We start from the raw sequence: 55,764 nt of genomic DNA on the forward strand, positions 1-55,764 counted from the left end.
CGATCTGCATTGATCTGATGCGTTGAATGTAAAAAAGCCGGCTCTAAGCCGGCTTTTTTTATGTGTGAGATCGAGCGGCAGGCTCGCTTCGCGTCGCCTCTTGCGCCCCCTCACCCCAGCCCTCTCCCCCGGCAAAGCCAGGGGAGAGGGAGTCAAGTTGCGCAAGTGCGAAATACTAAGGTTTGACTCAGTCAGCTCCCTCTCCCCTGGCTTTGCCGGGGGAGAGGGCTGGGGTGAGGGGGGCTTCTAAAATCTCGCCCCAGTTTTCCACAGCCACTGTGGATGCCACCTTGGTAAGCCTGTGGAAAAGCCACATTCGATGCTTTACCGACAAGTACTTAGTACGGCTTGATCATGATCTGCTCATGGATACCCGTCCGGCTGCACATACCGGCCTGTTAACCTAGTCACCCCTCATGTACTCAAGCGTAGTTCCCATGCGTATCGCCCTGGGCGTCGAATACGACGGCACCGACTTCTCCGGCTGGCAGCGCCTGAGCCATGGCGCGACCGTGCAGGGAGCGCTGGAGCGGGCGCTGAGCTTCGTTGCCGCGCATCCGGTCGAAGTCACTTGCGCCGGTCGTACCGACGCAGGCGTGCACGGCCGTTGCCAGGTAGTGCATTTCGACACCGAGGTGACGCGCGATCCGCGTGGCTGGGTGCTTGGTGCGTGTTCGAACCTGCCGTCCACCGTCGCGGTGCTGTGGGCGCAGGTCGTGCCGGACGATTTTCATGCACGCTTTTCCGCACGCAGCCGTCGCTATCGTTATCGCATCCTCAATCGCCCGGTGCGTGCCGCACTCGACGCGCGCTATGTCACCTGGGAGCGGCACCCGCTCGATGCGCTGCGGATGCATCAGGCGGCGCAGGCGTTGATTGGCGAGCACGACTTCACGGCTTTTCGCGCGGTGTCCTGTCAGGCTGCACATGCGCGTCGCGAATTGATCGCTGTCAGTCTGCATAGGGAGGGCGAACAGGTGATCATGGATATCGAGGCCAACGCGTTCCTGCATCACATGGTGCGCAATATCGTCGGTTCGTTGTTACCGATCGGACGTGGCGAGCAGCCGGTCGAATGGATGGCCGAGCTGCTGGCTGGGCGCGATCGCGAAGTGGCCGGTCCCACGGCGCCATCGTCGGGATTGACCTTTTTAGGCCCGCGCTACGAAGCGCACTGGGCATTGCCCAAGGAGGTAAGTCAGTCATGAGGACTCGAATCAAATGCTGTGGCATGACCCGGCCTGAAGACGCCTTGCTCGCGGCCAGGCTTGGAGCCGATGCGATCGGCGTGGTCTTTACCGCGCGCAGCAAGCGTCGGGTTACGCTCGGGCAGGCGCAGGCGATTCGCGAAGTGCTGCCGCCGTTCGTGCACGTGGTGGCGCTGTTCATGGACGATGACGCCGCGGACGTCGACGCCGTCAACGACAGTCTGCGGCCGGACTACCTGCAGTTTCACGGCAGCGAATCGGAGGCCTGGTGTGCCCAGTTCGGACGGCCCTATCTCAAGGCGATCGCCATGGGCGGCGCCACTGGCGTACCCGAAAGCCTCGGTGACTATCCGCGCGCGGCAGCCTTGCTGCTCGACGGGCATGGCCTGGGCGAGGCCGGCGGTAGTGGCAAGACCTTCGACTGGTCGTCGATGCCGCGCAATCTCACGCAGCCCCTGATACTCGCCGGCGGCCTGACACCGGGCAATGTCGCCGAGGCCGTGCGTATTGCGCGGCCGTGGGCGGTGGATGTGTCCAGCGGCGTCGAGTCGGCGCCCGGGATCAAGGACGCGCATAAGCTTGAAAGCTTTATCCGGGCCGTACGCAACGCGGATGGCTGAGCCATCGCGGGCACGCTAGCATGCGTGCTCGTGCCGCTGCGTAGCCCAGGTAGCCCATGCCCTCAGCGATGGAAGAGTTCCGCTTCACCGGCCAGGACGATGCGCTGGAACGTATCGTCGCGCGCGAACGTCCGCTGGTCATTCGTGGCCTGGTGAAGGATTGGCCGATTGTCGCGGCGGCTGCGCAGTCGGACGTCGCCTTTGCCAGGATGCTGGCCGGTTTCGACAACGGCACGCCGGTCGATGCCCTGGTCATGCCGGCCAGTGAAGAGGGTGCCATCGGTTACAGCGCCGACGGTGCCGGCTTCAATTTCGAGCACCATCGCGCTTCCGTATCGCAGGGCTTGAACAAGCTGCTGACATTGGACGACCACGATGCGCCCGGTGTGGCGATGCAGAGCGCCCCCATTGCCGGCTGCCTGCCGGGGTTTCTCGATCAGCACGCCGTGCCTTTCCTGGGTGAGCAGATCAAGCCTCGCATCTGGATCGGCAATCGCGTGACCACGCCGGCGCATTTCGACGAGTATCACAACATTGCCTGCGTCGTATGCGGCGTACGGCGTTTCACGCTGTTCGCGCCGGAGCAGATCGGCAATCTCTACATCGGCCCGCTCGACTACGCGCCCACCGGTGCGGCCATCAGCATGGCGCGACTGGATCGTCCCGACGATCCGCGTTATCCGCGACTCAAGCTGGCGCTTCAGAACGCTGTCGTCGCCGATCTCGAGCCGGGTGACGCGATCTATATCCCGCCGATGTGGTGGCACCACGTGGCGTCGCTGAAAAAGCTCAACGCGCTGGTCAATTACTGGTGGAAGCGCGAGAGTGGCAACGGGCTGGTTCCGCAGACGCGTCTGGGCGGCCTGCTGCATGCGATCCTGTTGTACAAGTCGCTGCCACCGAGCGAGCGCGAAGCATGGCGCGTGCTGTTCGATCACTATGTCTTCGGCGACGAAGATCCTGCCGGGCATATCCCGCAAGCGCGCCGTGGCGCGCTGGGTGACCTGGATGCCGATCAGTCGGCCAAGTTGCTCGAAACCATTCGCCGTTATTTGTGAGTTTCCAGCTCGCGCCGCAACCAGGCGACAAGCGCCGCGCTGCGCGCATCGCTCGCGCGTTGCGGTAACGCCAGGATCCAACGGGCGGATGTTTGCGCGAATCCCCACGGAGCAACGAGGCGGCCGGCGGCAAGATCGTCGGCGACCAGCGGCTCGGGCGCGATCGCCACGCCCAGCCCGGCAATCGCCGCTTCAAGCAGGTAGTAAAGGTGCTCGAAGCCCGCGCCAAAATGCAGCCACTCTACCGCCAGCCCGGCGTTGCCTGCCCATTCGGGCCAGGCTTGCGGTCGCGAAGCGGTATACAGCAAGGGTTCGTCCTGCAGACATGCGGCCGGCTGATCTTTCAGCGCGGCATAGCCGGCATAGCGCGGACTGAGCACCGGGCCAATACGCTCGGGCGCCAGCCCATGGATGCGCCAGCCGGGAGGGAACGGTGCGCCGGCAAGCATCAATGCAGCATCGAGGCCGGCGAGGGTCGGCGAAAACGGCTCTTCCTGAGCGGACAGGTGCAGCGTGAAACCAGGCAGGTCCCGGCCCAGGCGATCCAGCCGTGGGATCACCCAGCGCGCCAGCAGGCTGCTTGGGCAACCGAGTACAAAGGGCCGTGCATCGTCCTGCCGCAATGCGGCCCAATCCTCGCGCAGTTGCCCGAATACGGCGACAGCACTGTCGCGCAATTGCTGACCCGCCGCGGTCAAGGCGATACCACGCCCTTGGCGCACCAGCAAAGGCCTGCCGAGCGCTTCTTCCAGTGCGTGCAACTGCCGGCTGACCGCGCCATGGGTCACATGCAGTTCCTGCGCGGCCCGGCTTACGCTTTCCAGCCGGGCGGTCGCCTCGAAGGCGCGCAACGCATTCAGCGGGGGCAGGTCGCGATCGGCCATTGGTGAGTTTTTCTGACAGATTGCAGAGATCTTATCGCTTTTCATCGAGCTGGGATAAGCATCTAATATGCAGATCGATGTAGTTAACGACAGTTTTTTGCACAGGAAAGGCCGATGCCCAAGATCGAAGATTTCCATCACTGGCCCGACGAACACGGCCGTTTCGGCGATTTTGGCGGGCAGTACGTCGCCGAGACGCTGATGGCGCCGCTGGCCGAGTTGACCGAGGCCTATCTGCGCTTGCGCGACGACCCGGAATTCATTGCCGAGCTCGACCGCGACCTAAAGCACTACGTTGGCCGACCCAGCCCGATCTATCACGCCGAGCGTTTGTCCAGTCACGTCGGCGGCGCGCGCATCCTGCTCAAGCGCGAAGACCTCAATCACACCGGCGCGCACAAGATCAACAACACCGTCGGCCAGGCCCTGGTCGCCAAGCGCATGGGCAAGCCGCGCATCATCGCCGAGACCGGTGCGGGGCAGCATGGCGTGGCCAGCGCGACGGTGGCGGCGCGGCTCGGTTTGAAGTGCGTGGTCTACATGGGCGCCGTGGATATCGAACGGCAGAAGATCAATGTCTATCGCATGAAGCTGCTGGGTGCCGAAGTGGTGCCAGTGACGTCCGGTTCGAAAACGCTCAAGGATGCGCTCAACGAAGCCATGCGCGACTGGGTGACGAATGTTGCCGATACCTTCTACATCATCGGCACGGTGGCGGGGCCGCATCCGTATCCGCTGATGGTGCGTGATTTCAACGCCATCGTCGGACGTGAAGCGCGTGCGCAGATGCTCGAACAATACGGCCGCTTGCCTGATGTACTCACTGCCTGCGTCGGCGGCGGCTCGAATGCGATCGGTCTGTTCCACGCGTTCTTGAACGACAAGGACGTGCGTATCGTCGGTGCCGAAGCGGCGGGCGAGGGCATTGCCAGCGGTCACCACGCCGCATCGCTGGCCGCGGGCCGTCCCGGTGTGCTGCACGGCAATCGCACCTATGTGCTGTGCGACGACGACGGTCAGATCATCGAGACGCATTCGGTGTCCGCCGGCCTGGATTATCCGGGCGTCGGGCCCGAGCATGCCTTTCTGAAAGATGCCGGCCGTGCGGAGTATGTCGGCGTCACCGACGACGAAGCACTGGAAGCATTCCATCTGCTGGCGCGCACCGAAGGCATTCTGGCTGCGCTCGAATCCAGTCATGCCGTAGCGCAGGCGATCAAGCTGGCGCGCGGCATGAGCAAGGACCAGATCGTGCTGTGCAATTTGTCCGGCCGTGGCGACAAGGACGTGCACACGATTGCTGCGCGTGAAGGAGTTGAGGTATGAGCCGTATCGATCGCCGCTTTGCCGCGCTCAAGCAAGCCGGCCGCACCGGGCTGATTCCCTTCGTCACGGCGGGCGATCCGTCGCCCGAACACGCCGTCGTGCTGATGCATGCGCTGGTCGAAGCCGGTGCCGACGTGATCGAGCTGGGCGTGCCGTTTTCCGACCCGATGGCCGATGGCCCGGTGATCCAGCACGCCAGCGAGCGTGCCATCGCCAAGGGCGTGGGTCTGGCGCAGGTGCTCGGCTGGGTCAGCGAGTTCCGCCAGCGCGATGCCGATACGCCGATCGTGTTGATGGGGTATCTGAACCCGGTCGAGATTCACGGCTACGGGCGTTTTGCCGCCGAAGCCAAGGCCGCCGGGGTCGACGGCGTACTGCTGGTGGATTGCCCGCTGGAAGAGTCCGCTGTGCTCCAGCCCTTGCGCGACGCCGGCTTGCAGCAGATCCTGCTGGCCGCGCCGACCACCGCACCCGCGCGTATGGCGCAGCTATGCGGGGCCGCGGAGGGTTTCCTGTATTATGTCTCGTTTGCCGGCATCACCGGCGCGGGCCATTTGAGCACCCGCGATATCGCTGCCCGCGTGGCCGATATCCGGAGCCGCGCCAAGACGCCGGTGGCGGTAGGCTTTGGTGTGCGCGATGCGCAAAGCGCCAAGGAGATCGCTAGCTTTGCCGATGCGGTGGTGATCGGCAGTGCGTTGGTCGACCGGCTCTCAGGGGCGGCGACGGCTCACGAGGTCGCCACGCGAGCGCGGGAGTTCCTGCACCCGATCCGCACGGCGCTGGATGCACACTGAAACGACTTCCGGGTCGTTTCGGCCCGGAACGTTTGAGGTGTTGCGATGAACTGGCTGCAAAAAATCATGACTCCGCGCGAGCGCGCGCAGAACTCCGCCGCTGGTAAGGGCAAGGTGCCCGAAGGTGTGTGGGAGAAATGTGGCGGTTGTGGTGCGGTGCTGTATCGGCCGGAGCTGGAACGTAACCTGATGGTCTGCCCCAAGTGCGGGCATCACCATGCCATAGAGGCGCGTGCGCGTCTTAATGCCTTCCTCGACGAAGGCAGTGCGCAGGAGTTGTGGGCCAGCATGGAGCCCACCGATCCGCTGAAATTCCGCGACTCGAAAAAATACCGCGACCGCATCGTCGCCGCGCAGAAGTCCACCGGCGAGAAAGACGCGCTGCTGGCGATGAGCGGCAAGCTCAAGGGACGTCCGCTGATGGCGGTGGCGTTTGAGTTCAACTACATGGGCGGTTCGATGGGCTCGGTCGTGGGCGAGAAATTCACTCGTGCCGCCGAACGTGCGCTTGCCGATCGCAGTGCCCTGGTGTGCTTCTCCGCCACCGGCGGTGCACGCATGCAGGAAGCGCTGTTCTCGCTGATGCAGATGGCCAAGACCTCTGCCGCGCTCGCGCGCATGCGCGATGCCGGCGTGCCCTATATCAGCGTGTTGACGCATCCGACCACCGGTGGCGTTTCGGCCAGCCTGGGCATGTTGGGCGATCTCAACGTGGCCGAACCGAAGGCGCTGATCGGCTTTGCCGGCCCGCGTGTGATCGAGCAGACCGTGCGCGAAACGCTGCCCGAAGGCTTCCAGCGTTCGGAGTTCCTGGTCGAGCACGGTGCCATCGACATGATCGTTGATCGTCGCGAAATGCGTGACAAGCTGGCCGATGTGCTGGGCTTGTTGATGAAGGCGCCGCGCGCTGCCTGATCGACCACATCATCGTGGTGGTATCGACGCCTTCGCCGTTCGCGGCGAGGGCGTTTTCATTTGCGCAGTTGTCCACAGCCGCTGCGGATGTCGTGGGCGTAAGCCTGTGGACAAACGCAGTTCATGGCTTTGCCAACAACGACTTGCTACACGCTGATCACTGCGTGAACACCACAGGTCATTTGTAGGAGCGACTTCAGTCGCGACCGCGGCCTGTATGCCGCGATTGAAGAGAGCTCCATAAACCCCTCCCAATCGTCATTCCGGCCTTCGCCGGGATGACGGGTAGGTGGGTTTTTCGAGACTCCCCGAAGTCGTTGCAAGTTGTCCACAGCATGTGTGGATGATGCTTGGGTAAGCCTGTGGACAAGCACGATTCATGGCTTTACCAACAACGACTTGCTACACGCTGATCACTGCGTGAGCACATCACGCTACGCGCAGCAGCGACTTGTCCACAGCGTTTGTGGATGTCACACAGGTAAACCTGTGGAAAAGTGGTCTATCTCGTTGACGTCGCTCGCAACACTGACGCGCTGCGCAAACTTTGCACAGCGCGCGAATTACATCAGCGAGGAGACATACAGCGACAAGCTGCCCAGACCGCTGCCGATCGCGATGGCAGCCAGCACGTCGCTCGGATAATGCAGGCCGAGAATCACGCGCGATGCGGCGACCAGCACCGTAAAGCTCAGCAGCAATGGCGCAAGCACGGGGTACCAGGCCAGCGCGACGACGGTGAACGCGACGGCTTGCAGCGTGTGGCCGGAGGGAAAGCTGAACTCATCGAGCGGCGGCACGTGGGCAATGACGCCCGGGCAATTGCGGAAGGGGCGCGGGCGCCGTGTCCAGCGCTTCAGCAAGCGATACAGCATCAACGCGGTCAGCCCGGTCGCGGCCATCTGCAAGGCGGCGAGTCGGCCATGACGGCCGTCGACCAGGGCGAGCAGCAGCATCAGCGAATACCAGAACACTCCATCGCCCAGGCGGCTGATGATGCCGAAGAACACGCCGACGGCCCGCCGGGCACCCCAATGATTCGCGGCGACGCAAAGCCGCCGGTCGATGGCGAACCGCGGCAGTGCGTCAGACGGCGGCAGCGGCGTGGTGCTCATGAGCGTTCTCCTCACCGAGTCGGCGCAGCAATGTTTCGAATTCGCGGATGACTGCTTCCGGAGAAAGATTGATCACGCTTTCGCGCGCGGTCTTGCCAAGCATGTGCAACTGTTTCGGCTGAGCGGCCAGCGTGGCCGCCGCTTCAATAAAGGCGGTCTCGTTGCCGCTGGCGATGCAGTGGCCATTGACGCCGGTGAACAGGTGCTCGCGGGCAGCACCCTCTTCATAGGCCACGACCGGCAGGCCGGCGGAAAGCGCTTCGAGAATCACGTTGCCGAAGGTTTCGCTGAGCGAGGGGAAGACGAACATGTCGGCACTGGCGTAATGCCGCGCCAGGGCTTCGCCGCGCAGCATGCCGGCAAAAATAAAGTCGGGATGGTTGCGCTGCAGCGCTTCGCGCGCCGGACCGTCGCCGACCCACACATAGCGCGCTTGCGGCACGCGCTGCTGGATCGCGCGGAAGCTGCGCACGGCGAGATCCAGATTTTTTTCAGCAGCGATACGTCCGACGTACAGCACCACTGGCGTTGTTTCGTCGACCTGCCAACTGGCTCGCAGGGAAGCATCGCGATATTCAGGATTGAACATCTGCGTGTCGACCGCGCGGCGCAGCAGGCGCGCGGTCGATACGCCCAGCGCGGTCAGTTCGTTGGCGAGCGCATCGGTCGGCACGAGGGTGGCCGATGCGCGATTGTGGAAGTTGCGCAGGTAGTTGCGCACCATCGGCGTCAGGAAGCCGACGCCGTAGTGATCGGCATAGGTGTCGAAGCGGGTATGAAAGCCGGTGGCGACAGGGATGCCCATGCTCTTGGCGGCGCGTACGGCCGACCAGCCAAGCGGGCCTTCGGTGGCCACATAGATCGCGTCCGGACGCTGTCGACTCCAGCGCTGGCGAAGATGTCGGCCGGCTGGTAGCCCAAAACGCAGGCCCGGGTAGCGTGGCAGGGCCGCGCCGCGGACTTCCAGCGTATCGATGCCGGGCTCGTCGTCGAAAGACGTCGACTGGCGGGGACGAATCAGGTCGACGCTGTGTCCGTGCGCGGCAAGGCCGGCAGCGAGACTATGCACGGTCAGTGCAACGCCGTTGATTTCGGGTGGATAAGTCTCGCTGACAATGCCGATGCGCATTAGGAAGTTTCGGTCGCTGGCCCGGCGTAGATTCGTCGCAGGGCATTGCGCAGGCATGGCGTCCCGGTTACATAGTGGTGACGGCTGTCACGGCAGTTACAAATAAGCGGGCGTACGGGCCGGCTTTGCCATGGCAGGGTTATTACACTCCATAGCCTCTCCCCCACATCACCTGGAGTCTCTCGATGAAACGCATCCTGTTTGCCCTGGCGCTGACCTCGCTTACTGCGGCGGCCTTTGCCGCCGATGCTCCTGGCCTTCCGGTGACCAAAGCGCCGGCCGGTGCAGAGGTCTATATTGTCTCGCCCAAGGACGGTGCCACCGTCGGCCAGTCGGTGACCGTCGTCTTTGGCCTCAAGGGCATGGGCGTGGCACCCGCGGGCGTCAAGAAGGAAGGGACCGGCCATCACCACCTGCTGGTCGACGTGAAGGAACTGCCGACCGCCGGCCAGCCGATTCCCAAAGACGACACGCACCTGCACTTCGGCAACGGCCAGACCGAAACCACGATCAAGCTGGCGCCCGGCACGCATACGCTGCAGCTGGAGCTGGCCGACGAGAACCATATCCCGTTCGACCCGGCGATCGTTTCGAAGAAGATCACGGTGCATGTGAAGTAACGTTGCGGTCTTCTGTGGGAGAGGTCTTGGCGAGCACCCGGCCCCCTCACCCCAACCCTCTCCCCCGGCAAAGCCAGGGGAGAGGGGGCAGGTTTCGCAAGTGAAGAAACACTGAGGCATCCTCAATCAGCTCCCTCTCCCCTGGCTTTGCCGGGGGAGAGGGTTGGGGTAAGGGGGCTTTTAGGCCCTCAACCTCCCACGCTCCAAGCATCACGCCAGCAGCAGCGACAAGTACTGCTCTACCGGCAAAGCCGATCGATCCTGAGTAGCCAGCCCGATATAGCCATCAGGGCGCACGACAAACAGCGCGCTTCCATCCACACCATAAGCGGCGGTTGCATAGCCTGCGGTATCCGCAAGCCCATCGCCGATGGCCACGATGTTCAATGCATCGCCATGGCGCACACGCAACGCTTCGAGCATCGCATCCCATCCCTCACCAAAAGCCAGCACGGTAATGTGAGGGCCACGGAAAAGATCAAACAGACGATGCTCTCCCTGCGCATCGCGCAAGCCGGGCGCATCCGGCGCACGGTCGCCGGCGCGCAGCGAGCCAGGTTCCATGCGCAGCTCGCGGCTTAGCGCCCCATGGCGGTAATGGATCCCTAGCTGCAAGGTTTCTTCATCGCGCCTGCCGGCAATGCGCTGATCGTTGAAGGTCTGCAGATGCAGTTTGCTCGACAGCCCCAGCAGCCATTGGGCCACCGGCAGTCGCTCTTCTTCGTAGCTATCGAGCAGTGCCTGATCGGCGCCACGAAGCACCGCAGCCAGCTTCCAGCCCAGGTTGTACGCATCCTGGATACCGGTATTCATCCCCTGGCCGCCCGCGGGGGAATGTACATGCGCCGCGTCGCCGGCCAGGAACAGCCGGCCGACACGGTAGTGATCGACCATGCGCACGTTGGCGCGCCATAGCGACATCCAGGTGGGGTCGGACAGCACGATATCCGTACGGCCGCTGCGCTCCTGAACGATGCGCTGGAATGCCTGGAGCGACGGTTCCTCGTCAAAAGCCGGTCCAATGCTTGCCTGACATTGAAACTGCTGTGTGCCGGGGAGGGGACACAGTGCGACAAACCCGTCGTTGCCACGCCAGGTATGCCAGTGATCGCGGTCCAGACCGGTGGCGCTGACGTCGCCAACCAGCATGCGATGTGTCTCGATGGTCTCGCCATCGAAGGCAATGCCGGCCAGCTTGCGCGTTGTACTGCGCCCACCATCGCAACCGACCACATAAGCGCTGCGCACCTGCTCGGTGCGGCCATCGGCATGCGTGAGTGTAGCTGTCACACCATCGAGGTCCTGCTCGACCGCCGTGAGGGATACGCCGTATTCCACCTGCCCACCGAGTGCCAGCATGCGTTCGCGGATCGCCTTCTCCACGCGCCACTGGGGAATCAGCATCGACGATGCATAGGGGACATCGGGCCGCGGATGGCGGCCGGCATGCAGATCCGTGTCCTCGTGGCCGCCGTCGGCGCGATAGAAGCGAATCGGCAGGTGGAAGCGGCCATCGCGCAAAAGCTCTTCGGCAACGCCCAGGTCCTCAAGCACTTCAAGGCTGCGCGGCTGGGTGCCCTTGCCGCGCGAGCCGCGGAACGGCTCCGGGGCGGCATCGATCAGGCGGAACGAAATGTGGCGGCGGGCCAGGTCGCAGGCCAGGGTGAGGCCGGTGGGGCCTGCGCCAACAATCAGTACTTCCGGCGTAAAGGGATGCATCGTCGACTCCAATCTAACATTGTTAGTCTGTACAATCTAACACGGTTAGACATTGACTAACAACGTTAGAGGCGCCATGAAAGTCGCACGCGAACCGGTAGTTCAGGCCGGATTGAAGCTCCTGAACGAGGTAGGCCTGGAAGGACTGACCCTGCGTGGCATTGCCGCCGAACTGGGCGTCAAGGCGCCCAGCCTCTATTGGCGCTTCAAGAGCAAGCAGGATTTGATCGACGAGATGGCGACCGAGGTGCTCGCAGGGTTGGTTCCCGGTCTGGTGAATGACGGTCCGCCGAAGGGCTGGCGCGCCGGTTGCCTGAATTTCAGTCTGGCCTTGCGTGCGGCCTTGCTGCGCTATCGCGATGGCGCCCGCATGGTCGGCGGCTCGCACATGCGCGATGGCAGCCTGTATCAGCCGATGGAGCGAATCCTTGAAGCTTTCCAGGGAGAAGGCATTGCGCCGTCGGACGCGACCGCCTGCCTGGGCACCGTCTACAGCTATGTGATCGGTTTTACGCTGGAGCAGCAGGCGGTGCTGTCGCCCACCGGCGAACGCGATCCGCGTTATGCGCTGGAAGCGCGCGAGCAACGAGTGGATGCGGAGCGATTTCCGCTCACCCGCAGCATCGGTGCGGATCTGTTCGATGGCTACGACGAGCGGTTCGAGCGTGGCGTACGCATGATCGTGGATGGGTTTGCCGCGTCGCTTGCGCGCCCGGATCAGCGGCCGAAGTAGATCGCCACGCCCAATCCGCCTTCCCAATCGTTGGCATGTCCGGCGATGCGCCGGCGCCATGAAACGTCGAACTGCAGGCGCGGATTCGGTAACCAGGTAAAGCCGTTGCCGATCTGCATGCCGTTCTGCCCGTCGCCATGCAGTCCCGCGATCTCGCCATACACGCCCCAGGCCTTGGTGATCGCATAGTTGTAGTCGGCGGCGGCAATGAAGTTGCTTTGCCCGCCCATCTGCTGCGCCTGAGCGAAATAACTCCACTGTTGCTTGTCGTCCACCTGTTGCTGCACGGCAAGCCCCAGCGTGTACTGACGGCGATCATTGCGGATGTCGCGGGCACCATCGGTGAATTCGACCGTGCCCAACAGAGCCCAACTCCAGTTCGGATCGGAGGAGGGCAGGCCGAGCTTCAACCCCAGCGAGCTGTCGCCATGGCCGTAGCTCACCTGTGAGCTCCCCTGGCCGCTCTGACTCAGCCGGTTGAATGGCGAACTGCCCAGCTGCAGCTCCAGGTTGGCGCCCAGGCCGATGCGCAGCAGGCTGTCGGTGGTGTACTGGCTACTGCGCACGCCGTCATCGTGGCTCAGCGTCCAGGTCGGCAGGCCCTGTTCATAGGCAAAACCGCCGCGTCCCAGGGCGCTTGGCGCAAAGCCATAGCCGGGCCGGTCGTAGCTGGGCTCGTCATCGGCCCAGGCCGGCGTGGCCAGACATAGCGTCGCCATGATTATCAGCTGGCTACGGAGAACGCGGCCATATCCGTTAAAATCCACCATTCACCTTGCGCTCCCCATAGACATCCTGATGACCGTACGCACCCGCTTTGCCCCCAGTCCCACCGGCTTCCTGCACATCGGTGGTGCACGCACCGCCTTGTATTGCTGGCTGGAAGCGCGCCGCCGCGGCGGCCAGTTCGTGCTGCGCATCGAGGATACCGACCGCGAGCGGTCGACGGACGAAGCCGTCAAGGCGATTCTCGACGCGATGCATTGGCTGGAGCTGGATGCTGACGAGGCGCCGATCTATCAGACGCATCGCCTGGCCCGCTACAAGCAGGTCGCCGACGAACTGCTCGCTGCCGGTAAAGCTTATTACGCCTACGAAAGCAAAGACGAGATCGAGGCGATGCGCGAGGCGGCGATGGCGCGTGGCGAGAAGCCGCGCTACAACGGCTATTACCGCGAGCGCAACGAGCCCCTGCGCGACGATCCCAACCGGGTCATCCGTTTCAAGAACCCGCTCGAAGGCACGGTGGTGTTCGACGACAAGGTCAAGGGTCGGGTGGAGTGGGCTAATGCCGAGCTGGACGATCTGGTGATCTTTCGCTCGGACGGCTGGCCTACCTATAACTTCGCCGTGGTCGTCGACGATATCGACATGGGCATCACCGAGGTGATCCGCGGCGACGATCATGTCAACAACACGCCGCGCCAGATCAATATCTATCATGCGCTCGGTGCCGCCGTGCCGGAGTTCGCGCACCTGCCGATGATCCTCGACCAGGAAGGCAAGAAGCTGTCCAAGCGCACCAACTCGGTCAGCGTGATGGAGTATCGCGACGCCGGCTTCCTGCCGCATGCGCTGCTCAATTACCTGGTGCGGCTGGGCTGGTCGCATGGCGACCAGGAAATCTTCTCGCGTGAGGAGATGGTCAGGCTGTTCGATATCGGCGATGTCAACAAGGCCGCTTCGCGCTTCGACGTCGAAAAGCTCGCCTGGCTCAACCAGCATTACCTCAAGACCGATACGCCCGAGTCGATCGTGCCGGAGTTCACCTGGCATCTCGAGCGCGCGGGTGTCGATTTCAGCAAGGGCCCGGCGCCCGCCGATGTGATCGTCGCCTTGCGCGATCGCGTGCAGACGCTGAAGGAAATGACTGAGCGCGCGAAGATCTGGTACGGCCCGATCGTCGAGTGGGACGACAAGGCGGTGGCCAAGCATCTGCAGAACGATAGCGCCATCGGCGTGCTGGAGGCGGCGCGTGCCGGCCTGGTCGCGTTGACCGAATGGACACCTGCCGCGATCCACGGCGTGGTCGAACAGGTCGCCACGTCGCTGGCGCTGGGTATGGGCAAGATCGCCCAGCCGTTGCGCGTGGCGATGACCGGTACGCAGGTCTCGCCGTCGATCGACCACACGGTTTATCTGGCTGGCCGCGGGGAAGCGCTTGCGCGCATCGATGTGGCGATCGCCAAGGCCCGGGGCTGATCGCGATGCGTTCATGGCGCCTCGTACGACATGGATCGGGCGAGGCGCTGCATGGATGAGCTGCTGAGTCGTGCCATGCAGGGCGTCGATCCCGACGACCCTGGCGCGTTCTGGAAAGTCTTTTTCAACCTGATGTACCTGGTGCCATGGGCTTCGCTGTTCTGGTGGAGCGTGGCCTTTATCGTGGTCGGGGCGATCCTGGGCTGGTGGCGCGGCCGGCTTTGGCAAGGCGTCTGGCTGGCGGCCTTGCTGGGCCCGATCGGCTGGATTGTCGTGCTGCGCCCAGTCAAGAAGCGGGCCGAACCGCCCCCGCTGCGCCTAAAAGGCAGCTGAACGAGCCCTTATAACCGCCGGTGCTATGATCCGCGTCGAGGTGAATGCATTGACTCAAAGCGCAACCAGTAAAGACCATAGCCATGGGCATCATCATCACGATGACGCAGCCGGCTTCGTGCGCGCCGTCGAAGAGGCCAGCGAAGAGCGCGGGCTGCGTCTGACGCCGCTGCGTAAGGAAGTCCTCGAACTGATCGCGGCGGCGGGCAAGCCGATCAAGGCGTATGACCTGCTCGATCAACTGCGCGAGCGTCATGGCAATGCCGCGCCGCCGACGGTGTACCGCGCACTGGATTTCCTGCTCGAGCATCAGTTCATCCACAAGCTCGAGTCGATCAATGCCTTCGTGTCCTGCCATCATCCGGCCGAGGCGCACCAGGTGCCGTTCCTGATCTGCGATGTCTGCTCGAGTGCGCAGGAAGTCTGCGACGAGCGCGTTGCCGAACTGATCGACGCGCAGGCCAGGGCCTTCGGTTTCCGCGCGCAAGGGCAAACGCTGGAAGTGCACGGCGTGTGCAAGGACTGCCGCAAGAGTTGAGGCGGGTCCAACGTTAAACAGGCGGAGGCGCGATGTAAGGCATCGCGCCTTTTTTATGCGATCGGTTATAGCCTGTTGAGCGTGCGGGCTGCTCGACGGGAGGGCGATGGCGCGCTACCGTCAGAGGTATGGCTTTCTTGCTTGTTACAATATAACATATCGGTTATCCCCTACTGCTTCTGCTGCCCAATCCCCGATGGCCTCCGAGCAAGAAAGCAAAACCCGGTTATGGTCGATTGCCGATCGCATTGGTGCGGCGGCGTCGTTTCTTTGCGCAATCCACTGTGCGGCCTTGCCGTTCGTGCTCGCCTTCCTGCCGCTCATTGGCCTGAGCTTCCTGGGCAGTCATGAGTTCGAGCGGGGCTTTGTGCTGTTCGCCAGTGCTCTGGCCATGTTTGCGCTCGGCAACGGTTATCGCCGCCATCGTCGTCCGCTGCCGCTGTTGCTCGCCTTGCCCGGGCTGATCCTCCTGATCATTGGCGTCACTTTCGCCGAACACTACTCGATCATGCTGCACAGCGTGATGGTGACCTGCGGTGGTTTTCTGCTGGCGGCAGGGCATTTCGTCAACTTGCGCCTGGATCGCCAACTGGGCCATGCGCATCATGGTCATGCGCATTGATGCTTAGCGTTCCATGCGTCGTGATTGTGTAACGACGCACTCGCTTCCTAGCATTCACACCTATGAACTCCACACACGCGCATTCGCACGACCATGACGATCATGCGCACCACGACCATGATCACGGTGCCGCAGCCGGCGCAGGTCGTGAACGCAAGCTGCTGTTTGCCTTTGTCCTGACCGTACTGATGATGGTCGCCGAGGCCTTTGGCGGCTTTTGGTCCGGCTCGCTGGCGCTGCTGGCGGATGCCGGACATATGCTGGTCGACTCGCTAGCCTTGCTGCTTGCCGTTGTCGGCGCATGGCTGGCCAAGCGTCCGGCCGATGCGCGGCGCACCTATGGTTATGGGCGGTTGGAGGTACTTGCCGGTTTCGTCAATGCGCTGACGCAGTTCGTGCTGGTCGCTTTTATCGCCTATGAGGCGATCATGCGCCTGTTCCACCCGGGCGAGATTCTGTCCGGTGTGATGCTGGTGGTGGCGTTGATTGGCCTGGCCGTCAACGTGGTGGTTCTGCGCACGCTCCACGGTCATGCTCACGACGACGTCAATCTGGCGGGCGCGACCTTGCATGTGCTGGGTGACTTGCTCGGCTCGGTAGCCGCCGTACTGGCTGCGCTGGCGGTGCGTTGGCTGGGCTGGAACTGGGCCGATCCAGTGCTTTCGATGCTGGTTTCGCTGCTTATCCTGGGCAGCGCCTGGGGCCTGCTGCGGCGCTCGGCGCATATCCTGCTGGAGGGCGTGCCCGAGGGCATGGATACCGCCGAAATCACCGAAACCCTGCGTCATGCCGATGCATCGATCCGCGATGTTCACCACGTTCACGTCTGGCAGCTGGCCTCCGGTTCGCGCATGGCGACCTTGCATGCCGAGGTACACGAAGACGGCCAAAGTGCGCAGGCGCTGAAAGTCATCAAGGACGTACTGAACGATCGCTTCGGCATTCAGCATGCCACCGTGCAGATCGATCCGGGCCCGTGCCCGGACGAGCCCCTGGGCTGTGCCGGTCACGGTCATCCTTAAACGCCTCGGCGCGGCCTCCATTCAGGCTGACCCTTGCGCTTTGGGCCGGCACTGATACGATGTTTGGCCGTCACTTTCATATATATCAGGAGTTTCCCCATGGGTAAGGGCGATCGTAGAACCCGTCGCGGCAAGACCTATCGTGGCAGCTACGGCAACAGCCGCTTGCACAGCGCCCAGCCGGCCGTGGTCGGCACGAAGGACACCGTGACCAAGCCGGCTGCCGCCAAGAAGGCCGCCGCGCCGAAGAAGAAGTCGGCCTGAGTCATCCGACTCGGCCCAAGAGCCCCCGTTAGCGGGGGCTTTTTTTTGCCTGCACGCTTAGGAAGCCTGGAGTAGCCTCGGCTTTTCTTATCGTCATCCCGGCGTAGGCCGGGACCCAGTGGCTTCGGTTGTCGGTTTTCACGAGCCTGGTCGTGACTGAAGTCGCTCCTACAAAAAATAGGCGGTTATCTTCAGTCGAATGCGATGGAACGTCCTGCGACGTAAACGCTGTGCGCCAGCGAACCGCCTATCCAATAACACAGTTCGGCCGGGCGCTGGACGTTCCAGACCACCAGGTCGGCGCGTTGATTCACCTCCAGCGTGCCGCGATCTCGCAAACCCAGCGCACGTGCCGCATGCACCGTGACACCACGCAAGGCCTCTTCGGGCGTGAGTCGAAACAGCGTGCACGCCATACCAGCGGCCAGGCGCAGCGACAGCAACGGCGAGGTGCCGGGGTTGCAGTCGGTAGCGACAGCCATCGCTACGTGGTGGTCGCGGAGCGCGGCAATCGGCGGCAGCTTGGTTTCGCGCAATGCATAGAAAGCACCCGGTAACAGCACAGCCACCGTACTGGCCGCTGCCATGGCGGCGATGCCACTATCACTCAGGTATTCCAGATGATCGGCGGACAGGCCCCGGTATTCGGCAACGAGCGCGCTGCCATTCTGATCGGAAAGTTGCTCCGCATGCAGTTTCACCGGCAGGCCCAGCGCCTTGGCGCGTTCGAATACGCGGCGCGTCTCCTCGCGGGTAAAACCGATGTTCTCGCAGAACGCGTCGACGGCATCGACCAGGCCTTCGCCAGCAAGCGTCGGCAGCATCTGGTCGCAAACGGCGGTGACGTACGCTTCGCGTTGATCCTTGTGCGACGCGGGCAAGGCATGCAGGCCAAGAAACGTGGTGCGCACATCGATACCCAATGTGCTGCCGATGCGCCGCGCGACCTGCAGCATGCGACGTTCGGTCTCCAGTTCCAGCCCATAACCGGATTTGATTTCCAGCGTGGTGACGCCATCGGCGAGCAGTGCGCGAGCGCGTGGCAAGGACTGCGCGAGCAACTGCGCTTCGTCGGCTGTGCGTGTGGCGTTGACCGTCGACGCGATGCCGCCGCCGGCACGCGCGATCTCTTCGTAGGTAGCGCCATTGAGGCGCAAATCGAATTCATGCGCGCGATCGCCGCCGAAGACCAGATGCGTATGGCAGTCGATGAGTCCGGGGGTAACCAGCGCGCCATCCAGGTCGATGGTGTTCTTCGCCTCGGCATTCGCGGGCAGGTCGGCATGCTTGCCGACCCAGGCAATCTCGCCGTTGTGCAGGGCGATGGCGGCGTCGGAGATCAAGCCGTAGGGCGCATCGGTGGCAAACGTCGCCAGCTCGGCGTTGATCAGCAAGGTATCCCAGGTCATGGTGTCGGCTTCGTCGGCTCGGCTTGAGTGTCGTCTACGACAGCATCGGCGGGTGTTGCCGCCGCTTCAAGCGCCTTGCGTTGTTCGAAATCGTGGATCAGTTTGTCTGCCAACGCCTTGTACACCGGCTTGCGGCAAACCAGGGTCGATGTAGCGCGAGCGAGCAGGCAAGTGGCCATGATCGGCAGGGCCATCTGTTGATTGGCGGTCAGCTCCATCGAGATGACCGTTGCCGTCAGCGGTGCTTGAGTGACGCCGGAAAGGTAGGCGGCCATGGCCAGCAGAATGATCGACGCCGGATCGATGCCAGGCATGAGCGCCGCGATGTTGCTGCCCAGGCCCGCGCCGACGGCCAGCGCCGGAGAGAAGATGCCGCCGGGAATGCCGGCCCAATACGAAGCAATGTTGCCGAGGAACTTCAATGCGCCAAAACCGGTAACCGTATCCGCATGCCCTTCGAGCAGGGCCTTGGCCTGCGCGTAGCCGGTGCCATACAAGCCGTTGTGCGTCAGTTGGCTGAGCAGGACCAGGGCGAGGCCGCAGGCCGCCGCAAATACGACGGGCTGGCGCGCGCGCAAGCGCCCCACCGCGCCGCGGAAACCGGTGTCGCTGGGCAGGATCAGGCGCGCGAACAGGCCGCCGGCCAGGCCGCAGACAATGCCGGTGGCCAGTACGGCCCACCACGCTTCACCCAGCGGCAGGGCGATGTTGAATTGGCCGAAATAGGCGTAATTGCCCAGAATGCCCAACGATACGACGCCGGAAATGATCACTGCCGTAAGCAGGATGCCGCTGATGCGATGTTCGAACGCGCCGCTCATTTCTTCGATCGCGAACACCACGCCGGCAAGCGGTGTATTGAATGCCGCCGCCAGGCCTGCGGCGGAACCGGCCAGGATGAAGCGTCCTACGGCGGCCGGCTCGGCAAACCCGAAACGGCGCCCGAGCGAGTACAGCAAGCCTGCGCCGACGTGCACCGTCGGGCCTTCACGGCCGACCGATGCGCCGCCCAGTAGCGCCGCCAGGGTCAGCGCCATCTTGCCGATCGCCACCCGCAGGCTGAGCAGGTTGCTGCGAAAACCTTCGTCCTCGACCTTCAGGGCCGCAATCGCCTGCGGAATACCCGAGCCACGTGTCGGCTTAAGTGCTCCTGCCGTCAGCCAGGCCAGCAGGGCGAAGGTGGCTGGCGTGATCAGAAACGCCCAGAGGCGATTGTGCGTGACGACTTTTTGAAACAGGCCGAAGACATAGTCCGCTGCCTGCGCGAAACCCACCGCCGCCAGGCCGACCAGCACCGCGCCGCTCCAGAACAGGATGCGACGGCGCCATTGCACTGGCGAGAAGAGATCGTTGCTGGCGGCAAGCCGTTGCAGTCGTCCTTGGGGTGTACGCACGGGTGGTTCGTCGTGCGGATCCTGCTCATTCATTTGCTGCTTTCCGGCTTGCGCGTCCAACGGGTTTCGTACAGATCGAAACGGCGATCCTTGAGATTCTGCACCGCGCCCGAGTTGCGTGCACGTGCGAGATTTTCCAGGCTGAGGTCGGCAAACAGCACCGTCTCGATATTCGGTGTGGAGTCGGCTGCAATGCCGTCGCGCGCAAACGGGAAATCGCTTGGCGTGAGAATGCAGCTCTGGCCGTACTGAATATCGAAGTTGTTGACGCCGGGCAGGTTGCCGACATTGCCCGACAGCACGACATAGCACTGGTTCTCGATGGCGCGCGCCTGCGAGCAATAGCGCACGCGCAGATAGCCTTCACGCACGTCGGTGCAGAACGGTACGAACAGGATCAACGCACCCTGGTCGGTCAAGTGTCGCGCGACCTCGGGGAATTCGGAGTCATAGCAGATCATCACGCCGATCGGTCCGCAGTCGGTCTGGATCGTCGCCGCGGTGTCGCCGCCGGTGATGTTCCAGACGGTACGTTCGCTGGGCGTCGGATGCAGCTTTTCGCGCTCGTGCAGCGAACCGTCGCGCAGGCAGACGTAGCAGACGTTGTGGATGTCGCCGTTGGTCTGCTCGGTCGGGTGCGAGCCGGCGATGATGTTGATGTTGTAGTGCACCGCCAAGCGCGTGAAAAGCTCCTTCACCTGTGGCGTGTAATGGCTCAGCTTGCGAATCGCTGCGACCGCCGACAGTTCCTCGTTTTCGATCGACAGCAATTGCAGCGTGATCAGTTCGGGAAAGGTGACGAAGTCGGCGTTGTAGTCGGCGGCGATATCGGTGAAGTATTCGACCTGCGTGGCGAATTCTTCAAACGACTTGATTCGCCGCTGCTGGTACTGCACCGAAGCGACGCGCACCGAGTCGGGCAGGCGTTGCGGTGTGGGAATCGACGGCGTATCCGGGTGATTGAGCAGACGCGGGTTGCGCCACACCAGATGCGCGGCGTAACCGAGCGAGTCGTAGTCGGACGGTACATAGCCGCGCAGCAGGCCAATGACCTGGAATTCGTTGTTGAGCTGAAAGCTCAAGGTCAGGTCGCGGCGCTTGCCTTCGAGCACGGCCTGAACATAGCCCTCGGCACTGCCATAGCGCTGGATGTTGCGCGCCAGTCCGGGAATGCGGCCGCCGAACACGATGCCGCGCAACTTCAGGTCCGTGCACAGCCGCTTGCGTGCCTGATACAGCCGTTGGCCGATGCGCATGCCGCGAAAATCCGGATGCACCACCACTTCCATGCCATACAGCCAGTTGCCATCGGCCTTGTGTCGCGACGCCATGCCGCCACCGGTGATCTGCATCCAGGTATGCGGCGCCAGAGCGGTCGCTTCGTCGATGCGGAAGGTGGCGCAATAGCCGACCAGGCGTCCTTCGTATTCGACAACGAACTGGCCTTCCGGAAAATGCGTCTGCTGCGAGCGAAGCATTTCCTCCGAATGGCCCCATTCGGGCGTGTAGACGCGGGCGGTCAGATCGACCAGGGCGGGTACGTCGGCGGGAACGGCCTGACGCACCAGCAGCTTGGGAGTGTGCTCGGGGGTTTTCTTGGCCATGTGCTTAATTATGGATGAAATGGCGTGAACGCGAGAGCCGCGAAGTTATGCAGTTCATCTAAACTGCCCAGGATTCCCGCCGAGTCCTAGCTCATGATCGATACCGACCGCCCCCGCAACTACCGCGCCGATCAACTTTGGCTGGCCGACGGATGGAGCACTGACGGTGTGGTGGCGGTCGATGCGAGCGGGCATCTGGGCCCTACCGACGGCCCTGCGGAGCGACTTGGCGCCTGGGTGCTGCCGGGTATGCCCAACCTGCATTCGCATGCGTTCCAGCGCGCCATGGCCGGTCTGGCCGAGCGCAAGGGACGCAGCGACGACAGTTTCTGGACCTGGCGCGAAACCATGTATGCCTTCGCCGCCGCCATCGGGCCGGAACAGCTCAAGGCGATTGCCGCGCAGCTGTACGTGGAAATGCTCAAGGCGGGTTACACCCAGGTCTGCGAATTCCAATATCTGCATCATCGTCCCGACGGCACGCCATACGCGCAGGCCGAGGCGATGTCGCTGGCCCTGATCGAAGCGGCGCGCGAGGCGGGCATCGCGCTTACCTTGTTGCCGGTGCTTTATATGAGCGGTGGCTTCGATGGCCGTGCATTGACCGCGCGCCAGCGGCGTTTCGGTCACGATGTGAATGCCTATCTGCGCCTGCTGGAAACCTTGCGTCGCCACGAGCGCGGGGATTTGCGCGTCGGTGTCGCCTTGCACTCCTTGCGCGCCGTACCGGAAGTCGCAATGCGCGAGGTGCTCGCTGCCGAGCTGACGCGCGACATGCCGATTCACATTCACATCGCCGAACAGATCGGCGAAGTGCAGGACTGTCTGGCCACGCGCGGCGCGCGGCCGGTGGAGTGGCTGTTCGATCATGCCGATGTCGATGCTCGCTGGTGCCTGGTACACGCCACGCATGTCGAAGACCGCGAAGTGCGGCAGATCGCACGCAGCGGAGCGGTCGTCGGTTTGTGTCCGACCACCGAAGCGAATCTTGGCGATGGCTTGTTTCCCTTGTCCGATTACCTGGATGCGCACGGCGTGCTCGGTATCGGCTCGGACTCGCATATTTCGGTATCACCGGTCGAAGAACTGCGCTGGCTCGAATATGGCCAACGCCTGGCGACGCGGCATCGCAACATCGCCGCACGCAAGGAACGCGACAGCGTGGGCGAGACGCTATGGCGGGCCGCACTGCAAGGCGGTGCACGCGCTGCGGGCTTGCCGATCGGTGAATTGCGCGAAGGCGCGCGTGCGGACCTGATCGTACTGGACGATGCAGCACCCCAACTCGCCGCGCGCTCGGCCAATGCGGTCATGGACAGCTTCTTGTTTGCCGGCAACGCGCCGCTGGTGCGCGACGTGCTGGTCGGTGGGCAGTGGGTGGTGCGCGATTTCCATCATCGCGATGAGGCGGGCATTGCCGCGCGGTATCGCAGTGTGGTGGAGCAGCTTGCCGCCACCTGAATGCGTGTAGGGCGACCGCAGGTACTTGGCATGAACGGAAGTTATCGACGCCAAGTCATGCGTGTCATCGTGAATTCGAACGATCGCGTTTCTCGTCGTGAGTCCACGAGAGGAGCGCACCTATGCGTCGTTTGATGATGATCTGCCTAAGCACCGCCGCCTTGCTCGCCAGCGCCGCTGCATTGACGGGATGCGTGGTGGTAGAGCCGCGTCATCCGCATTACGAGCGTGTCTGGGTGCCGGGCTACTGGGCACCGGGTCACGTGTGGGTCGAAGGCCGTTACCGCTGACGCTGCTCTTGTAACCCCGCCTATCTTGTAGGAGCGACTTCAGTCGCGACCGGCCGTGACGCAACCGTCCCGCAACCGTCCCGTCGCGACTGAAGTGAACCTCTAATAACCTCAGATTTTCCTATCGTCATCCCGGCGCAGGCCGGGACCCAGTGGCATCGGTTTTTGGTTCTCGCGATAGAACTGACTTTTTTAGGCTATCGCGATAACCGTTTGCAAGGCCACTGGGTTCCGGCCTACGCCGGAATGACGAGTAGGAGGTTTTTCGACGTTCCCTGAAGTCGCTCCTACAAACGGGCTGAGTTTTTTAAAGGGTATTGGCCAATCGTTCACGTAGAAAATCGATAAACACGCGCAGTTTCGGTGGCACCTGGAAACGGCTGGGGTAGTAGAGATAGAAACCGTCGAACGGCGGTAGCCACGGATCGAGCACCGTTTCCAGGTGGCCTGCGGCGATGGCCTTGCGCACCATCGGCTCCACCGCATGCATCAAGGCGAGCCCTTCCAGGGCGGCATGGATGCCGATCGCCGGTTCGTTGGTGGTGATGGGGCCGTCGACATCCATATCGAACCATTGCCCGCGCGATGCGCCGCTGCGATGGGCAAATTCCCAACGATAGATCGCTCCGCTGCCGACGTAGCGGTAGCGCACGCATGCATGTTGCTCCAGGTCACGCGGATGCTGCGGTCGGCCGTATTTTGCGAAGTACGCCGGTGAACCGATCACCACGGCGCGTACCTTGTCGCCCAAAGGCACGGCGACTACGTCGCGCGCCAGGCGCTCGCCCAATCGAATGCCGACATCGAACCCTTCGGCCACCAGATCGATCAGGCGGCTGTCGCACAACACCTCGAGTTTCACATCCGGATAGGCGCGCAAGAATTCCACCAGTACTGGCCCGATCAACCAGTCGAGCAGGTTCTGCGGCATTGTCACGCGCAGGGTGCCGGCAGGGCGTTCCCCGTGTTGGCGCAGCGCTTCCATGGCAGCGTCGATTTCATTCAACGCGGGCGTGATGCGCGCCAGGAAATCGGTGCCGGCTTCGGTCAGGCCCACCTGACGCGTGGTCCGATGCAGCAGTCGCACGCCGACGCTGGCTTCCAGTTGCTTGAGTGTCTGGCTCAGCGCGGACGGCGTGACCTCCAGCTCGGCCGCGGCACGGGTAAAGCTGCCATACCGGGCGATCAGCCGGAAAGCTCGTAAAGCCGCAGCATGCTCGTCACGCATTAATTAGCTCATCTAAATAAAGCATCAAGAAGATGCCTATTTTTCAAGGGAATGGCAAGGCGCAGACTTTGCCTCAAGCCGGCGTTCAAGCCGCCCCTTCAGCCCCATCCCTTTAGCCCTCGAGGAGTTCGCGATGTCGCTCGATCAGTACTACACCCTGGGTCAGTCCGGTTTGCGCGTCAGCCGCCTCTCGTTGGGCGCCATGACGTTCGGCGATCAATGGGGCTGGGGCGCGCCGGAAGAAACCGCTCGTGCCATGTTCGATCGCTACCTGGAGCGTGGCGGCAATTTCATCGATACCGCTGACATGTACACCGAGGGCCACAGCGAAACCTTGCTTGGCCAGTTCATTGCCGATAACGGCACGCGCGATCGCGTGGTGCTGGCGACCAAGTTCACCTACAACGCGCAACCGGGCAATCCGAACGCCGGCGGCAACGGCCGCAAGAACATCATGCGTGCCGTGGAGGGTTCGTTGCGCAGGCTGCAGACCGACTACATCGACCTGTACCTGCTGCATACCTGGGACCGCGTCACGCCGGCCGAAGAGGTGATGCGCACGCTGGACGACCTGGTGCGCGCTGGCAAGATTCGCTACGCAGGCCTGTCGGATGTGCCGGCATGGTATGCGGCACGCGCCCAGACCTGGGCACAGGCGCACGCGCTGACGCCGCTGGTGAATCTGCAGTTGGAATACTCGTTGATCGAGCGTCATATCGAACACGAATACACCGCGCTCGCCACGCAGCTCGGCATGGGTATTACCGCTTGGAGCCCGCTCGGTATGGGTCTGTTGTCGGGCAAGTATCGTCCGGGCGAGGGCGGTGGTACCGGGGACGGCCGGCTGGCCAAGGTTTCCGGCGCGCCTGGTTTCGATCGCTTCACCGAGCGCAACTGGCGCATCGTTGCCGAGCTGGAACAGGTGGCCAAGGCTATCGGCAAGCCGATGGCGCAGGTTGCCTTGAACTGGGTGGCGACGCAGCCGGGCGTCGGTTCGGTGATCGTCGGCGCGACCAAGCTGACGCAACTGGACGACAACCTTGCCGCACTCGATTTCGAACTGCCAAGGGAACTGCGCCAGCGACTGGCCGCTGCCAGCGCGCCGGAAACGCCGTTCCCGTACTACATGTTTGGCGATACGCAGCAGACGCGCATCCATGGTGGCGTCGCCGTGGGTGACAAGCCGGCCGGCTACGCGACGCCGGTATGGGTGCCCGCGCAGCAAGCACCGGCGTTGTCTTCGCGCTGAGACGTCCTCGCGCTAAAAAAGCAGGACAAAAAAAAGCCGCCGGCGCGAGCCGGCGGCTTGTCACGTGCAGGATTACTGCGCGGACTGGGTGGTACCTGCAGCTTGCTGCGCGTGCTGTTGCTTCCACTGCTGGATGCGCTGCTGGCGTTCGGCTTTTTGCGTGGCGAGCTGGGCCTTCTGCGAGCTGGTCAGGATGTTGTAGACCTGGGCGCGGGTGGTGGCGCCCTGGGTTACGCGAGCCTGGGTCAGGCTGGCTTCGGCCTGGGCGAGGCTGGCGGCAGCCTGCTGGTAGCCGGCCGCATCCGGGGGCATCGCTTCGAAGGCCTCGCGCTGCTGACGCACGGCCTGCATCTGCGGCTTCAGCTGGGCAAAGCCCTGTTGGAAGATCTGCTTCACCTGGGCCTTCTGATCGTCGGTCAGGTTGAGCTTCTTCAGCGCCATGAACGCGCCGTGATGGCCACGATGACCGCCGTGCCAGCCACCCGGGCCGCCACCGGCCGGGCCACCGTCCTGCGGGGCCGCGAAGACGAGCGCCGAGCAGCCAAGGGCAGCGGTGAGGAGGAACGACAGGGGAAGAATCTTACGCATGGTGTTTGCTCCGTTGGGGGGACGACTCACTTGCGAACATATTGGACGACAACGGGGCGTTTAAGACCTTTGCGGGTACGTAAAGATGGGTAAAGACGGGGCAGGAAACAGGGAATAAACCGTAGGCTTGCGACGATCGCAAGATTCCACCATCAAACGCGCTCCCTGTTCCCCATTAACATCCCCCCATGTCCCGAATACTTATCGTCGACGACGACCGCGAACTCTGTGCCTTGCTGGCCGAATATCTGCGCCGCGAGGGATTGCAGGTCGATGTGGTGCACGACGGCGAATCTGCGCTGGCCCAGCTGCGAGACCCGGCCACGCGTCCGGACCTGATGATTCTCGATGTGATGATGCCGGGGCAGAACGGCCTCGATACCCTGCGCGAGCTGCGTCTGCAGCACCGCCTGCCGGTGATCATGTTGTCCGCGCGTGGCGAGCCGGTCGATCGGGTGGTCGGCCTGGAGCTCGGTGCCGATGACTATCTTTCCAAACCCTGCCTGCCGCGTGAGCTGCTTGCCCGCGTGCGCGCGCAGTTGCGTCGGCACACGGTGGAAGGCGCCGCGGCATTGACGATCGGTCAATTGCGGCTGCTGCCCGGCGAGCGCCGTGCCTATGTCAACGAGCAGGAACTCAGCCTCACCGGTGCGGAGTTCCTGCTGCTCCTTACGTTGGCGCAGCGCACCGGGGAGGTGATCGACAAGGCAACGCTGACGCGTGCCGCGCTGGGACGCGAGATCGAGCGCTTCGATCGTAGCGTCGATGTGCATGTCAGCCGCTTGCGCCACAAGTTGACCGAGGCGGATGAAACGTCGCTGCGCATCGAATCCGTGCGCGGTGCGGGCTACGTGCTGGTAGCCGGCGGAGCGCGTGCATGACAGGTTTCAAGAGTCCCTTGCGCAGTCCGCTGTTCTGGCGGCTGTTGCTTTCGTTCTGCGCCGTCACCTTGCTCGCGCTGTTTCTCGGCGGCGTGCTGACGCGGCGTTTTATCGAGTACTCTTCGGCACAGGACATCGACTGGCCGTCGATCGCGCAATCGGCGACGCAGGCGCTGGAGGCCGGCGGCAAAGAGGGATTTGAGACCTGGGCACGGCAGGAGCGCCGCGATGGCGTGGATGTCACGCTCTACGAAAACGGGCAGTCCTTGCGCGAGATGCGCCTGCCGTCCTCGATACGTGCCCAGGTGCCCGAATGGCTGGATGCCGAACGTGATATCCAGCTCGAGCCCTGGCCCGGCTACTACGTTGCCGTGCAGCAGGTCACGGGCAGCGATGGCACGGTGCGCGAGATGGTTGCGACGAGCAGCTCGCGTGCACGCGTGTCGCCGCGTATGCGACAACAGATTTTCCTTGGCGTGCAGTTGGGTTTGTCGCTGCTGTTTATCGCCATTGCCGGCTGGTGGGTGGCACGTAGCGTGGCGCGACCGGTGGAGGCGCTGCGCGATGCGACGCGACGCATGGCCGCCGGCGAGTTTTCCACACGCGTGGGCACGCCGTGGAAAGGCAAGCATGATGAGCTCGGTCAACTGTCGCGCGATTTCAACGGCATGGCCGAACGTATCGAGACCTTGATCGTGCACGAACGTGGGGTGTTGCAGGACCTGTCGCACGAATTGCGTTCGCCGCTGGCCCGGCTGCATCTGATCATGGATCTGGCCCAACACAGCACAAGTGCCAACGAAGCCGCGCCGCATTTTGCACATGCCGAGCGGGAGATCATGCGGCTGGACCGCATGACCGGCGAAATGCTGGCGCTGTCGCGGCTCGAAGCCGGTTTGCCCGGCATGGAGCGCGAGCACGTAGCGCTTGTGCCGATGATTGCCGAACGCGTAGATGCAGCAGCATTGGATGCGCAGGCGCGACAGGTAACGTTGCGTCAAACTGGACGTGGGGACATCGCCATTCAAGGCAGCCCGCTCCTGCTTGAGCGCGCGCTCGACAACCTGATTTCGAACGCGATCAAGTTCAGCCCGGAAGGTGGCGAGATTCTGGTGGATGTCGAGCTGGAGCAGGGCATGGCCGCACTGCGCATTCGCGATCACGGCCCCGGCGTACCCGAGGAAGAACTCGGCCTGATGTTCCGTCCCTTCTATCGCGGCAGCAATGCGTCGCGGGCAGAGGGTCATGGGCTTGGCTTGGCGATCGTACAGCGCGTGGTACAGGCTCATGGCGGCGAGATCGAGGCGAAGAATGCCGAAGGTGGCGGCCTGGAAATCGTCATGCGGCTACCGTTGGCTTGAGGGGGGGGCGACAAACCCTCCTACTCGTCATCCCGGCCTGCGCCGGGATGACGATTGTTGTGAGGTTGTCGAGACTCCCTTCAGTCGTCGATCTTCTCGACGCCGTTATCGATAGATAGCCGATCGCTATAAGTCCATCGTGTGATCGTTATCGATTGATGCAGTACATCAGCTTATCCTGTGCACTCATGGACCAGCCGATTTCAAAAGCCACGACGGTCGAGACAGACGACTGGATCCGTCACGGTACGCCTGCTTTTCGAGCCACTAATCTGGCCCTGTTTGCCGCGGGCCTGTCGACGTTCGGGCTGCTTTATTGCGTGCAGCCGCTGATGCCGGAATTCAGCCGGCACTACGGTATCGACGCGGCAACCAGCGCGCTGTCGCTATCGGTGACCACCGGCGTGCTGGCCATCGCGATGCTGTTTGCCGGCGGTCTGTCCGATAGCTGGGGACGCAAACCGGTGATGGTGGTGTCGCTGCTGGCGTCGGCCGTGCTGGTGCTCCTATCGGCTTGTACGACCGGCTGGCATCAGCTGTTGCTGTTGCGCACGTTGCTTGGTCTGAGCCTGAGCGGTCTGCCTGCGGTAGCGATGACGTATCTCAGCGAAGAGATGCATGCGGACTCGATCGGCCTTGGCATGGGCCTGTATATCAGCGGCAGTGCGGTCGGCGGCATGGGCGGGCGCCTGGTATCGGGTGTGCTGGCCGAATGGTTCGGCTGGCGGATCGGCATCGCAGCGGTCGGTGTGATCGGTCTGGCCGCGGGGTTGGTCTTCTGGCGTGCGTTGCCTGCATCGCGGCATTTCGAAGCCAGGCCCTGGGCGGCGAAAGCGTTGTTCGGACGTTTCGCGGCGATGTTTCGCGATCCCGGGCTGCCATGGCTGTTCGCCGAAGGTTTCCTGCTGCTGGGGGCCTTTGTCACGGTCTACAATTATCTCGGCTACCGTCTTCTCGCGCCGCCATATCGCTTGAGCCAAGCCGTCGTCGGGCTGATTTTCAGCGTCTATCTGGTCGGCACTTTCAGCTCGGCCTGGATGGGGCATCTCGCCGGCAAGCTGGGGCGCCGCAAGGTGCTGTGGACCGCCTTTGCGCTGATGCTGGTCGGCACAGCGCTGACCCTGGCCGATGCGTTATGGCTGGTCATCCTCGGCATTGTTGCGGTGACATTCGGTTTCTTCGGCGGCCATTCCATTGTCAGCAGTTGGGTAGGGCGACGAGCGGGCGCATCGAAAGCGCAGGCGTCTTCGATGTACCTGTTTTCCTATTACATGGGATCGAGCATTGCTGGTGCCAGCGGCGGCCTGTTTTATGCGGCTCACGGTTGGACTGGCGTCGCCGCCTTTGTCGGTGGGCTGGTGCTGGTCGGCTTGTTGATTGCCTGGCGACTCTATCGCCTTGCGCCGCTTGCGGGTGTCGTGACACCAGCGACGCCCATGAGCAAAGGTGCTATGCCTTGAAGATCGCGACCTCGATCGTAACCCGATCGAGGTCGCGCATTGGGATGACTCAGGGTTTGAGCATGTCCTTGACGGCATCGTAGTCGCCGTCATTGGGAGCCGCCGGAACCTGCAGCAGATGGGTCATCAGCGGGTAGACGTCCACGTTCGGAAATTCCTTGACGCGAATGCCTTGCTTGAATGACGGGCCATGCGCGATGAAGAGCGCGCGCATCAGCGGATCGGCATTGTCGTAACCGTGCTCGCCCAGGCTCACCTTGCCCTTGCGCTTGGCCAGCGCATCGGTGGTGGCAATACGCCAGCCGACATCGGCGAGGCAAAGCAGTTGCGGCACGCGTGCATTGCCGCCATAAGCGAGGCGCTTGGGCACGCGCGTCTTGTCCCAGCATTGCATGTGCTGCTGCGGCTGTTCGAGCTGTGTTTCGATCCGGGCGAATTCCTTTTGTCCGTGCGGCTTGGGATTGAAACCCGCCAGCACGCCCAGGCTTACCGTATCGACATCGTCAACGGCAAACAGCTTGTCCAGCAGGATGCTGTTTTCTTGCGGCACAGCTGCCATGCCGTGGTCGGCCACGACGATGATATTGATGCGATCGAGCAGCTTGCGCTGCTTCAAGCCGTCCACGAGCTGCGCCAGGGCTGCGTCGGTTTCGCGAATGGCCTGATCGACTTGCGGCGTATCGGGGCCGTATTCGTGCCCGGCGTGATCGACAGCGTCGAAGTACAGCGTGAGGAAGGTCGGGCGCTGGTCGGCGGGTAGATCGAGCCACGCCAGAACCTGCTCGACGCGTTGCGGTGGCGTGACCTTGCCGTCGTAAGGCTTCCAGTAATCAGGGTGGTGCCCCTGGATGTCCGACTCCGAGCCCGGCCAGAACATCGTGGCGCTCTTCATGCCGTGCTCGCGCACGGTTTCCCATAGCGGCATGCCTTCGTCCCACCAGCGACGATCGGCGACCGCTTCGCGATTGCCCAGCGAAAACTTGCCCAGCACCGGGTCGGTCATCGTGTTGTTGACGATGCCGTGATGATCCGGGCGCAGGCCGGTGACGATGGTGTAGTGGTTGGGGAAGGTCAGCGACGGGAAGGAAGGTTCCATCGCGTCGGCGTGGACGCCGCTCTGCGCCAGCATGGCGAGCGTCGGGCTGATGCCGCGGTCGAAGTAGTTGGCGCGATAACCGTCGATGGAGATCAGCAGCAGCGGGGCAGGTGCGGCGGAGGCCGTAGTGGACGTGTTAGCGGGCGGCAGGGCGGGCGAAACGGCACAACCGGTGCTGAATGCCACAGTGGCAAGCAACACCGCGCGAAACAGGAATTTCATAGGCGGGTCCGTAAGATTGGCGCAAACAATCCCTCCATGATCGCGTACTCATATGACTATTACACGTCTGGTTACCGCAGGTCCGATGCCGATCGTTTTTCGGCGCTATTTCTTGCGCGCGCTTGCAGCTTGTCTGTTGCTGGGAGCGGGTCAGGTCCTTGCGCAGACGCAGCCTCCCAAGACGTCGTCACCGCCGCCCAAGCCTGCGGCACCTGCTCCGCGAGCCATCGTGCCGCCGGCCTCGCAGTATCAGTACCGGCAGGCGCAGCAACAGCAGCAGGTCACCGATCAATTGCAAAGGCAGCAACAACGTCAACAGCTGCAGCAAGGCATCCAGAACACTGCGCGCTTGCCGAATGCGAATAACCCGGCGTTGTTGAATCAGGCCGATAACGCGGACAAGGCGAACCAGGATCGCTATCGGGCGCAGCAGCAGGATCTATTGGATCGTTATCAGAATGCGGCGACGCCGCCCCCGGTGACTGCGCCAGCGCGGAGTAGTTCGCGATAGGTTTCGCTGAGGACTTAAAGCCCCCCGCACCCCAACCCTCTCCCCCGGCGTAGCCAGGGGAGAGGGTTGGGGTGCGGGGCTGGGTGCTCGCAGCAGCCTTTCCTATTGAGCAGCAGCACGCCCGCCAAACAAATCCCCACGCGCTACCTGATCCTCCATCGCCAGCAACCAGCGCTTGGTCGGCAGACCGCCACCGAAACCGGTGAGGCTGCCGTTGGCGCCAATGACGCGGTGGCAGGGCAGAATGATGGGTAGTGGATTGCGTCCGTTGGCGGCACCTACAGCACGTACCGCCAGCGGTTGGCCGATGCGCTGGGCGAGCTGGCCGTAGCTGATGGTGCTGGCATAGGAGATGTTCGCCAGGGCATTCCATACTTCGCATTGAAACGGCGTACCCAGGGGGCGTAACGGCAGGTCGAACGCCTGGCGCATGCCAGCGAAATATTCCTCCAGCTGTTCCCGTGCAAAGGCCACCGCATCGCTATTGCGAACCCAGTCGCTGCCCATGGCTTTCGGATGCCGTTCCCGTTCGAACCAGACCTGGCGCAGGCATTCCCCATCGGCCACCAGGCGCAGCCGACCGACGGGGCTGGGCATATCGTCGTAGTAGATCGTTGTCGAGGTCATGCAGTCGCCTTCTTGGTTTGCATGGCGGCATCGGTTGCCGCGCGCCACAGATGCATCACGGTATAGGCGCGCCAGGGCCGCCAGGCTTGCGCGCGTTCGGTCAGTGCCTTCGTGCTCAACGCATCGCCACCATCGGCCGCGATGCGGCGCAGGATCAGGTCGGCGGCAGGGAATGCATCGGGGTGGCTCAACGCACGCATTGCCATGTAGTGAGCCGTCCACTCGCCGATGCCGGGCAACGCAACCCAGCGTTCGACGAACTCGTCCAGCGATTGTTCGCTGCGAAAATCCACGCGGTTATCCAGCATCGCGCGCGCCATGCCGCGGACGGTGTCGGCGCGTGCGCGAGTCAGCCCGATCGCGGCCAGATCGGCGTCGACCAGTCGTTCCGGGCCGGGGAACAATCGTTCAAGACCCGGTTGGCCGGGGACATCCAACGCCACGCCATAGTGATGCACGATGCGAGAGGCCAGCGTTCTTGCCGCGGCTACCGACACCTGCTGGCCAAGGATCGCGCGCACGGCAATTTCGAAGCCATCCCAGCCGCCGGGCAGCCGCAGGCCCGGATATTTGCGCAGCATCGGTTTCAACAGGCGATCGCCGCGCAGGCTGTCGCTGATCGCCTGCGGATCGGCATCCAGATCGAACATGCGGCGCAACCGGCCGATCACATGCAGCATGTGTTGCGGCTGCGGGCAATGCAGCTGCAGTTGCAGGGCCGGCTCGCCGCCAGGCCATGCACTCAGGCGCAACCAGCCCGGTGCGTCAGCGTCACCGAACACGCGCGAATAACTGTGCTCGTCGACCACTTCCACGCCAGGCAGCGCACGCCCGCGCAGAAACGCCAGGATCGCGGCAAAGTCGTACGGTGGCCGATAACCCATGCGCAGCACCAGCGCTTCGCCGGGCGCCGCGCGTGGGTGCCGTCGCAGTTCTCGCGGGGACATCCGGTTGGCTTGCAGGAACGCGGTATTGAACCTGCGCAAACTGCCAAAGCCCGAGGCCATGGCCACCTCGGTGATCGGCATGGCCGTCTCGGTCAGCAACTGCTTGGCGAACAACAGACGCCGCGTCGTGTGCACATGAATCGGTGGCGCACCGAGCTTGTCGACGAACAGGCGGCGTAGCTGGCGCGAACCAACGCCGACGCGTTGTGCAAGGTCTTCCAGCGACAAGCTCTCCAGCTCGCCGTGCTCGATCAGCTTCAAGGCACGCGCGACCACGTGGTCGCCATGCCGCCAGCTGTCGTTGCCCGGCGAAAGCTCGGGTCGACAACGCAGGCAGGGGCGAAACCCGGCTGCCTCGGCGGCAGCCGCCGTGGCGTAGTAGCGAATGTTCTGCGGCTTGGGAGACGGTGCCGGGCATACCGGTCGGCAATAGATGCCGGTGCTGGTCACGGCGGTAAAAAACAGGCCGTCAAAGCGCATGTCCCGGCTCATCCTGGCCTGGTCGCAGATCTGCCGATCGAGCGGTATCGGACTGCTGGGGATGGTCGGTCGAGTGTCCATGAAAGCAAGGCTAGCACTGGCGGCTCACCGGTACTGGCCGTTTTCGGACATCAATGTTGGACAGGGCCGGAGCACCCTTTTGGCGCGGTGCAGATGGCAGCTTATGCCGGCGATGTTCATAATCGGAGGTCTGTTCCGCCGTTCCCAAGGCCAGTTCGCATGAATGCTCCCACGCGTATCGACACCACCCGCAGCATCCGCGCCCCACGCGGTACCGAGCTGTCCTGCAAGAGTTGGCTCAGCGAAGCACCGTTTCGCATGCTGCAGAACAACCTGGACCCGGAGGTGGCGGAAAACCCCGCCGAACTGGTCGTCTATGGCGGTATCGGTCGCGCGGCACGCAACTGGGAGTGCTTCGACGCGATCCTGCGCGCCTTGCGCGATCTCAACGACGACGAAACGCTGCTGGTGCAATCGGGTAAGCCCGTGGGCGTGTTTCCCTCGCACGTGGATGCGCCGCGCGTATTGATTGCCAATTCCAACCTGGTGCCGGCATGGGCCAACTGGGAACACTTCAACGAGCTCGACCGCAAGGGCCTGATGATGTACGGCCAGATGACGGCCGGTTCGTGGATCTATATCGGCTCGCAGGGCATCGTGCAGGGCACCTACGAAACCTTTGTCGAGATGGGACGCCAGCACTACGGCGGCAGCCTCAAGGGCAAATGGATTCTCACCGCCGGCCTGGGCGGCATGGGCGGCGCGCAGCCGCTGGCGGCCAGCCTGGCCGGTGCGTCGTCGCTGACGATCGAATGCCAGCAGAGCCGCATCGATTTCCGTCTGAAGACGCGCTACATCGATGGACAGGCGACTGATCTCGACGACGCGCTGGCGCGTATTGCCAGGTACACCGCCGAAGGGCGCGCCGTATCGGTGGCGCTACTCGGGAACGCCGCCGATGTTCTGCCGGAGCTGGTCCGTCGCGGCGTGCGTCCGGACGCGGTGACCGACCAGACCAGTGCGCACGATCCGGTCAACGGCTATCTGCCCACAGACTGGACGGTGGAGGCGTGGTTCGAGCGGCGCAAGAGCGACCCGGCCGGTACCGCCAAGGCGGCCAAGCAATCCATGCGCAAGCATGTCGAGGCGATGCTCGCTTTCCATAAGCAGGGCATTCCGACCTTCGATTATGGTAACAATATCCGTCAAATGGCCAAGGACGAAGGCTGTGCCGATGCATTTGCTTTCCCGGGTTTCGTGCCCGCCTTCGTGCGGCCGCTGTTCTGCCGCGGTGTGGGGCCGTTCCGTTGGGTAGCGCTCTCCGGCGATCCGGAGGACATCTACAAGACGGACCAGAAAGTAAAGGAGTTGATTCCGGACGATCCGCATCTGCACAACTGGCTGGACATGGCGCGCGAGCGCATCAGTTTCCAGGGTTTGCCGGCGCGCATCTGCTGGGTAGGTCTGGGGCAGCGGCACAAGCTGGGTCTGGCGTTCAACGAGATGGTTCGCAAGGGTGAGCTCAAGGCGCCGGTGGTTATCGGCCGCGATCACCTCGATTCCGGCTCGGTCGCCAGCCCCAATCGCGAAACCGAGGCGATGCGCGACGGCAGCGATGCGGTCAGCGACTGGCCGCTGCTCAACGCCATGCTCAATACCGCCGGAGGCGCGACCTGGGTCAGCCTGCATCATGGTGGTGGCGTGGGCATGGGTTACTCGCAGCATTCCGGCGTGGTGATCGTCTGTGACGGCAGCGAAGCGGCCGACCGGCGTATCGCCCGCGTCCTTTGGAACGATCCCGCGACCGGCGTGATGCGTCACGCCGATGCCGGCTATGACACGGCCGTCCAATGCGCCAAAGAACAGGGACTCAAACTGCCGATGCTTTGATCGGCGCTCGCGTGCGGAGCGCCGCCATCGGCGGTTCCCGCATGTATACGCAGACAAAGTACATCGATCTGCCTTCGTTGTCGGGTAAGGGTCACGTGAATTCCGGTGTCGTTCGCGGCACCGGGGTACGATCGGTCATAGGACCTTCTATGACCGGAAACCCGGCAGGAGGTCACAGGGCCTCTTGCTACCGACTCGGAAGGAGATAGCAATATGAACGTTCGCTTCGAACGCACAGGCCCGTTGATGGAACTGTCCAGCTACCCGCAATGGGCGCAGGACATGGTGATGGAGTGTGAGGAGGCCAAGCAGGGGGTGGTCGACCACGAGATCTGGCCGGCCATGTGCGAGGGCAAGCTCGGCGCCACCGGCACCCGCCATTTCATGGTCGGCGTGTGGCCGGTGATCGAGCGATTCCCGGGCTATATGGCCATGAACCTGCTCAAGACCCGCTTTGGCCGCAGCCCGGGCGACAATATGGCCCGCCGCTGGCTGGTCCGAAACATCCGTGTGGAGCAAAATCACGCCGAACATTGGCTCAGCTGGGCCGAGGGGGCGGGTGTGTCCAGGGAAGAGGTGCTGACCGGCCAGGCGCCGCACGGTTCGGAAACGCTTGCACGCTGGTGTGAAGAAATCAGCAGTCACGGACCCCTGGCTGCCGGTATGGTAGCCACCAACTATGCCGTGGAGGGTGCCACGGGCGAATGGTCCCAATTGGTGTATGCAAGCGCCGCCTACGCGGACAGCATGCCGGCACCGACCAGGACCAAAAGCCTGCGTTGGTTGCAGTTACATGCCGCCTATGACGACACTCATCCCTGGGAAGCGTTGGAGATTGTCTGTACGCTGGCCGGGGCATCGCCATCTTCGGCTGAAGCTGCCTATCTTGGGGAGTGCGTGCGTCGCAGTTATGTAAGTATGCGCATCACGCTGGATAGGTGTATGGATGTGCATCGCGATCCGTGGGCGGTTAGCGAGGCTGCTGCGTGACGAGTGTGTGAAGGGGCGATACGCATCGGCCGGTTTGCGGTGTAACGACAATGGAAACAGGACGCGATGCGTAACGTCCAAGACGCAGTACAAAAACCGTTGTCTCGACGCTTGATGCCGCTGGTCTATGCGCTGGCCGGCATCATGGCGTTAGTGCTTGCCTTGACCTGGGGGGCGCTGCAAGTTCAGGTCACTCTCGCCGGTTTCCTCAACGGCGAGAGTATTTGGTCGAAGGCGCAGAAGCAGGCCGTGATCGACCTGGACAACTACGCGGTCGATGGACATGCCGAATCGCTGGAAAGTTTCCGGCGAAACTATGATGTGCTTAGATCCGATCGCGCGGCCCGCGATGCGATCGACAGCGGCAAATTCGACCACCAGCAGGTCACCAACGATTTTCTGCGCGGCAGCGTCATTCCCGAAGCCATCCCGGGCATGATCTTCATGCTCCAGTATGTGTCCAACGCGCCCTATATGAACGAGGCGCTGAGCGCCTGGCGCTCGGTCGACAAGCCCATCGAAGAACTGAGCAGCATCGCTGACGAGTTGCAACACGGCTACCAGAGCGGTGGCGTTTCCGAAGCGGAAGTGACCCGTCAGCGCGGCCGCATCAACGAGCTGAGTACGTTTATCGAGCCACGTGCAAACCGCTTTTCGCTGGAGATCGCGCACGGCGCGGCCTGGCTCGGGCGGGTGCTGTTTATCGGCGTACTGATCGCCGCTTGCCTGGCTTCGATGCTGTGGCTGCGCATGGCGCGGCGCGTGCTGGTCAATATTCGCGGTACCGAAGAACGTTACCGCCTGTTGTTCGACAGCGCCGCCGACGCGATCGTGATGGTCGACGAACACAGTGGGCGCATCCTCGACGTCAATCGCACCGCCGCCCAATGGACCGGACGGAGCATGAGCAGCCTGATCGGCAGCAGTTTCGCCGATCTGTTCGTGCCGGGCAGTGCGCGTCTCGTCGGTGCATCGGTGATCAGCGCCTTGCATGGGCCTGACGGCCAGGATCGTCCGGTGGAGACGCAGAGCAGCCTGGCCACATGGGGTGAGCGCTCGGTACGTCAGGCGATCATCCGCGATATCTCCGAGCGCATGGCGATGGAGCAGGAGCGCCGAGTGGCGGCCGAGGCTCTGGCGAGCGTGGTCGAAGGCATCATCATCGCCGATGCCAAGCGCCTGGTAATCACCGTCAACGCCGCGCATTCGCGTATCACCGGGTATTCCGCACAAGCCATGCACAACCGGCCCTTCGATGCCACGCGCTGCCTGCCCAACGGCCAGCCGTTGCCGGAAAGCATCTGGAAGGACATCGAAGGCGGTGGCAGCTGGGTCGGCGAAGTACAAAGCCGTCGCCGCGACGGCAGCAGCTATCCCGAATGGCTCAGCATCAGTGCTATCCGCGACACCGATGGTGAAGTGCAGCACTACGTGGCGGTATTTACCGATATCACAGCGACCAAGGCCGATCGGCAGCGCCTGGAATACCTGGCGACGCACGATCCGCTGACCGGCTTGGCCAATCGCGACGAATTCCAGCGTCACTGTGCGCGGGCGATCGATATCGCTACGCGCCAGCACGGTGCGGCGGTGGTGCTGTTCGTCGACCTCGACGCGTTCAAGGTCGTCAACGACAGTTATAGCCATGCCATCGGCGATCACCTGCTGGTAAAGGTCGCCGAACGCATCCGCGGCGAGCTGGGCGAGGGCGATGTCGCCGGCCGTATCGGTGGTGACGAATTCACCGTGCTGCTGACCGGCCTGCGCACGCGCGAAGAGGCTGCGCCTTTTGCTAACCGGTTGCTAGCACGGCTGGCGGAGCCGTTGCAGGTGGTCGATTACGAAATCGTACTGAGCGCCAGTATCGGTATCGCGGGCTATCCGCTCGACGGCAGCAACCCGATCACCTTGATCACCCATGCCGACGCTGCGATGTACGCGGCAAAGACGGAAGAGCGCAACGCGTATCGCTTCTATACGCCGTTGATGCTCGCCGATGCGCGCAAGCGCCTGTTGCTGGGTGCCGATCTACGTCTGGCGCTGGCGCGTGGCGAGTTCTATCTGGTCTATCAGCCGAGCATCGACCTGCGCACCGGCCGCATCATCGGCGCCGAAGCCTTGTTGCGTTGGCGGCATCCAGATCGCGGCGAGCTGATGCCGGACGAATTCATTCCATTGGCCGAAAGCCTGGGACTGATCCGCCGTATCGATGCCTGGGTGATGCAGGCGGTGTGCAACCAGATCCGCGCGTGGGAGCAGCAACGTCTGCCGCCGATTCGCATTGCCTTCAACGTATCGGCCGGCTCTTTTGGCCATGCTTCGTTTGCCGAAGCGGCCCGACAGGCATTGCATGCCAGTGGCATTACGGCCGCGCGCCTGCTGATCGAAATTACCGAAAGCACCATTCTCCGACAGAGCGAAGAAACCGAGCACACCATGCGCACCTTGCGGTCGCTGGGTATCGGTATTGCGATCGACGATTTCGGTACGGGGTATTCGTCGTTGGCCTATCTGAAGCTGGCATCGATCGAATACCTGAAAATCGATCGCTCTTTCGTTACCGGGCTGCCGGGCGAGGGCAATGACGTGGCGATCGTCGAGGCGATTCTTGCGATCGCCAAGAGCCTGGGGATGGGGACGATCGCCGAGGGCATCGAGACGCAGGAGCAGCACGATTTCCTGTTGCGTGCAGGGTGTCTGGAGGCGCAGGGTTATTTGTATTCGCGGCCGGTGGTGCCTGCCGAGATCGAGCGGATGCTGTCGCCGCAGGCGCGGACGTCGCCGCGGTTGCATCTGGTGCCGCCGAAGAAGTGATGGTCTGGTGGTTAGCTGACTTCTCGTTCTCGTCATTCCTGCATAGGCCAGCATGGTTCCCCCCATTCTTCCAAACCTCGTCATCCCCGCGAAGGCGGGGATCCAGTGGCTTCGGTGGTAGGTTGTCGCGAGAGCGTCTGTCGCTCTGGTTCTGCGCTTAGGCTAGAAAGTCGCCTTCGGCGTGTTTCGCCGACTTGCCGGTCGCCGAGTTACTTTCTTTGCTTATCCACGCACGCAGTGCGAACGGCGTTAGCCGGCCCGAAGGGCGGAGGGCCGCAAGGCCCGGAGTAAAGAAAGCTAACCAAAGAAAGGACACCCCTAGTCCGCCGTCGCTGCGCGACCCTGAGGCTTGGCCGGGCTTTTCGACAGAGCCTGTCCCGGACTTGATCCGGGAACGTCCCTGTCCTGTCGAAAAGGACTCGGCGTCCCTGCCGAGTTCCCCTTCGGGGCCTGATCGTCCAAACCTCACTCGGCTCCCGAGGGGCCCGAAGAGCTGACCGCTCGCTGCGCATCGCTTGCCAAGAGCGAAGCTCAACCCCCAACCGCGCTCCATCTCCCCTAGTCGTCATTCCGGCGCAGGCCGGAATCTATTCCTCAGTCTTTCGCTCGTCAGACAACATGTCGCAAGCGGAAACCCTGAGGTATGGATGACCAGCTTCGCTGTTGAAAAGCGCCTCCGGCCTGCGCCGGAATGACGAAAGGGGTAGGCGAGGGTGAGAGGGCAAACGCTTTAAGTCCTCAGCGCCGCGACGCCTCGCGCACCAATTCGGCGTACCTCAGAAGCGCAGGAAGCGTCCCCTGTCGTTTCGAGTAGGCGGCATGAACGGTCTTATCCCTCAATGCTGCTCAGAGCCCTTGATCCACAGGCCATTTCTCTTGGGTTACTTTCTCTTTACTCCGGACCTAAAGGTCCTCCGCCCTCCGGGCCGGCTTCGCCGTTCGCATGCGCTACGCGCAAGCGTGGGCCAGCAAAGAGAAAGTGACTCGCTCGCCGGCAGGCGAGTGAAACGCCCGCTGCGTAAGCGGCCAGGTCGCCCGAACACCCAGGCAAGAACCAAACACTGACGCCACTGGGTGACCAGCTTCGCTGTTGTAAAGCGCTTCCGGCCTACGCCGGAATGACGAAGTAGGAGAAATAACAGTCTCCCTTCGTCCGCGCAGATAAAATCCCCACATGAGCCCCGCACGCAAAACAGCCATCACCCTGGGCATGATGTGGACATCACCCAACACGATGCTCGGCATCCTCATCGGCTGCATTGCTTTCCTGTTCGGCGCGGACGTCCAATGGCGCAGTAAAGAACTCGCCCTGGTCTTCAGACATTTACCCTGGGGCCCGGGAGGCGCCCTCACACTCGGTAACGTCATCCTCTACACAGGCAACGAACTGGACAGCCCCTGTCACACCTACGCCCATCGCGCGGGAATGGGATTCGAGCCAGAAATCTCGCTGGCCGATCACGAACGCGCTCACGTATATCAATATCTCGCACTCGGCCCGCTATTCCTGCCGATGTACTTGCTATGCGGCGGCGTAAGCGTACGCAACCGATTTGAACGCGCCGCCGATCGCTACGCGCAGACAGGACAAGGCTGGTGGCCGTGGGGTAAATGACAAACGCCGCGATAGTCGCGGCGTTTGTCATGAGATTTATTGACCGGCGGGCTTGGCTTCGGGCCGCGGGCGGTTGCCGCCTTGCGGAGGACGATTTCCATTGCCACCGCCGGGTGGCCTGCCACCATTCTGCGGTGGACGATTGCCGCCTCCGGGCGAAGGCCGGTTTCCACCACCACCGGGAGGTCGATGGTCCCCACCGGGTGGTGGCCGCTGACCATTACCAGGTGGCGGTCGATTGCCGCCATTGCCCGGCGGCGGCCGATGACCGTTGCCCGGTGGTGGCCGCTGACCATTGCCTGGCGGTCGATGACCATTCCCCGGCGGGCGATGTCCGCCACCCCAGCCGGGATGCGGACGCGGCGGTGGGCGATGTATCGGTGGCCGCGGCGGCGGGCGATGCACGTAAGGGCGGCGATACCAGTAATCGCGCTGACGATAGAAGGGGCGGTTGGCGTAGTAGTTGCCCCAATACGTACCGATCACGAAGCTCACGATCGGCAAGCCGATGCGCGGGCCGTAGTCTTGTACGTAGACGGTCTGATTCTGATACAGGTATTGCAGGTAGCCCGCTGCGATCCAGCCGCGGTCCGGGCCCACGATGACATCGCACCATTCGTAACCCTGTATGCATCCCTGGATATCGACACGGACGCCGGCCGGAACGATGTTGATGGACGGATAACCGATATCCGGGCCGGCACGCAGATTGACGTTCGCGACGACGATACCTTCGGCGGCCTGCGCCCACGCGGGAAGCGCGAAAGCAAGTACGGCGGACACTAACCAAGCAAGGCGTTTCATCGAATAACTCCCGTGAATGAAAAGTGAAACGGGACCTTACTGCGTCGCTCACTTTGATCCTGTCACCGCTGGCATGCAAGCGAGCTGTCGTTAGGACAACACCTTTTCATGTCCGAGCGCGTGTTGCGCCAATTGCCCTTGCACATCGTTGATCGACGAACGGATGCGTGCGCTGAATATCGAATCTTCATGGTGTATCAACACCAGTCGCTCGGTAGCACGCGTCATGGCGACATACAGCAAACGCGCTTCCTCGGCTTCATCCTTGCCAGGCTTGGGCAGCGACCCCAGGCCGGGAATGATGACCATGGGAAACTCCAGACCTTTGCTGGAATGCATGGTGATCAGCTTGACCGTATCGTCGACGACGAACAGCGCGCTCTTGCCGTTGCGGTCAGCCAGCCGGCTGGGAATGCCCGCGCGGTCCAGGGCCTCGTGCAACTTTTCGCCTTCCCACAGATTGCGAAAGATCACCGCCATGTCCGAGTAGCGGCGGCCTTGTGCGTGCTCATCGCGCAGGCAGTCGATGATCGCGCCGAGCTGATCGGCGGCGTGTTCGACACGGATCAACTCGGGTATGGCGCCGCGCCGCCCGGCGCTTTGCGGTTCGATCAGCGGTACACCGTCGTCGTCATCGTCATGCTCGTCGAGCAACTCGTTGGCGAAGCGCCGCGCGACCGACAGGATTTCCATCGTGTTGCGATAGTTGATGCGCAAGATGGTCGTGCGGCCCTGCGCCTGCACGCCAACGCTCTTCCAGGTGAACTTGGGGCGATCCGTCTTGCCATAGATGTTCTGCGCGTCGTCGTAGAGCACCAGCAACGAGTTGGTATCCGGGTCGACCATCTGCACGATCAGGCGATACCAGTCCGGTTCGAAGTCGTGCCCTTCGTCGATCAGCACGGCACCGTACTGAAAGCGCGGAATCTGCCCGCGCTCGACACCGGCCATCACGCGCTCGACCATGCCTTCGAAATCGTCGTGCTTGGGCGGCAGTTCCACGTGGTAGGCCACCAGCATCTTTCGGCACCATTTGTGGAAGTTGTAGACCTGCACCTTGTCGCTCAGGCCGCGCTCGCCCATCAGCTGATCGAGCCGTGCGGCAAGCGTCTTGTTGTAGCAAAGGACGAGGATCGGTTTGGACAGGGAACGCGCCAGGTGGATCGCGCGATAGCCCAGGATCATCGTCTTGCCCGAGCCGGCAACGCCATGAATGATGCGGTGCTCGTCGCCGATCGAGCGCGCCAGCTGTTCCTGCTGAGCATCCATCACCTTGATCAAGTCAGGAATCTCGACCGGTTTGGTGCTGTTGGAGGTGCCGTTGGCGAACAGACCGAACTGGCCTTCGCCCAGCTCCACGCGCAACTCGGGGAAAAGGTGCCAGCGGATGCGGTCGATCTGCGGCAAGGTCAGCGCGCAAGGAAAGACCTGGGGAAACATCGCCCACAGCTGTTCCTGAAACGTCTCGATATCCGCCGTCTCGTAGATTTCGTCGCGGCAGAGCACCAGATGGGACGGCAACACGTCGCCCAGTTGGGCCTCGTCGAACTGCTTGCGGCTGACGTTGGCCAGCACCACGCCATAGGCCCAGGGCATGATCAGCTTGCCGGCATGCCGATGGCCGGGCGGATGGCGCAGCGCGGGGTCGCGCTCCAGGACCACGCCGATTTCCAGTGCGTACGCGCGCGCCTGCAGCAGCGGGTTGGTCTCCTTGACCATGCCGCGGTCGGTCACCAGGGTGAACTGGGTAGTGTCGGCGTGGCGGATGGTATCGGGCTTCCAGTCCTTGATTTCCAGCACCAGCAGGCCACGGCGCGGGTGAAACACGACGAAGTCCGGTCGGCGCTGCTTGAGCCCGATCGGCACGTCATACCAGAGCAGATAGTCGTCCTCGAGCTTCTGCTCCAGGCGCTCGGAGAGACGCTTCTCGCCGGCGGTCATGCGCGAAAGGCAGCTATTACGGCTTGGAATCAGTTTTGCCATCCGTGTGTCCTGCGCTGCCTCGTAGCCGACTGTTGGCCGATCTTAGAGCCTGTGGCGGGTGCTGGAGTAGTCCAAAGCCCATCACAAATCAGCAAGCTGGCCGTTGTTTGCGACCAAAGGGCCCTCAAGTTACTGCGCATGCAGCCGATAGCATAGTAAGGGTCCGCTAGGTTATGGGGCTCGTGAGGTGAACCTACGGAGCCTATGGCCATCGACCTGGCGTCCATTGCAGTACTGGGCGCGCTACAAGCCGGTTTGCTGGCGATCGTGCTGCTGGTCGCCACGCGCAGCTATGCCGGGGTCGCCAAGGCGAGCCTGCGCATACGCGGCTGGGCGCTGCTGTTCGAGGCCGCTGGCTGGTGGTTGTTAGGCCTGCGTGGCGTACTCGGCGACTGGTGGTCCATCGTGCTGGCCAATGGGCTGGTCTTGCTGTCGTATGCGCTCACGGTACGTGCATTGCGCATGCTGCTCGGCGCGCCGTCGCGACAGAGCATCGTATTGCTTGTCAGCGCCGTATGCTGGCTGATCATCGTCTGGTACGCGATGGTGGAGCCCAACTATCGCGTGCGCGTGCTGTGGGCGTCGTTGCCCATCGCGGTCGACGTAACCTTTCTGATCAAGCCGTTGCGTCATTGCCTGCGTAAACGAGGCTCCAACGCAGAGCGCGTCATGCTTGGCGTGCTGGCGATATCTGCCGGCTTGCTTGCTTGGCGTATCGTCGATCTGCTGTTTGGCCGGGCGCCGCCGGGTGGCCTGTTGGATCGCACGCTGGTCAACACGATCTACATGATGCTCACCGCGATGCAGCCGACGTTTACCAGTATCGGGTTTCTGTTGATGTACAACGAAGCGATGCAGGCGGACTTGAAACGCGTCGCGCGCATCGATCCGTTGACCGGCGTCAACAACCGCCTCGCATTGGCCGAGAAAGCCAGCAGTCTGCTCGATCGGTCACGACAGACCGGTCGGCCGTTTGCTGCACTGATGCTGGATGCGGATCACTTCAAGCGCATCAACGATCGATTCGGCCATGACGGTGGCGACAAGGTGCTGCTCACGCTGGTCGATAGTATTCGCGCGAGTCTGGGCCGACGCGATGTGATCGGTCGCGTCGGCGGCGAAGAGTTTGTGGTGCTCTCTCCTGATGCCAGTCTGGGTGAGGCGCTGGTACTGGGCGAGCGGATTCGGCTTGCGGTCGAAAACGCGCAGCTGTGGATCGAAGGCGAGGTTCAATCCTTGACGGTTTCGATCGGCGTGACCGTATCGCAGCCGGAAGACAACGAAACCGAGGCGATTCTGCGGCGTGCGGATATTGCGCTTTATGCGGCAAAACGTGCGGGACGAAACCGTGTCATGTCCGCGGAAATGCACCACGAACATATGGGAAGTACGTCCGATTCGCTGATTGGACAATTGATGCCTTGAGATGGCGTGGGTGAGGAGCGCGTTGAGAGTGGGAGTCGGGCAGGCTTTCGGAAGCACCCACCCCTCACCCCAGCCCTCTCCCCCGGCAGAGCCAGGGGAGAGGGGGCGCACTGAGACAAGTCTTCAGCATCACGTGGTTTTGCTCCCTCTCCCCTGGCTCTGCCGGGGGAGAGGGCTGGGGTGAGGGGGGCTTTTAGTCCTCAGAACCACAACGCCCGGCGCATCGACTCTCGCTACATTCGCAGCAGATAAAGCACGGAAAAAAACCAAATAAATCCCAAGCTCACATTCTCCTTGTTATCCTCCAGTTCCCCAAAATCGAGCCCCGCCGATGCATCCCCACGGCATCCATACCATCGACACCGGCTTTTTCCGTCCACACTTCGATGCTGCGTATCTCATCGTCGAGAACGGTCACGGCGCCTTTATCGATTGCGGCACGAATTATTCGGTGCCGCGCATGCTCGCCGCGCTGGATAACGCGGGTTTGCAGCCTGAGCATGTCGACTGGTTGATCCTGACCCATGTGCATCTGGATCACGCTGGCGGCGCGGGCGAGCTGATGGCGAAGTTGCCCAATGCGCAACTGGTGGCGCATCCGCGTGGCGCGCGGCACATGATCGATCCTTCCATGCTGTGGGCCGGCGCCAGCGCGGTTTATGGCGAGGAGACCATGCAGCGCGAGTACGGTCGTTTGCGGCCGGTGCCGGCTGAGCGGGTGATCGAATCGGCGGATGGGTATGTGGTGGATTTGCAGGGAAGGCCACTGCTGTGCCTGGAAACTCCCGGGCACGCCAAGCATCATCAAGCCATCTATGACGAACGCGCGCGTGTCTGCTTTACCGGCGATACGTTCGGGCTTTCCTATCGCGAGCTGGATACGGCAGCGGGCCCGTTTATCCTGCCGACCACGACGCCGGTGCAGTTCGACCCGGTTGCGCTACATGCATCGATCGACCGATTGCTCGCGCTCAAACCCGAGGCGATGTACCTGACGCATTACGGTCGGGTCGAAACGGTATCCAAGCTTGCCGAAGATCTGCGCGAACTGATCGACGCCATGGTGGCCATCGCGCAAAGTCTCAACGAGGCGCCGGAACGCCAAGAGGCCATGAAGGATGCGCTGGCGCGCCTCTATCTCGAACGCGCACATCTGCACGGCTGGCAAGGTTCGCGTGACGAACTGCTTGTCCTGCTCGGCATGGACGTGGAATTGAATGCGCAGGGGCTTGGCGTCTGGCTCGACCAGCGCAAAGCCTGAGTCAGTCGACCTGCGATCGGATCAGGGTTTGAGCTACCTCGACCAATGAGGCAGCGGGCCCGTGCTCGCCAAACGTCTGCCCGGAAGCATAGGTTCCCTCGAGCAATAGCAGCAGGCCATCGGCCAGCAACTCCGGTTGGCGTGCCTGCATCGCCTTGCACATCTGCACCAGCCGCGCGCGCAATTTGCGCTTGTGTTCTTGTGCGACCTTGCGCGCCGGATGATCGGTCTGCGGATACTCGATCGCCGCATTGGTGAGCCCGCAACCGCGGTAGTCGCGCTTAGATGCGCGCTGCGCCAGTCCCTGCATATAGCCGAGCAGTTGCGCACGCACATCGTCGGGATGCCGATCTTTCTCGCTATCGAAGCGCGCCCAGAAGGCCACTTCATAGTCGCGCAGATATTCGGCGGCAAGCTCGTCCTTGGACGCGTAGCTGCGATACAGGCTGGGCTTGGTAACACCTGCACGGGTGACGATCTCATCGACACCGACAGCACGGATGCCCTCGCGATAGAACAGCTCCTGCGCGGTCTGCCGGATACGGTCGGCAGCGCGGAGCTTGGTCGGTTCGGGGGCAGGGGTCTTGGGTGTCTGTTTGATAGCCATATGCGCGACAGGTTGACGATGTTACCGATCGGTACGTATGATGCGCCGAAACCACGTACCGATCGGTAACATGACTATAGTCCGGAAACGTCCCTGGGGCCAGTGCTACGCTTTCGTCGTGGCTGGTGTGATCTTTTTGGCGCTGCTGGCTGCCGCCGGTGTGCGTGCCGCGCCGGGCGTGCTGATACTGCCCTTGGGTCAGGCGTTCGGCTGGAGTCGCGACAGCATTTCGCTGGCGGCGGCGGTGGGCATTTTTCTCTATGGCCTGGTCGGTCCGTTTGCCGCGGCGTTGATGCAGGCGGTGGGTATCCGCCACACGCTGATGGCTGCGCTGACATTGATGGCCTTGTCGATCGCGGCGAGCAACTGGATGACCCAACCCTGGCATCTGCTGCTTAGCTGGGGCGTGTTTTCCGGCATCGGTTCGGGTTGCGTCGCAATCGTACTGGGCGCAACCGTCGTCAATCGCTGGTTCGTCAAGCATCGTGGCCTGATGCTGGGCTTGCTCACCGCGAGCACGGCAACGGGCACGCTGGCGTTCCTGCCTGCGCTGGCGGCGATCGCCGCGCATGGTGGCTGGCAGCCGGTGGTATGGACGGTGTCGATCGCTTGCGCGGTATTGGTGCCGCTGGTGTGGTGGTTGCTGCCGGAGCGGCCGGCCGATGCGGGGCTGGTGCCTTATGGCGCGGAACCCGGCACCGTTGTACAGGAGCCGCCGCGACGCAACTTGCTGGCAATTGCGCTGGGTACGTTGGCGAAAGCATCGCGTCATCGGACCTTCTGGTTCCTGTTCGGCACGTTTTTTATCTGCGGTTTCACGACCAATGGTTTGATCGGCACGCATTTCATCGCGATGTGCGGCGATCACGGCATTCCCGAAGTCCGCGCCGCGGGTCTGCTGGCGATGATGGGTTTTTGCGATCTGATCGGCACCACGCTATCGGGTTGGCTGACCGATCGCTTCGATCCGCGCAAATTGCTGTTTGTCTATTACGGCTTGCGCGGGTTGTCGCTGATCTGGCTGCCGTATTCGGATTTCTCGCTGCACAGCCTGGCTTTGTTTGGCGTGTTCTATGGCCTGGACTGGATTGCCACCGTGCCGCCGACCCTGAAGCTGGCCGCCGAAGCGTTCGGCGATCAGGATGCACCGGTGGTATTTGGCTGGGTCGCCGCGGGGCATCAGGTGGGGGCGGCCAGTGCGGCATTCTTCGCCGGCTTCATGCGCGTGCAGCAGGGTAACTATCTGGAATCGTTCGTTATCGCAGGCGCTTTCGGCATCGTGGCCTCGTTGCTGGCGATCGGGATCCGGCGCCGGGCGCCGCTGATTGCTCAGCCGGCGTGATGGTGCTTTGCACAAGCCCATAGTTGTGCTATCACTACGGCCCATGACCTCCCACACCACCGCCCTGTATTTCTGGTTTTACGGCTATCCGAAGCCACAGGCGGAGGCATGGGCGCGATCGTCGTAACGAGATCAAACAAGAATCCCAGACCGAACCGCCAGCCTCCACTGGCGGTTTTTTATTGGCCGCCACCGGAACCCCACCAAGGACGTTTCCCATGAGCAGCCATACCGACGATTTACGCATTCGCAGCATCCAGCCCCTGAGCACGCCCGAGCAGGTGATGGGCGAATATCCCTTGAGCGAACGCGCCGCCGCCACGGTGAGCGATGCGCGCCAGGCACTCCACCGTATCCTCGCCGGTGACGACGATCGTCTCGCGGTGGTGATCGGCCCCTGTTCGATCCACGATCCGCAGGCCGCGCTCGAATATGCACAGCGGCTCCGGCTTCAACGAGAGCGGCATGGCGATGCGCTGGAGATCGTCATGCGGGTGTATTTCGAAAAGCCGCGCACCACGGTGGGCTGGAAGGGGCTGATCAACGATCCCGATCTCGATGGCAGCTTTCGCATCGATAAGGGATTGCGCCTCGCGCGCAGCGTGCTGCACGACATCAACGATCTGGGTTTGCCGGCGGGCTGCGAATTTCTCGACATGATTACGCCGCAGTACACCGCGGACCTGGTCGCCTGGGGCGCGATCGGTGCGCGCACAACCGAGAGCCAGGTGCATCGCGAACTGGCGTCGGGGCTTTCTTGTCCGGTCGGTTTCAAGAACGGCACCGATGGCAACGTCAAGATTGCCGTGGATGCGGTTCAGGCCGCTTCGCAACCGCATCATTTTCTCGCCGTGACCAAGGAGGGCAATGTCGCCATCGCCGCCACCAGCGGTAACGAAGACTGTCATCTGATCCTGCGCGGCGGCCATGTGCCGAACTACGATGCCGACAGCGTGCAGGCGGCCTGCATGGCCATGGAAAAAGCCGGGCTTGCGCCGCGCCTGATGATCGATGCCAGCCATGCCAACAGCGCCAAGCGCCCGGAGAACCAGCCAGCTGTTGCCGAGGACATTGCGAGTCAGCTGGAAGCCGGAGAACAGCGGATCATCGGTGTGATGGTCGAAAGCCATCTGGTGGGCGGCCAGCAAGCGTTGCTGCCGGGCAAGCCGTTGACCTATGGTCAGAGCATCACCGATGGCTGTCTGGACTGGGAGCAATCCGTGCAACTGCTCGATCATCTTGCCGAGGCGGTACGTGCACGGCGCTTACAAACCCGGCGCAAGGTCGTCAATGGATAATCTTTCACATGGGATTCCCATCGCTCCGGCCTATGCTTGATTCCCGATCTGCGAAAAGGAGTTCCTCATGTCCCCCGAAATCCGGCATGACCGCGCCCGGCATCGTTTCGAGGCGCGCGTGGAAGGCGTCGCTTGCGTGCTCGACTATTTACTCGATCAGCACGTCATGACGGTGACGCACACCGTGGTGCCCGAAGCTGTGGGTGGTCGCGGTATTGCCGCCGAACTGACCCGCGAGGCGATGGATACCGCGCGCAAGGAAGGCTGGAAAGTGGTGCCCGCATGTTCTTACGCACAAGCCTGGATGCAGCGCCATCCGGAATATGCCGATCTGCGCGCGTGATCGTTATGATGCGCACGTAATCCGCCATGGAGGCGGGTAGAGGGCGGTGCGCTTGAACAAGTCACGATCGATCGAACACGGCCTTCGGATGACAAGGAGGCCAGCATGAACACGCATGCAAAACCCAAGTGGCGCTGGCGTCCCTTCCATGCCATGCGTGCGCGACCGCGCATGATGACGTCTGCACTGATTTTCGTCGTCATAAGCACGCTGCTTTATCTCTCCGGCGTGCGCCTGACGCTTGCGCTGCTACTCGGCTTCGACGTCGGTGCGTTGGCCTTCCTGAGCATGGTGGCCTGGTTGTTCAACAAGGCCAGTCCCGATCAGATGCGATCGCAGGCAAAAGCCCAGGACAGTGGTCGCTGGGGTTTTCTGTGGAGCGGTATCGTCCTGACTGGAGTGGTGATGGTGGCGCTGGGCACGGAACTGCATTCGTCCAAGGACGGCGGCGCCGGCTCGATCGTGCTCTCGTCGGCCAGCGTGGTGCTGTCGTGGCTGTTTATGAACACCATGTTCGCGATGCACTATGCGCACGGTTATTACGGCAACTTCGGCAAGAAGCACGAAGGCCTGCAATTTCCGGAAACCCCGCAGCCCGACTACTGGGATTTCGCCTATTTCGCCATCGTTATCGGCATGACCTTCCAGGTCTCCGATGTACAGATCACCAGCCGCTATATGCGCCGGGTCGCTTTGCTACATAGCGTGATCGCGTTCTTCTTCAACGTGTTCATTATTGCGTTGACGGTGAACGTGGTGGCCGGGCAGGCGTGAGCGAGTGGTGAGTTCGGCCGCAGGCGGCCTCGGAGGAGTGAGAAAATAGAGAGAGCATGCTTCTCGTCTATTTTTCTTACTCCTCACAACAAGCGGCGCTTGCCGTCTTACCTCTTGTCAATCGCGGAAGTTGTCGAACTGCAGCGGCAGTTCCACGTCCGTCTTGCGCAATAGCGCCATCGCCAATTGCAGGTCGTCGCGTTTCTTGCCGGTAACGCGCAGCTTGTCGCCGTTGATCTGCGCTTCGACCTTCAGCTTGGCTTCTTTCAGCGCGGCAACGAGCTTCTTGGCGATCGGCTGCTCGATACCCTGCTTGACGGTGATTTTCTGGCGGGAGCCGGCGAGGTTGGTTTCCGGGTCCTCGACTTCCAGCGCGCGGATATCGATCTTGCGGCTGCTCAGGCGTGCACGCAGGATATCCAGCATCTGCTGGAGCTGGAACTCGCTTGGCGCGGTCTGGGTAATGACGAACTTGTCCAGCTCGAACTTGGCGTCGCTGCCCTTGAAGTCGAAGCGGGTGGACAACTCGCGATTGGCCTGGTCGACGGCATTGGTCAGTTCGTGCTTGTCGACTTCGGAGATGACGTCAAATGAGGGCATGGCGGCGAGTCCTTTACGATGCAAAGTGTCAGTGTAAGCGATAGGCGCGAAGGTAGCGGATAATCGTCGGCCATGGCGATCTCGATGGCGGTATTTCAGTGAAAGTGGATGTGTTGATCATTGGCGGGGGAGCGGCCGGCCTGATGTGCGCCATGGTGGCGGGTTACCGCGGCCGCAGCGTGCTGGTGGTGGACCATGCCAACAAGGTCGGCAAGAAGATCCTGATGTCCGGCGGCGGGCGCTGCAATTTCACCAACCTGGGCGTAACGCCTGCACAATACCTGTGCACCAACCCGCATTTCGCCAAGTCGGCGCTGGCGCGCTATACCCCGTACGACTTTATCGCGCTGGTCGAAAAACACCGCATCGCCTATCACGAGAAAGAGCTGGGTCAGCTGTTTTGCGACGATTCGTCCAAGCAGATCCTGCGCATGTTGCTGGATGAATGCGCTGCGGCCGGCGTGCGGATCGAAACCAGCTGTGGCGTGGAGCGGGTGCGCCGCGATGAAGAGGGTTTTGCGGTGAAAACCGCCCGTGGCGAAGTGCACGCGGATTCACTGGTTATTGCCTCTGGTGGCCTTTCGATCCCGAGCATGGGCGCCAGCGGTTTTGGTTATGAACTGGCACGCTTGTTTGGCCATGCGGTGCTGCCCACGCGCGCCGGCCTCGTGCCCTTGACCTTGAGCGGCAAGCATCAGGAGCACTACCAGGATCTGGCCGGTGTCGCCTTGCCGCAGGTCGAGGCGCGGGTTGGCAAGCAGGGCTTTCGTGCCGGCATGCTGTTTACCCATCGCGGGATCAGCGGCCCGTCGATCCTGCAGATTTCCTCGTATTGGCAACCCGGCGACGATTTGCGTATCGATCTGTCGCCGGATACGGATGTCGGCGATTGGCTGATCGCGCAACGTGCCGAGCGGCCCGCGGCTGAATTGAAGAACGTGCTCGCCGACCTGTTGCCCAAGCGCCTTGCACAGCGCTTGTGCGAGCGCTGGCTGGGCAACCGGCCGATGCGTCAATGGCAGGAGCATGAGCTGCGCGGCCTGGGCCAGCAATTGCACGACTGGCCGATCACCGCCAGCGGCACCGAAGGCTATCGCACCGCCGAGGTCACCCTGGGAGGCGTCGATACGGACGGCATTTCTTCCAGCACGATGCAATCGAAGCTCGTTCCCGGGCTTTTCTTCATTGGTGAAGTGGTCGATGTCACCGGCTGGCTGGGTGGCTACAACTTCCAGTGGGCGTGGGCATCGGGGCAGGCTGCCGGCGAGGTGGTTTGACGCTTTTCGTGCTGGTGTCGCCACATGCCCTTTGCTTTGCGTAAACGAACCCCATGCTTCACTGCCAATCTATCCATCGAAAGGTGTGTCTATGAAAGTCGGATTTATCGGCCTGGGTGCGATGGGCGCCGCGATGGCGAGCAACCTGGTCAAGGCGGGCCACACGGTCACCGTATGGAATCGTTCCGAGGCCGCGACGGCGCCGCTGGTATCGCTGGGTGCGAAAGCTGCCGCCACGGCCGATCGGGCCGCGCAGGGCGAAGTGCTACATAGCATGCTGGCCAACGACAAGGCCGTACGCGAGGTAATCCTCGACAGTGGCCTGCTCGATGGGATGGATCCCGGCACCGTGCACGTCAATCACGCCACCATCTCGGTGGAACTGGCCAGGGTGCTGGTCGAGGAACATGCCAAGCGCAATCTGGGCTATGTCTCCGCGCCGGTCTTTGGTCGGCCGGACGTGGCCGCGGCGGGCAAGCTCAATATTCTCGCGGCAGGCAAGGTGTCGGCGGTACAAAAAGTGCAGCCGCTGCTTGAGGCGATGGGGGCGAAAATCTGGCCGCTGGGCGAGGAGCCCGAGCGTGCGAACATCGTCAAGATCGCCGGCAACTTCATGCTGGTGACGGCAGTGGAAAGCATGGCTGAAGCATCCGCGCTGACGCGCGCGCATGGTGTCAGCGCGGGCGATTTTCTCGAGATCATGACCAGCACGCTGTTTGCGTCTCCGGTGTATCAGGGGTACGGCAAGTCGATCGTCGAGCAGCGTTTCAAGCCGGCCGGTTTCGCTCTGCCGCTGGCGTCGAAGGATATCGGCCTGGCTTTGGAGGCGGGCACCTCCAGACACGTGCCATTGCCGTTTGCCAGCTTGCTGCGCGACAGCTTACTCGAAGCGTTGGCGCAGGGCGACGAAGACCTGGATCTGGCTTCGTTGTCGCTGGTGGCCGCGCGGCGGGCGAATCTGGGCGATTGACGGGACTTTGGTGTTGCGGTCGCGACGGTGGAACCCCGAAAAACCTTTCTACTCGTCATTCCGGCGCAGGCCGGAACCCAGTGGCTTTGCGATCGGTTGTCGCGAGAGCAAATGAGAATCTGCTCTGCTGCGAAAACCGGAAACTGAGCCCACTGGGTCCCGGCCTGCGCCGGGATGACGATAGGAGAAACTGAGGCTTTTCAAGGCGTGTCGTGCGCTTAACCCAGCATCTTTCGCCGACGCATAAGCCACGCATCGAGCTGATTGGCAAACGCCTGCTTGTCCCGCGCGTGAAACGCCGCCGGCCCACCGGTGTCCACACCCGCGCCGCGCAACTCATCCATGAAATTACGCATCGACAGCCGTTGCGCGATGGTTTCGGTCGTGTAGAGCTCGCCGCGCGGATGCATCGCCAGCGCGCCTTTCTCGATTACCGCCGCGGCCAGTGGAATATCCTGGGTGACCACCAGGTCCTGCGCGCTCAGGCGCTGCACGATCTCGTTGTCGGCGACATCCAGGCCTGAGGGCACCTGTACGGCACGCACGAAGCGTGACGGCGGCGTACGCAGCCACTGGTTAGCCACCAGCGTGACGTTAACCTGCTCGCGCTCGGCGGCGCGAAACAGAGTTTCCTTGATCGCGACCGGGCAGGCATCGGCATCGACCCAGATTTGCGGCGCTTGGCTCACTCGGCGCCGTTCCAGTGCACATGGCCATCGATGATGGTATTGGTCTTGCCGCCGACCCAGATGGCGCCGTCGATACGCACCAGCAACTGCGCGTTGTAGCCGATCTCGCGGCCCTGGCTGACGGTATAGCCCTGTGCGAGCGGACCATCGGGCTCGGCATGAGCGATATAGGCACCGATCAGGCCATTGGCGGCGCCGGAAGCGGGGTCTTCGACGATGCCCACGCCTGCGGGTAGTGCCCGCACCACGAGTTGATAATCGGGATGGTTGCTGCGTGCGAACACGCAGATACCCAGGCTGTCGGTGGCTTTGGCCAGTTCGCCGATGGCGGCGTAGTCGGGTTGCCAGGCGCGCAGGCTGGCCTCGTCCGCACACTCGGCCACCCACCAGTGGCGGCCACCTTCGACGAAGGCCGGCGGCAACTTGCCCATGCCGATGCCGGACAGCGCGCCGGCAAGCAATGGATGCGCATCGACGCCTTGCGAGACCACTTTGGCGCGCGGTGATTTCAACAGTAACTGTCGTGCAGGACCTTCGCCTTCGACGCGGATCGGCAGTACGCCGGCCAGACAGTCCTGCCACAGCACGCCGTCGACCGGCTTGGCCAGGCCGCTTTCCAGTACGGCATGTGCGCTGCCGATGCTGGGATGGCCGGCGAAAGGGATTTCCTTGTGCGGCGTGAAGATGCGCACGCGATAGCTCGCATCGGGCTGGCTGGGCGGCAACAGGAACGTGGTTTCGACCAGGTTGGTCCAGCGGGCGAAGCGCTGCATTTGCGCATCGTTCCAGCCGCGGGCATCGGTAATGACGCCAAGATGATTGCCGCCGCCCAGGGTGGCGGCAAAGACGTCCAGATGCAGGTAACGAATGGGTGACATGAAGGGAGTCGTGGCGGCAACCGGCCGCACTAAAGCGCCGAATGATAGTCCTCCGGCGCCTTTTGTGGCAGTGCAACGAAGCGCGGCCGGACGCAGACAGGGCAGGTGTCGACAAGCGCAGGCAGGCTCGTCAATATGCCGCCTTTCGTCCAAACGTTATGGAAATCCGCATGCCGGTCACCCTGATCATTATCGCCATCACCTGCGTGGTGTCGTTCATGGCGTTCAACAACAGCCGCCTGATGAACGAGTTGATCCTGTGGCCGCCCG

The 55,764-nt window shown here is 62.7% G+C and carries 54 protein-coding genes (2 of these 54 cut by a window edge); 35 read left to right on the forward strand and 19 right to left on the reverse strand.

Features of this window, described 5'->3' with window-relative positions:
- The 4 genes from QMG46_RS11620 to QMG46_RS11635 all read left to right on the forward strand — a co-directional run.
- Positions 1-13 carry the 3' portion of a motility hub landmark protein FimV gene (locus tag QMG46_RS11620; protein ID WP_281852677.1) on the forward strand. Its footprint begins 2,333 nt before the window's first position, so only the last 13 of its 2,346 coding nucleotides appear in the window; the start codon falls outside the window, past its left edge; its stop codon occupies positions 11-13.
- A gap of 424 nt (positions 14-437) precedes the next feature.
- Positions 438-1,208 (forward strand): tRNA pseudouridine(38-40) synthase TruA, encoded by a 771-nt coding sequence (gene truA, locus QMG46_RS11625; protein ID WP_281852678.1) that lies wholly within the window; start codon positions 438-440, stop codon positions 1,206-1,208.
- Positions 1,205-1,828, forward strand: coding sequence for a phosphoribosylanthranilate isomerase (locus tag QMG46_RS11630; protein WP_281852679.1), 624 nt, complete (start codon positions 1,205-1,207; stop codon positions 1,826-1,828). Before truA ends, QMG46_RS11630 begins: the two co-directional genes overlap by 4 nt.
- 56 nt (positions 1,829-1,884) lie before the next feature.
- The gene (locus QMG46_RS11635; RefSeq protein WP_281852680.1) at positions 1,885-2,886 is read left to right on the forward strand and encodes a cupin-like domain-containing protein; all 1,002 of its coding nucleotides are present in this window, start codon (positions 1,885-1,887) and stop codon (positions 2,884-2,886) included.
- Here QMG46_RS11635 and QMG46_RS11640 read toward each other — a convergent pair.
- A complete protein-coding gene (locus QMG46_RS11640; protein ID WP_281852681.1) occupies positions 2,877-3,770 on the reverse strand; it encodes a LysR family transcriptional regulator in 894 nt (297 codons plus the stop codon). The genes QMG46_RS11635 and QMG46_RS11640 overlap by 10 nt on opposite strands.
- Positions 3,771-3,884: 114 nt before the next feature.
- Between QMG46_RS11640 and trpB the strand changes: the two genes are divergently transcribed.
- The 3 genes from trpB to accD are packed head-to-tail and all read left to right on the forward strand — an operon-like array spanning position 3,885 to position 6,808.
- Positions 3,885-5,096 carry a tryptophan synthase subunit beta gene (trpB, locus tag QMG46_RS11645; protein WP_281852682.1) on the forward strand — a complete coding sequence of 404 codons (1,212 nt, stop codon included), beginning with the start codon at positions 3,885-3,887 and terminating at the stop codon, positions 5,094-5,096.
- Positions 5,093-5,893: a tryptophan synthase subunit alpha gene (gene trpA / locus QMG46_RS11650; protein ID WP_281852683.1), complete on the forward strand. Its 801-nt coding sequence runs from the start codon at positions 5,093-5,095 to the stop codon at positions 5,891-5,893. The genes trpB and trpA overlap by 4 nt, the downstream gene beginning before the upstream one ends.
- Positions 5,894-5,938: 45 nt before the next feature.
- Positions 5,939-6,808: an acetyl-CoA carboxylase, carboxyltransferase subunit beta gene (gene accD, locus QMG46_RS11655; RefSeq protein WP_281852684.1), complete on the forward strand. Its 870-nt coding sequence runs from the start codon at positions 5,939-5,941 to the stop codon at positions 6,806-6,808.
- A gap of 563 nt (positions 6,809-7,371) precedes the next feature.
- Here the strand turns inward: accD and QMG46_RS11660 are convergent.
- Both QMG46_RS11660 and QMG46_RS11665 read right to left on the reverse strand, forming a co-directional pair.
- On the reverse strand, positions 7,372-7,923 hold the full coding sequence (locus QMG46_RS11660; RefSeq protein WP_281852685.1) for a phosphatase PAP2 family protein: 552 nt from the start codon (positions 7,921-7,923) through the stop codon (positions 7,372-7,374).
- Positions 7,895-9,052, reverse strand: a complete 1,158-nt coding sequence (locus QMG46_RS11665; protein WP_281852686.1) for a glycosyltransferase family 4 protein — start codon at positions 9,050-9,052, stop codon at positions 7,895-7,897. The genes QMG46_RS11660 and QMG46_RS11665 overlap by 29 nt, the downstream gene beginning before the upstream one ends.
- A 185-nt stretch (positions 9,053-9,237) precedes the next feature.
- On the opposite strand from QMG46_RS11665, the gene QMG46_RS11670 reads away from it, so the two are divergent.
- On the forward strand, positions 9,238-9,672 hold the full coding sequence (locus QMG46_RS11670) for a DUF4399 domain-containing protein (RefSeq protein WP_281852687.1): 435 nt from the start codon (positions 9,238-9,240) through the stop codon (positions 9,670-9,672).
- A gap of 210 nt (positions 9,673-9,882) precedes the next feature.
- Here QMG46_RS11670 and QMG46_RS11675 read toward each other — a convergent pair whose 3' ends face one another.
- Positions 9,883-11,391, reverse strand: a complete 1,509-nt coding sequence (locus QMG46_RS11675; protein WP_281852688.1) for an FAD-dependent oxidoreductase — start codon at positions 11,389-11,391, stop codon at positions 9,883-9,885.
- 76 nt (positions 11,392-11,467) lie between these two features.
- Here QMG46_RS11675 and QMG46_RS11680 point away from each other — a divergent pair, with 76 nt between their 5' ends.
- Positions 11,468-12,124, forward strand: a complete 657-nt coding sequence (locus tag QMG46_RS11680) for a TetR/AcrR family transcriptional regulator C-terminal domain-containing protein (RefSeq protein WP_281852689.1) — start codon at positions 11,468-11,470, stop codon at positions 12,122-12,124.
- Here QMG46_RS11680 and QMG46_RS11685 read toward each other — a convergent pair.
- Positions 12,109-12,843: a transporter gene (locus tag QMG46_RS11685; protein ID WP_281852690.1), complete on the reverse strand. Its 735-nt coding sequence runs from the start codon at positions 12,841-12,843 to the stop codon at positions 12,109-12,111. The two genes, QMG46_RS11680 and QMG46_RS11685, sit on opposite strands and share 16 nt — an antisense overlap.
- Positions 12,844-12,922: 79 nt before the next feature.
- Between QMG46_RS11685 and gltX the strand changes: the two genes are divergently transcribed.
- The 6 genes from gltX (at position 12,923) to QMG46_RS11715 (ending at position 17,105) form a co-directional block, all read left to right on the forward strand.
- Positions 12,923-14,326 (forward strand): glutamate--tRNA ligase, encoded by a 1,404-nt coding sequence (gene gltX / locus QMG46_RS11690; protein ID WP_281852691.1) that lies wholly within the window; start codon positions 12,923-12,925, stop codon positions 14,324-14,326.
- 51 nt (positions 14,327-14,377) lie between these two features.
- Positions 14,378-14,659, forward strand: coding sequence for a hypothetical protein (locus QMG46_RS11695; protein ID WP_281852692.1), 282 nt, complete (start codon positions 14,378-14,380; stop codon positions 14,657-14,659).
- Positions 14,660-14,684: 25 nt separating this feature from the next.
- Positions 14,685-15,197, forward strand: coding sequence for a transcriptional repressor (locus tag QMG46_RS11700; protein ID WP_281852693.1), 513 nt, complete (start codon positions 14,685-14,687; stop codon positions 15,195-15,197).
- 196 nt (positions 15,198-15,393) lie between these two features.
- Positions 15,394-15,819, forward strand: a complete 426-nt coding sequence (locus tag QMG46_RS11705) for a MerC domain-containing protein (RefSeq protein WP_281852694.1) — start codon at positions 15,394-15,396, stop codon at positions 15,817-15,819.
- A 62-nt stretch (positions 15,820-15,881) separates the two neighbouring features.
- The gene (locus QMG46_RS11710; protein ID WP_281852695.1) at positions 15,882-16,841 is read left to right on the forward strand and encodes a cation diffusion facilitator family transporter; all 960 of its coding nucleotides are present in this window, start codon (positions 15,882-15,884) and stop codon (positions 16,839-16,841) included.
- 99 nt (positions 16,842-16,940) lie between these two features.
- The gene (locus QMG46_RS11715) at positions 16,941-17,105 is read left to right on the forward strand and encodes a 30S ribosomal protein THX (protein ID WP_281852696.1); all 165 of its coding nucleotides are present in this window, start codon (positions 16,941-16,943) and stop codon (positions 17,103-17,105) included.
- Positions 17,106-17,296: 191 nt separating this feature from the next.
- Here QMG46_RS11715 and hutI read toward each other — a convergent pair whose 3' ends face one another.
- From hutI to QMG46_RS11730, 3 genes are read right to left on the reverse strand one after another with little or no spacing between them, the layout of a single operon-like run.
- The gene (hutI, locus tag QMG46_RS11720; protein WP_281852697.1) at positions 17,297-18,514 is read right to left on the reverse strand and encodes an imidazolonepropionase; all 1,218 of its coding nucleotides are present in this window, start codon (positions 18,512-18,514) and stop codon (positions 17,297-17,299) included.
- On the reverse strand, positions 18,511-19,941 hold the full coding sequence (locus tag QMG46_RS11725) for a chloride channel protein (RefSeq protein WP_281852698.1): 1,431 nt from the start codon (positions 19,939-19,941) through the stop codon (positions 18,511-18,513). The genes hutI and QMG46_RS11725 overlap by 4 nt, the downstream gene beginning before the upstream one ends.
- Positions 19,938-21,512 (reverse strand): bifunctional GNAT family N-acetyltransferase/carbon-nitrogen hydrolase family protein, encoded by a 1,575-nt coding sequence (locus QMG46_RS11730; RefSeq protein ID WP_281852699.1) that lies wholly within the window; start codon positions 21,510-21,512, stop codon positions 19,938-19,940. The genes QMG46_RS11725 and QMG46_RS11730 overlap by 4 nt, the downstream gene beginning before the upstream one ends.
- Positions 21,513-21,605: 93 nt before the next feature.
- On the opposite strand from QMG46_RS11730, the gene QMG46_RS11735 reads away from it, so the two are divergent.
- The gene (locus tag QMG46_RS11735) at positions 21,606-22,973 is read left to right on the forward strand and encodes a formimidoylglutamate deiminase (protein WP_281852700.1); all 1,368 of its coding nucleotides are present in this window, start codon (positions 21,606-21,608) and stop codon (positions 22,971-22,973) included.
- Between the two features lie 122 nt (positions 22,974-23,095).
- Entirely contained in the window at positions 23,096-23,263 is a 168-nt protein-coding gene (locus QMG46_RS11740) for a hypothetical protein (protein ID WP_281852702.1), read from the forward strand.
- Between the two features lie 307 nt (positions 23,264-23,570).
- Here QMG46_RS11740 and QMG46_RS11745 read toward each other — a convergent pair whose 3' ends face one another.
- Positions 23,571-24,491: a LysR family transcriptional regulator gene (locus QMG46_RS11745; protein ID WP_281852703.1), complete on the reverse strand. Its 921-nt coding sequence runs from the start codon at positions 24,489-24,491 to the stop codon at positions 23,571-23,573.
- 133 nt (positions 24,492-24,624) lie between these two features.
- Here QMG46_RS11745 and QMG46_RS11750 point away from each other — a divergent pair, with 133 nt between their 5' ends.
- The gene (locus QMG46_RS11750) at positions 24,625-25,740 is read left to right on the forward strand and encodes an aldo/keto reductase (RefSeq protein WP_281852705.1); all 1,116 of its coding nucleotides are present in this window, start codon (positions 24,625-24,627) and stop codon (positions 25,738-25,740) included.
- A 72-nt stretch (positions 25,741-25,812) separates the two neighbouring features.
- Here QMG46_RS11750 and QMG46_RS11755 read toward each other — a convergent pair whose 3' ends face one another.
- Complete coding sequence (locus tag QMG46_RS11755; RefSeq protein WP_281852706.1) at positions 25,813-26,328, reverse strand: Spy/CpxP family protein refolding chaperone; 516 nt, start codon at positions 26,326-26,328, stop codon at positions 25,813-25,815.
- 188 nt (positions 26,329-26,516) lie between these two features.
- On the opposite strand from QMG46_RS11755, the gene QMG46_RS11760 reads away from it, so the two are divergent.
- From QMG46_RS11760 to QMG46_RS11770, 3 genes are all read left to right on the forward strand, one after another.
- Positions 26,517-27,209: a response regulator gene (locus tag QMG46_RS11760; protein ID WP_281852707.1), complete on the forward strand. Its 693-nt coding sequence runs from the start codon at positions 26,517-26,519 to the stop codon at positions 27,207-27,209.
- Complete coding sequence (locus tag QMG46_RS11765) at positions 27,206-28,570, forward strand: sensor histidine kinase (protein WP_281852708.1); 1,365 nt, start codon at positions 27,206-27,208, stop codon at positions 28,568-28,570. Before QMG46_RS11760 ends, QMG46_RS11765 begins: the two co-directional genes overlap by 4 nt.
- A 188-nt stretch (positions 28,571-28,758) precedes the next feature.
- Complete coding sequence (locus tag QMG46_RS11770) at positions 28,759-30,030, forward strand: MFS transporter (protein WP_281852710.1); 1,272 nt, start codon at positions 28,759-28,761, stop codon at positions 30,028-30,030.
- Positions 30,031-30,079: 49 nt separating this feature from the next.
- On the opposite strand, the gene QMG46_RS11775 is transcribed toward QMG46_RS11770, so the two are convergent.
- Positions 30,080-31,348, reverse strand: a complete 1,269-nt coding sequence (locus QMG46_RS11775) for an alkaline phosphatase family protein (protein WP_281852711.1) — start codon at positions 31,346-31,348, stop codon at positions 30,080-30,082.
- A 52-nt stretch (positions 31,349-31,400) separates the two neighbouring features.
- Here QMG46_RS11775 and QMG46_RS11780 point away from each other — a divergent pair, with 52 nt between their 5' ends.
- Positions 31,401-31,859 carry a hypothetical protein gene (locus tag QMG46_RS11780; protein ID WP_281852712.1) on the forward strand — a complete coding sequence of 153 codons (459 nt, stop codon included), beginning with the start codon at positions 31,401-31,403 and terminating at the stop codon, positions 31,857-31,859.
- A 102-nt stretch (positions 31,860-31,961) separates the two neighbouring features.
- Here QMG46_RS11780 and QMG46_RS11785 read toward each other — a convergent pair whose 3' ends face one another.
- Positions 31,962-32,486 (reverse strand): methylated-DNA--[protein]-cysteine S-methyltransferase, encoded by a 525-nt coding sequence (locus QMG46_RS11785; protein WP_281852713.1) that lies wholly within the window; start codon positions 32,484-32,486, stop codon positions 31,962-31,964.
- Positions 32,483-33,994, reverse strand: a complete 1,512-nt coding sequence (locus tag QMG46_RS11790) for a DNA-3-methyladenine glycosylase 2 family protein (protein WP_281852715.1) — start codon at positions 33,992-33,994, stop codon at positions 32,483-32,485. Before QMG46_RS11790 ends, QMG46_RS11785 begins: the two co-directional genes overlap by 4 nt.
- Positions 33,995-34,153: 159 nt before the next feature.
- Here QMG46_RS11790 and hutU point away from each other — a divergent pair, with 159 nt between their 5' ends.
- The 4 genes from hutU to QMG46_RS11810 all read left to right on the forward strand — a co-directional run bounded on the left by hutU (position 34,154) and on the right by QMG46_RS11810 (position 41,243).
- Positions 34,154-35,824, forward strand: a complete 1,671-nt coding sequence (gene hutU, locus QMG46_RS11795) for a urocanate hydratase (protein ID WP_281852716.1) — start codon at positions 34,154-34,156, stop codon at positions 35,822-35,824.
- Positions 35,825-36,037: 213 nt separating this feature from the next.
- Positions 36,038-36,814, forward strand: coding sequence for an iron-containing redox enzyme family protein (locus tag QMG46_RS11800; protein WP_281852717.1), 777 nt, complete (start codon positions 36,038-36,040; stop codon positions 36,812-36,814).
- Positions 36,815-36,880: 66 nt separating this feature from the next.
- Positions 36,881-39,628, forward strand: a complete 2,748-nt coding sequence (locus QMG46_RS11805; protein ID WP_281852718.1) for a putative bifunctional diguanylate cyclase/phosphodiesterase — start codon at positions 36,881-36,883, stop codon at positions 39,626-39,628.
- Between the two features lie 1,174 nt (positions 39,629-40,802).
- A complete protein-coding gene (locus QMG46_RS11810) occupies positions 40,803-41,243 on the forward strand; it encodes a hypothetical protein (RefSeq protein ID WP_281852719.1) in 441 nt (146 codons plus the stop codon).
- Positions 41,244-41,279: 36 nt separating this feature from the next.
- On the opposite strand, the gene QMG46_RS11815 is transcribed toward QMG46_RS11810, so the two are convergent.
- Positions 41,280-42,047 carry an SH3 domain-containing protein gene (locus tag QMG46_RS11815; protein ID WP_281852720.1) on the reverse strand — a complete coding sequence of 256 codons (768 nt, stop codon included), beginning with the start codon at positions 42,045-42,047 and terminating at the stop codon, positions 41,280-41,282.
- Between the two features lie 90 nt (positions 42,048-42,137).
- Complete coding sequence (locus QMG46_RS11820; protein WP_281852721.1) at positions 42,138-44,030, reverse strand: 3'-5' exonuclease; 1,893 nt, start codon at positions 44,028-44,030, stop codon at positions 42,138-42,140.
- Positions 44,031-44,234: 204 nt separating this feature from the next.
- Between QMG46_RS11820 and QMG46_RS11825 the strand changes: the two genes are divergently transcribed.
- The gene (locus tag QMG46_RS11825; protein ID WP_281852722.1) at positions 44,235-45,455 is read left to right on the forward strand and encodes a GGDEF domain-containing protein; all 1,221 of its coding nucleotides are present in this window, start codon (positions 44,235-44,237) and stop codon (positions 45,453-45,455) included.
- 331 nt (positions 45,456-45,786) lie between these two features.
- Positions 45,787-46,716 carry an MBL fold metallo-hydrolase gene (locus tag QMG46_RS11830; protein ID WP_281852723.1) on the forward strand — a complete coding sequence of 310 codons (930 nt, stop codon included), beginning with the start codon at positions 45,787-45,789 and terminating at the stop codon, positions 46,714-46,716.
- A 1-nt stretch (position 46,717) separates the two neighbouring features.
- Here the strand turns inward: QMG46_RS11830 and QMG46_RS11835 are convergent, their stop codons facing one another.
- Positions 46,718-47,323 (reverse strand): TetR/AcrR family transcriptional regulator, encoded by a 606-nt coding sequence (locus tag QMG46_RS11835; RefSeq protein ID WP_281852724.1) that lies wholly within the window; start codon positions 47,321-47,323, stop codon positions 46,718-46,720.
- Between the two features lie 70 nt (positions 47,324-47,393).
- Between QMG46_RS11835 and QMG46_RS11840 the strand changes: the two genes are divergently transcribed.
- The 4 genes from QMG46_RS11840 to QMG46_RS11855 all read left to right on the forward strand — a co-directional run bounded on the left by QMG46_RS11840 (position 47,394) and on the right by QMG46_RS11855 (position 51,080).
- A complete protein-coding gene (locus tag QMG46_RS11840; protein WP_281852725.1) occupies positions 47,394-48,665 on the forward strand; it encodes an MFS transporter in 1,272 nt (423 codons plus the stop codon).
- A 218-nt stretch (positions 48,666-48,883) separates the two neighbouring features.
- Positions 48,884-49,963 (forward strand): 3-deoxy-7-phosphoheptulonate synthase, encoded by a 1,080-nt coding sequence (locus QMG46_RS11845; protein ID WP_281852726.1) that lies wholly within the window; start codon positions 48,884-48,886, stop codon positions 49,961-49,963.
- Between the two features lie 67 nt (positions 49,964-50,030).
- Entirely contained in the window at positions 50,031-50,306 is a 276-nt protein-coding gene (locus QMG46_RS11850) for a GNAT family N-acetyltransferase (RefSeq protein ID WP_281852727.1), read from the forward strand.
- A gap of 105 nt (positions 50,307-50,411) precedes the next feature.
- Positions 50,412-51,080, forward strand: coding sequence for a DUF1345 domain-containing protein (locus QMG46_RS11855; RefSeq protein WP_281852728.1), 669 nt, complete (start codon positions 50,412-50,414; stop codon positions 51,078-51,080).
- A 117-nt stretch (positions 51,081-51,197) separates the two neighbouring features.
- Here the strand turns inward: QMG46_RS11855 and QMG46_RS11860 are convergent, their stop codons facing one another.
- Complete coding sequence (locus tag QMG46_RS11860) at positions 51,198-51,680, reverse strand: YajQ family cyclic di-GMP-binding protein (protein ID WP_281852729.1); 483 nt, start codon at positions 51,678-51,680, stop codon at positions 51,198-51,200.
- Positions 51,681-51,778: 98 nt separating this feature from the next.
- Here QMG46_RS11860 and QMG46_RS11865 point away from each other — a divergent pair, with 98 nt between their 5' ends.
- On the forward strand, positions 51,779-52,957 hold the full coding sequence (locus QMG46_RS11865; RefSeq protein ID WP_281852730.1) for a BaiN/RdsA family NAD(P)/FAD-dependent oxidoreductase: 1,179 nt from the start codon (positions 51,779-51,781) through the stop codon (positions 52,955-52,957).
- Positions 52,958-53,048: 91 nt separating this feature from the next.
- On the forward strand, positions 53,049-53,927 hold the full coding sequence (locus tag QMG46_RS11870) for an NAD(P)-dependent oxidoreductase (RefSeq protein WP_281852731.1): 879 nt from the start codon (positions 53,049-53,051) through the stop codon (positions 53,925-53,927).
- 218 nt (positions 53,928-54,145) lie between these two features.
- Here QMG46_RS11870 and QMG46_RS11875 read toward each other — a convergent pair whose 3' ends face one another.
- Both QMG46_RS11875 and QMG46_RS11880 read right to left on the reverse strand, forming a co-directional pair.
- The gene (locus tag QMG46_RS11875) at positions 54,146-54,616 is read right to left on the reverse strand and encodes a YaiI/YqxD family protein (protein ID WP_281852732.1); all 471 of its coding nucleotides are present in this window, start codon (positions 54,614-54,616) and stop codon (positions 54,146-54,148) included.
- Entirely contained in the window at positions 54,613-55,494 is an 882-nt protein-coding gene (locus QMG46_RS11880; RefSeq protein WP_281852733.1) for a PhzF family protein, read from the reverse strand. The genes QMG46_RS11875 and QMG46_RS11880 overlap by 4 nt, the downstream gene beginning before the upstream one ends.
- A gap of 170 nt (positions 55,495-55,664) precedes the next feature.
- On the opposite strand from QMG46_RS11880, the gene QMG46_RS11885 reads away from it, so the two are divergent.
- On the forward strand, positions 55,665-55,764 hold the 5' portion of the coding sequence (locus QMG46_RS11885) for a rhomboid family intramembrane serine protease (protein ID WP_281852734.1). The gene runs 509 nt beyond the window's last position; the window shows 100 of its 609 coding nt (coding positions 1-100); the start codon lies at positions 55,665-55,667; its stop codon lies off the right edge, out of view.

Source organism: Dyella sp. GSA-30 (assembly GCF_027924605.1).
Taxonomy (GTDB): Bacteria; Pseudomonadota; Gammaproteobacteria; order Xanthomonadales; family Rhodanobacteraceae; genus GSA-30.

Excerpts from the sequence above, each read along its gene's own strand:
- QMG46_RS11870 (WP_281852731.1), top strand. The coding sequence starts at position 53,049 with ATGAAAGTCGGATTTATCGGCCTGGGTGCGATGGGCGCCGCGATGGCG.
- QMG46_RS11810 (WP_281852719.1), top strand. The coding sequence starts at position 40,803 with ATGAGCCCCGCACGCAAAACAGCCATCACCCTGGGCATGATGTGGACA.
- trpB (WP_281852682.1), top strand. The coding sequence starts at position 3,885 with ATGCCCAAGATCGAAGATTTCCATCACTGGCCCGACGAACACGGCCGT.
- QMG46_RS11735 (WP_281852700.1), top strand. The coding sequence starts at position 21,606 with ATGATCGATACCGACCGCCCCCGCAACTACCGCGCCGATCAACTTTGG.
- QMG46_RS11805 (WP_281852718.1), top strand. The coding sequence starts at position 36,881 with ATGCGTAACGTCCAAGACGCAGTACAAAAACCGTTGTCTCGACGCTTG.
- QMG46_RS11760 (WP_281852707.1), top strand. The coding sequence starts at position 26,517 with ATGTCCCGAATACTTATCGTCGACGACGACCGCGAACTCTGTGCCTTG.
- QMG46_RS11680 (WP_281852689.1), top strand. The coding sequence starts at position 11,468 with ATGAAAGTCGCACGCGAACCGGTAGTTCAGGCCGGATTGAAGCTCCTG.
- QMG46_RS11765 (WP_281852708.1), top strand. The coding sequence starts at position 27,206 with ATGACAGGTTTCAAGAGTCCCTTGCGCAGTCCGCTGTTCTGGCGGCTG.
- QMG46_RS11845 (WP_281852726.1), top strand. The coding sequence starts at position 48,884 with ATGAGCAGCCATACCGACGATTTACGCATTCGCAGCATCCAGCCCCTG.
- QMG46_RS11700 (WP_281852693.1), top strand. The coding sequence starts at position 14,685 with ATGATCCGCGTCGAGGTGAATGCATTGACTCAAAGCGCAACCAGTAAA.
- QMG46_RS11775 (WP_281852711.1), bottom strand. The coding sequence starts at position 31,348 with ATGAAATTCCTGTTTCGCGCGGTGTTGCTTGCCACTGTGGCATTCAGC.
- QMG46_RS11710 (WP_281852695.1), top strand. The coding sequence starts at position 15,882 with ATGAACTCCACACACGCGCATTCGCACGACCATGACGATCATGCGCAC.
- QMG46_RS11740 (WP_281852702.1), top strand. The coding sequence starts at position 23,096 with ATGCGTCGTTTGATGATGATCTGCCTAAGCACCGCCGCCTTGCTCGCC.
- QMG46_RS11670 (WP_281852687.1), top strand. The coding sequence starts at position 9,238 with ATGAAACGCATCCTGTTTGCCCTGGCGCTGACCTCGCTTACTGCGGCG.
- QMG46_RS11660 (WP_281852685.1), bottom strand. The coding sequence starts at position 7,923 with ATGAGCACCACGCCGCTGCCGCCGTCTGACGCACTGCCGCGGTTCGCC.
- QMG46_RS11705 (WP_281852694.1), top strand. The coding sequence starts at position 15,394 with ATGGCCTCCGAGCAAGAAAGCAAAACCCGGTTATGGTCGATTGCCGAT.
- QMG46_RS11880 (WP_281852733.1), bottom strand. The coding sequence starts at position 55,494 with ATGTCACCCATTCGTTACCTGCATCTGGACGTCTTTGCCGCCACCCTG.
- QMG46_RS11770 (WP_281852710.1), top strand. The coding sequence starts at position 28,759 with ATGGACCAGCCGATTTCAAAAGCCACGACGGTCGAGACAGACGACTGG.
- QMG46_RS11820 (WP_281852721.1), bottom strand. The coding sequence starts at position 44,030 with ATGGCAAAACTGATTCCAAGCCGTAATAGCTGCCTTTCGCGCATGACC.
- QMG46_RS11685 (WP_281852690.1), bottom strand. The coding sequence starts at position 12,843 with ATGGCGACGCTATGTCTGGCCACGCCGGCCTGGGCCGATGACGAGCCC.
- accD (WP_281852684.1), top strand. The coding sequence starts at position 5,939 with ATGAACTGGCTGCAAAAAATCATGACTCCGCGCGAGCGCGCGCAGAAC.
- QMG46_RS11715 (WP_281852696.1), top strand. The coding sequence starts at position 16,941 with ATGGGTAAGGGCGATCGTAGAACCCGTCGCGGCAAGACCTATCGTGGC.
- hutI (WP_281852697.1), bottom strand. The coding sequence starts at position 18,514 with ATGACCTGGGATACCTTGCTGATCAACGCCGAGCTGGCGACGTTTGCC.
- QMG46_RS11755 (WP_281852706.1), bottom strand. The coding sequence starts at position 26,328 with ATGCGTAAGATTCTTCCCCTGTCGTTCCTCCTCACCGCTGCCCTTGGC.
- QMG46_RS11850 (WP_281852727.1), top strand. The coding sequence starts at position 50,031 with ATGTCCCCCGAAATCCGGCATGACCGCGCCCGGCATCGTTTCGAGGCG.
- QMG46_RS11785 (WP_281852713.1), bottom strand. The coding sequence starts at position 32,486 with ATGACCTCGACAACGATCTACTACGACGATATGCCCAGCCCCGTCGGT.
- QMG46_RS11780 (WP_281852712.1), top strand. The coding sequence starts at position 31,401 with ATGACTATTACACGTCTGGTTACCGCAGGTCCGATGCCGATCGTTTTT.
- QMG46_RS11830 (WP_281852723.1), top strand. The coding sequence starts at position 45,787 with ATGCATCCCCACGGCATCCATACCATCGACACCGGCTTTTTCCGTCCA.
- QMG46_RS11750 (WP_281852705.1), top strand. The coding sequence starts at position 24,625 with ATGTCGCTCGATCAGTACTACACCCTGGGTCAGTCCGGTTTGCGCGTC.
- trpA (WP_281852683.1), top strand. The coding sequence starts at position 5,093 with ATGAGCCGTATCGATCGCCGCTTTGCCGCGCTCAAGCAAGCCGGCCGC.
- QMG46_RS11815 (WP_281852720.1), bottom strand. The coding sequence starts at position 42,047 with ATGAAACGCCTTGCTTGGTTAGTGTCCGCCGTACTTGCTTTCGCGCTT.
- QMG46_RS11835 (WP_281852724.1), bottom strand. The coding sequence starts at position 47,323 with ATGGCTATCAAACAGACACCCAAGACCCCTGCCCCCGAACCGACCAAG.
- QMG46_RS11675 (WP_281852688.1), bottom strand. The coding sequence starts at position 11,391 with ATGCATCCCTTTACGCCGGAAGTACTGATTGTTGGCGCAGGCCCCACC.
- QMG46_RS11840 (WP_281852725.1), top strand. The coding sequence starts at position 47,394 with ATGACTATAGTCCGGAAACGTCCCTGGGGCCAGTGCTACGCTTTCGTC.
- QMG46_RS11855 (WP_281852728.1), top strand. The coding sequence starts at position 50,412 with ATGAACACGCATGCAAAACCCAAGTGGCGCTGGCGTCCCTTCCATGCC.
- QMG46_RS11730 (WP_281852699.1), bottom strand. The coding sequence starts at position 21,512 with ATGGCCAAGAAAACCCCCGAGCACACTCCCAAGCTGCTGGTGCGTCAG.
- QMG46_RS11635 (WP_281852680.1), top strand. The coding sequence starts at position 1,885 with ATGCCCTCAGCGATGGAAGAGTTCCGCTTCACCGGCCAGGACGATGCG.
- QMG46_RS11640 (WP_281852681.1), bottom strand. The coding sequence starts at position 3,770 with ATGGCCGATCGCGACCTGCCCCCGCTGAATGCGTTGCGCGCCTTCGAG.
- QMG46_RS11800 (WP_281852717.1), top strand. The coding sequence starts at position 36,038 with ATGAACGTTCGCTTCGAACGCACAGGCCCGTTGATGGAACTGTCCAGC.
- hutU (WP_281852716.1), top strand. The coding sequence starts at position 34,154 with ATGAATGCTCCCACGCGTATCGACACCACCCGCAGCATCCGCGCCCCA.
- QMG46_RS11745 (WP_281852703.1), bottom strand. The coding sequence starts at position 24,491 with ATGCGTGACGAGCATGCTGCGGCTTTACGAGCTTTCCGGCTGATCGCC.
- QMG46_RS11790 (WP_281852715.1), bottom strand. The coding sequence starts at position 33,994 with ATGGACACTCGACCGACCATCCCCAGCAGTCCGATACCGCTCGATCGG.
- gltX (WP_281852691.1), top strand. The coding sequence starts at position 12,923 with ATGACCGTACGCACCCGCTTTGCCCCCAGTCCCACCGGCTTCCTGCAC.
- truA (WP_281852678.1), top strand. The coding sequence starts at position 438 with ATGCGTATCGCCCTGGGCGTCGAATACGACGGCACCGACTTCTCCGGC.
- QMG46_RS11825 (WP_281852722.1), top strand. The coding sequence starts at position 44,235 with ATGGCCATCGACCTGGCGTCCATTGCAGTACTGGGCGCGCTACAAGCC.
- QMG46_RS11665 (WP_281852686.1), bottom strand. The coding sequence starts at position 9,052 with ATGCGCATCGGCATTGTCAGCGAGACTTATCCACCCGAAATCAACGGC.
- QMG46_RS11725 (WP_281852698.1), bottom strand. The coding sequence starts at position 19,941 with ATGAATGAGCAGGATCCGCACGACGAACCACCCGTGCGTACACCCCAA.
- QMG46_RS11860 (WP_281852729.1), bottom strand. The coding sequence starts at position 51,680 with ATGCCCTCATTTGACGTCATCTCCGAAGTCGACAAGCACGAACTGACC.
- QMG46_RS11695 (WP_281852692.1), top strand. The coding sequence starts at position 14,378 with ATGGATGAGCTGCTGAGTCGTGCCATGCAGGGCGTCGATCCCGACGAC.
- QMG46_RS11630 (WP_281852679.1), top strand. The coding sequence starts at position 1,205 with ATGAGGACTCGAATCAAATGCTGTGGCATGACCCGGCCTGAAGACGCC.